This is a genomic window from Streptomyces sp. NPDC022910 (assembly GCF_055561075.1).
The window spans coordinates 1-43,427 of record NZ_JBVHHL010000063.1 but is presented as its reverse complement, the minus strand read 5'-3'; the positions used below and the strand labels follow the sequence as shown (position 1 = coordinate 43,427).

Below are 43,427 nucleotides of genomic sequence, written 5' to 3'. Positions count from 1 at the left end.
CGGGGGGGGGGGGGGGGGGCCCCCCCCCGGGGGGGGGGCCCCCCCCGGGCCGGGGGGGGGGGGGGGGGGGGGGGGGGGGGCGCCCCCGCGCGCGCCCCCCCCCCCCCCCCCCCCCCCCCCCCCCCCCCACCCCCTAGTACCCCATACGCCACGCCGGTATGTGATGGACCTCACGTTGCGAGTTGAGTGGGCATCAAAAAAAGTGCAGGTCACGGAAGTTGTTCAGGGCTTGCGACGCGGGTCGAATTGGCCTGCCGCGCGGCCTCGGCCGCACCGCTTGGGACTCCGGTCACCTGCTCGGTGAACTCGACCAGAGTGAGGCGAGGGCCGGCGCCGTTCGGGGGTCACCGGCGCGCGGTCGCCGAGCGGGGGTCGCAGTCGGTGCAGGCCAGGCTGTCCGCCGGGTGGGGGCCTTGATCCACGGGGACCTGGCTGCGGCGGTACTGGCTGCGTCCCTTGGTCGCCCAGGCCCTGCTCGGAGTCCATTCGGTCGGGACGTGGCGCTCGGGAAGGTCGGGGATACGACTGGCGCAGGCTGCGCACTGGCGGTACGTCAGCCGCTCGTTGACCACCCAGTCCGAAGGATCTCCCGCTTCATCGGCGTCGACCAGGACCAGACCGGCCTGCCCGTCCCAGCCATCCGGTCGGTCGCGGTCGGGGTCGTAGCAGTCGGACACCACGCAGCCGGGCCCGAGGACGTGTCCGGCCACACGCTCCAGGCGCTCCGCGTCGACCACGCCCGGCTCGGTGACCTGCCAGCGCCCGAACTCGCCGGGCCGAAAGATCAGCCGCATGGGACGGTCGAGCTGGAGGGCAGTCTGGCCGAGGGTGACGACGTACCCGTCAATGGGACAGAGGTACCGGCCGCGGCCGCGGCCGGACGTCACACCCTGCAGAGGGACACCGCACGTGGGGCAGTCATGATTGCCGATCTTGTCGCCCCGACGGATGCGGACATGGTGCGTCTGCGTGCAGCGCGGGCAGCGTCCGTTCACCTCTCGGTCCTTCCCTCGGTGGCCGGCCGCGCTACGGGCGCCGGTCGGCTGGTGCGGTCGGGCAGGCGATCGCCGGGAACGCCGCCGTGTGCCCGCCCGCGGTGAACGTGATCGCGGCGGGTCGCTGGGCCCAGAAGGGGGCGACGTCGATGAGGTGATCGCCGTACTCGCTGTCGAGGATGCGCAGCCACACCTCTGTGCTGGTGATGCTGGCGCGGTACGCGGTCACGTCCCACGGCTCGGTGGTGAACCCGCAGGTGTCGGCGCGGGCGATCACGGTGTCCGGGGTGTCGGCCGTGGACATGTGCAGGGCGGTGCCGTCGTAGACGAGCCGGATCCCGTCCTGGGCGAGGTCTCGTCGCCGTGGGCCTGACGCAGGAGGTCGTGCAGGTCCCGGATCTTCAGCTGAGCCACGGTGTCTCGACCTCTCCCCGATGACGGACGTCGAGTCGACGGCCGTCACCACAGCGATCGCCGGTTCCGCTCATGCGGGTCACAGGCCGAACCGCCAGTACTTGGTGAAGCGCTCCAGCGTCAGCTCGGCGTCGAGTTCGTCGTTCCACACTGCTTGGAGCCACATCGGGACCGTGTCCAGGCGCTCGCAGACCACGATGCTCTCGGGCTGGTGGGTCAGGTAGCAGCGGCTCTCGTCCGCGAACTTCCCGCCCGGCCCGTACTTCCCGTACAGCTGCCCGAGGCGTTCACGGTTGGCTTCGATGAAGGCCTCCAACTGCCGTATGTAGCCCTCCTGCTGCTCGGCGCTGACAGACTTCAGGACGACCATGAGGATCTCTTCCGACAGGTCGCGGTCGAAGCCCGTGTAGCCGGTCAGGGACACGAAGGCCCTCTCGGCCGCCTCGAGCACCTGATGCACCTGCTCCTCCCCCACGCTATCGAGGGGCGTGGGCAAGGGAGGCGGCGTCCGGCTCGGCGCGGTCGGCTGCGTCTCGAGGGCGGCGGCCTTGGCTTGGGCCTGGCGGACGGTGCGGTCGGCGATGTGGGTGAGCCTGCCGGCGATCGCCTCGACAGCGCGGAGCCAGCCTTCGTGGACCGGGTCGCTGCCGGAGGGGGCCTGTGTGTCCAGCTCGATGACTTCGCCATGAGCGCCTTCCACGGCGCCGGCCTGGATGGCCGCGATGAGGGTGTGTACCTCGGCCGGGCTCGCGCCCGCGGCGTCGAGGAGCTCGGCCACACGCTGCTCGGCGTTCGCGGCCGTCTCTCCGTACACGGCTATCAGCGGTAACTGCCGCCGTTCTGGGCGGTGGCTCATGATGTGGATTCCCTTGCTTCGGAGGACGGTTCGACTGCCTCGTGCGCGCTGCTACCTGACTTCGACGGAGTACGAGGCGCCGGGGAATTCCCATCCGTCGGTGCCTTCGCCGATGTCCTCCACGATGACGTCGTCGATGAAGTGGTCCTCGAACTCGTCGTCGGTGAGCTCGCCGGCGAGCCAGAGTTCCTCGATCTCGTCCCAGTGGCCCCGGCTGCCGTCGATGCGCAGGGGCGCGGCGTCCACGGTGCCGCGCGTGCGCTCGTCGTCCCCGGTTTTGACGACGCCGCTGATCTCGTACTGGCCCCGCGTGATGTGGTCGGGTAGCGGGTCGGCGGAGACGATGGCCGTGTTCTCGTACGCGGTGTGGATGAGGTCCTGGTAGCTGCGGCGGACGTTGTACTCGGAGTCGGACAGCCAGTTGATGAGGGTCTTGGTCGTCACGTGGAGGCCGGCGTCCTCCAGGGCCTGCTGCCCGCGGTGGGTCGCGGTGAGCTGGCTGAGCTGAGCGTGCCAGTGCTTGGCCGTGTACGACGACAGCCGGTGGCGGGGAGTGACCTGGGAGCGCAGGAGGTCGTTGAGGGCGGCGCCCAGGGAGGCGCCGCGGCCTGTGGGGCCGGCCATCAGTCGTCACCCTTGGGGATGATCCCGCCGGGCTCGATGAACTTGGCCTTCACTTCGCCGAAGCCGGTACCGATCCGGTACGTGGCGGGCGCTGTGCCATCGGGCGTCCAGAAGGCGGCCGCGTCGACGTTGAACAGCCCGACGAGCCTGCTGCCTTCCTGGACGGCCTTGAAGGCCACCGACCAGTGACGCACGGACGCCTCGGCGACCATGCTCATGCGCCAGTCCGGCCGCCAGAACGGGGACCGCTGCCCCTCGCGCTTGGGCCAGAGCAGGCGCAGCGCGATGGACAGCCGGGTCTTGTACGCCTTGTAGGGGTCGCCGCCGACCTGAATGAGCTCGGTGCGGGCCTTGCGGGTGGCCTCGTAGAAGGGCTTGAACAGGGACTCGTTGGCCTTCCCGGTCCAGGAGTCGTGAATGGTCGGCGCGGCATCGAGGTGGTTTTCGCGGACGAGCTTCTCCAGCTGCTTGATGTGGGGGGTGGTGACCCACACGCGGCCCTGCTCGTCGGGCCGGTCGATGATCCGCCCCAGAGGGTGCGGCATGTCCGTGCGCGTCCAGACCGGGATGTCGATGAGGTAGATGCCGGCCTTGGTCTTGTCGAACGCCTCCAGCGGGCCGGTGTGCTTCAGCTCGTTCGGAGCGAGGGGAACGGCCGAACAGGCGGAGGGGAAGGACCCGTTGCGGTCGATCAGGCAGAGCACGCCCTCGCCGAAGGAGTCGGGAACGTCGAGCTTGTCGCGCCTCACGCGCTTTCCGTTCGCGTTGATGTGGGGAATGCGGGTGAGGGCGACGTCGGGGTGGACCCAGCGGGGCTCCCCGTCCATGTGCTCGCTGATCAGCGGCCACGGGCCGCTGTCGCGCTGCTCTTTGCGGATAACCGGGACCGGGTGCATCTTCGAGCGGCCGACCGCGTCCTTGAGGATCTTGAGGGCGGGGAAGACGTGGCCCTCGGGCTCGTCCTCCTCATCCCCCGGCGCCAGCTCGACCTGGTTCTCTTCCTCGTCCTCCGCAGCGTCGTCCTGGGCCTGTCCGCTGTCCGCAGGGGCGTGGACAGAGGCACCGGCAGCAGCGGCCGGGCCGGCGCTTGAGGCGGTGTCGGCGGACACGGGCGTGCCGTAGGGGCGTAGCGCGGCGGCGAGGCGGTGCCCCTCATGCGTGTCCGGCCACTCCGATACCGCCGCGGCGGCCTGGAGCAGCGACGGCAGGATCCCCTTCAGGGCCTCCTGGTCGCCGTTGGCAACCGCGGTCCGCCATGCCGCGAGCTCGTGGGTGAGGGCGGCGGGGATCCCCTGGTGTCCGCCGGAGGTGTAGGGAAGGGCGGCTTCGGCCAGTTCCAGCGCCGTCGTTCCGCTGCTGACTGGCGAGGACGCCGGAGCAGCCGGGCTGTGAGCGGGGGCGACGGGTGCGGCTCCGGCGTCGAGGAAGCGGGCGTGGAGCAGGTCGGGCTGCAGGTACGCCGAGCCGATCGTGCCGAAGTCGCGTTCCGTAACCGTCACTTGTACCTTGCCCGGCTCCGCGGTCGCGGTGAGCGTCACCAGGACGTCGGCGTCCATCAGGCCCAGGAGCGCGGGGTCGTCACTGTCCACGACGGCGAGCACCGGGACGTGCACGGTGCGCGCGAGGCCGGCCAGGACCTGGGAGGCATCCGGGAGACGGTCCCCGGACAGCGGCAGGCGGGCACTGTGCGCGGCCTGGAGCCGGTCCACGACCACGAGGGCCAGGCCCTCCATGTGCGGCGCGGTTTCCGCGATGTCCTCCGCCCTCAGGTTGCTGCCGTCGTCGATGAGCAGCAGGTCACCAACGCCTGCGCGGACCAGCTGGTGGGCGACCTGCTGCTCGTGCTCGGTGAGGCGGCCCTGCTTCAGGCGCGGGTAGTCGCCCCCGGTCTCGGCGGAGAGGATCCGGCGGAAGATGTCGTCGCGGTTCGGTCCCGACGCCGCGTACAGGACCGTGCGCCGGTCGACGAGCGCGGTCCGCCGCGCGGCCGCAAGGCCCAGCAGGCTTCCGCCCACGTTCGGGGCGGCCGCCACCAACGTCAGCCGGCCCGGCTGCAGACCGCCCGTCGCGGCGTCCAGGCCGGGCAGCCCGAACGTGGGGCCGCCGACCGGGCCGTCGGTGAGTACGGAACCGATGGCGTCGCCCAGCGTGGCGAGCCTGCGCGGCGCGCTGCCGCGGTCCTGATTGCCTTGGCTGGTCACCGCACCTCCTGCGGGTGCCGCGCCGGGGTGCGCGGCCATGTCGGACGAGAGGGCACTCGAGGCGGGGCCGGCGGGGAGCAGTACCGCGACCGGCGTGGTGTTGCGAAGGAGGACCTGCGGTTCGCCTTGCGCTGCCAGCGTGACAAGGTCACCGAAGTCCTTCTGCGCCGTGCTCAACACGTGGGCCGGGAAGGCATCGGTCTTCCGGGCTGCCGGAAACCGGTCCAGTGGCGCCAGCAGGGCGCGCGCCTTGTGCTTGGTGATCACCGTGGTGCGCCCCTCCTCTTCGGCGAGCCTCACCAGCGAGTACAGGGCAGTCCGGGCCGCGGTCACGTTCATCGCGGCCTCTGCTTCTGGCGACTGACTCACTCACCCTCCTAGAACACTCAACTCCCTATCATGGTAACAGATTGCACTCATATTCTCAGTGAAGTCACTATGTTTTTTGAAAATCTCACTCATTTTTGGGGAGTTCGGCAGTATGGGTTGACGACTTAGAGCACCCACGGTGCTGACGAGCGGCAGCGCGACCACGCGCATGACAGGGGCCTTCGGCCGGCCCCGGCCGGCAGGTGGCGGCATCCCTCCGAGAGCAAGGTCGGAAGCTCTTTTCAATCCGGGCGTGGCCGCTTCTCCCTCTGGGAGACTGAAGGCCTTCTCTGCGACGCACCCCGAAGAGACGCATCGTGACGCTGACGTTCCACCCCAAGCCGTGCCAGTGGCCGGGCGAGCGGTACTGCATCTGCGACCCCGGCGACGCCACCGGCAAGACCGTCGGCGCTCCTGTGGAGTACGCAGTCATCCCGTCCTACCGGGGACGCATCGCCGCCACTGTGCCGCTCCGGGGCGGCAGGCCCGGAGAGGTCCTGTACGAAGTCGAATGGGACGGCCTCCGACCCCCGCACAGCCGGTACAACCGCTTCACCTCAATCGAACTGCGCCTCACCTCGGAAGAGCCCTAAGCTCCGCTCTGCGCTGCCGGTTCCTGCTTCTTCTGCTCGTCAGGCACGTGCTTGCGGAACCTCTCGTGTGCGGACTGCTTGCTCGTCATGAGCGCCTGCGCGATTTCGTCCCAGGAGTAGTCCGCCGCCCTGGCTGCGCGCACGGCCTCCTTCTGCCATTCCTCGGCGTGCGCCTGGAGCAGGGTGGCCACGTAGACGGCGAGGAGGGGGCGTTGCTCGTCGGGTTCACCGCCCTGCCGCGGAGGGGCGCTGAGTGCTTGGACCGTCTCCTCCACCTCATCGAGCAGCCGCCGGAGCCGCTCGGGCAGTGTGCGGGACATGCTGACCTCGGCGTGCCGGACCCATTCCCGCTGCAACCCTTCATCGCATGCGTCGGGGTCCGTGAAGTCCGCGGGGCGACGAGGCCCGCGCCAGCCGCATGCGCAGGCAACCCGGAGCCCTTGGGCACGCCGTCGTCCTTCGCTGCCGTCGTACTTGAAGGACCACGCCCAGTTCACGCGCCGTTTCCAGGTCTCTTCCGAGTCCTCGAAGGTGTCGTGAGGCGCATCCTCCCCACCCGAGAGCACCGCCACGACCCATCCCTCGTGGGTGCCGTCCTCGTCGTCCGTGTGCAACCAGCCCATACGCCACTCCTCGACTCAGCTGCGACCTTCGGCCGTCAGGGACTCCTGACGATATCAATATCGTCAGGAGTCCCTGACGGAAATGGGGAAAGGGGTGCCGGCGGCAGAGGCTCGGCTTCAGCGACGCGCTCCGGGATGGATCGCGACCGGTACGACTGGTCGCCGGGCGCCCGACGGGGCGCCGGTTCACAGACCTCCGTGTTCAGCGTGGAATGATCAGCGGATCGCCCGTCATGGGGCTCTTGGCGCGATGCGGGTCGTCCAGCAGTCTCTGCGTCGCCCACTGCGCTTCCCAGCGTGCAGCGGCCTGGCTCGGCGAACGGCCGCCCTTGTAGTACACCTTCGAGCCGTCCTCGCGTTCCCAGTCGAGCGACCATCGCCACAACCCGACGGTCGTGGCCTGACTCCACAACGGGCGCCCGTCGAAAGGCGCAGGCTCGATTTGGGCCCACACCAGCAGGTCGGTCCCCGGCACGGGGACCCTTGCGCTCGCGCAGGCATGGTCGGCTCCGGGGACCTGCCACAACAGAGCGGCAGGCAATGTGTCCACCGCCGACAACTTTGCTGCATACGCGATCAGGTCAGCAACGTCCCACACCAGGGCCAGCGTCAGTGCGGCACGCTGCAGCGGCGGCCAGTCGCCGGGGGTGTCCAGCAGCAGCACGTCCACGGCGTTGCCGATTCGGTCCTCATTCAGCCGGTTCTCGGCCTCGAACTCTGCCATCGACGCGGCCCGGAACTCACGGCTCCCGGACGCCGCCTCCTCCACCAGCTCCAGCGCCAGAGCGACCATGTCGTGGTCCACCGACAGCGCGATCCCCACCTCCCGCAGTTGCTCCGGCGCCAATTGCTCCAGCAGGTTCTGCAGGTGAGCTGCCACGGCTGTGCTGGTCTTGCTCAACCGGGGCAGCTCGACATTGGGCACCGACGGGTGGCCCCACACGTGGGCCAGCTTCCACAGCTCCGTCAGCTCTAGGACGTCGTCCACGCCTTCAAGCCGCTCGGCGAAGTCCAGGGCCGCGTCGACCACAGCGAGGGTGGCCGTGTTCTGGTCGGCGCCGGGTCGGCCGGCGAACCGGCACAGCGCCGCCGACCGGCCGCCGACAGGCCCCAGCACCAGGCTGGCATTCGCGAACCTCTGCGCCATTGCGTCTGCTCCAGTCCTGGTCACAGCTGGTCGGTGAACACGCAGCGCGCGTGGACGGCGAGCAGGCGGGAAGGGTCGAGGGGCGTTGCGGGGGTCAGGTCGAGCGGTCCGTACAGCAGGGCGGAGCCCCGTTGGCGGGCCGCCTCCAGCCACGTGGCGGACACCGGCTTCGGCTCCGGCTCCGGGGCGCTCCAGAGAATGACGTCGTACGCGTCGGGGCGCCATTCCCAGTGCGGTTTGTCGGGCAGGAGGGTGGCGTCCAGCAGCCGGACGATGCCGAGCAGGGAACCGTTCGTCTCGTGGACCTTCAGTACCCACGCCGGATCTTCTTCGGGCAGCCCTTCGGGAATGTACGGCTCCCAGGCCAAGCGCTCGTGCAGATCGTCGTAGCCGGCCTCGGGACTCTCGGGGTCCGGGACCAGCGCGACCGAGGCGACGCGGCCGAACCCGGTCAGCGTCATGTCGGCCCGGACGCCGTACCGGGCGGGGTGAGCGAGCCCCGAGAGGTCGAGCACTGTGCCGGGGTCGGCGTCCCCGGGATTATTGTCCGAGGTGGTGAAGGTGAAGGGCGACGCGCTCTCCCGGCCGGTGGTCTGGCCGCGCATGAGTCCGGGGTGCTTGTGCCCGAAGAACGTCCACAGGTCCAGCGCGTCCTCCAGAAGCGCCGAACGTTCCTCGCGGCTCAGCAGTTCGACGCAGCGGACCATGCTGCGGCCGTCGCCCGGAGGCGACGACTTGAGGGCCCGGAAGAACACCTGGCCGGCACCGGAGGCGAGGGAACCCGCATCCGGCTCGTCGGCGGCGAGCAGGCTGTAGACGGATCCGGCCGTCACCGCGAGCACGATCGGGTCCTCGGTGAGGAGCTTCGCCGCCAAGGACTGCTGGCACGGTGCGCACCGCTCGAGGCACGCGCCGATCAGCGCGGACGCGGTCCGCATGTCCGGCGCGGTGTCGACTCCCCAGCCGCCGGGGTTGCCAGGCTGGAGGTCCTGGTTCGACGGCCCGCTGTCGTGCTGGTGGAGGGTGCCGGCGTTGGCGGCGGCGTACGCGGCGCCCCGGGACCGGCTCGTGTTCCGCGCCCGGCTCTTGCGACCGTGGCTCTTGGGCATGGCTCTCTCATTTCCCGCGCCCGGCCCCATGATCCGATGCGCGCGACGAAGAGCAGCATGCGGAAGGCTCAACGGCCGTATAGCCGTCAGATGTTGACGTACACCTCGCACTGATGCTGCACAGACCGGACCCTCGTATGAGGGGCCGCGGGCACCTTTGCCGTGGTGCGCCCTGGTCATGGGCCAGGGTGCGGGCTTGGGCCGATGCGTCGGCCGCTGCCCGCACCCTACCGCTGCGCGGTCGGGCCGGGGAAGCAATGGCCCAAGCAGCACACAGCGTCTCGCCCCGCCCGGTGGGGGTCAGTGGATGCGAGAGTCCAGGTAGGCATTGATCCGCACGACGTCATGGCGCATCAGTTCCGCCAGTTGCGGGCCCGCCCACAGGGCGAACGTCAAGGCGATCTCCCGGGCGTCCTCGACGGCGTGGTCCTGCCGGACGTAGTGCAGGTACGGCACGCCGATCCGGATCAGGCGCTGCCCGGCGGGCCCGTCCGCTCGAGTGGCCAGCTCATCCGCGACAACCGACATGATCTCGATGGCCGTGGGGCCAGCCGGGTGCGCGTGCATCTGGCTTTGGCACACCTGGTCGCCGAATTCGCGCAGCCACTGGTCGAGCCGGTCTCTGTCCTGGTTGAGCTGGCCGTAAAGGTAGCCGCACAGTTCGACCGCGAGCCATTCGGCGAGCAGCAGTGAGTCCTCTCGCAGGGTGTCGGCCGCGTGCCAGTTCTGCAGCACGGACGTCAGGTCGTTGTACATCTCCCGGTTGGACGGTGGCGCTTCGTCTTCGCGGTGGTCGCGGCGGACGGCGTGGTCGAGCGCGGCCGTCCTGATCAACGAGAAGGCCGTGGTGCGCGGTTCGGGTCGGATGGTGGTCTCAGTCATCGCGGGACTCCGGTGGAGGGGTGTCACGGTGTCGGTCGTCGATATGCGGGCCGACGTGGCGGCTGGTCGTCCTGCTCGGCCGTCACAGTGCCCGGTTCGTTCGTCGTCACCGTCCGGCTGTCTGCCTCTTCTCGGTGGGGAGCGCCGCGAGCGGGGACCGGCGGCCCTTGGGGATCGCGCGGATGGCTGTCCAGTCGATCCGGCGGCTACGAGTGACGCGGTCCAGGTCGGCCTGGCGGTAGAGCAGGACGACGTCGTGCTTGTTCCACGAGGAGCGGGCGGTGGCTGCGTGGGTGAGGAGTCCGGCGCGGACAAGGTGGTCGAGGTCCGACTCCCGGATGCCGAGGATTTTGGCGGCGGCGTCGCGCATGTGGAGCTGCCCGGAGGCAGAGGCGCGTTCGACTTTCCGTCGGTCCGTGAGGTTCTCCAAGGCGAGCCCGCAGTACAGGGGGTGGCCCTTGTGGTCGCCGACCACGGGGAGGTGGCCGCGGCGGGCGAGTTCGGCGGCGGTGCCGGAGTGCACGGTCATGCTGAAGCGTTCGGCGAGATGTTCCTCGGCGCGGACGGCACCGACGTCGGGCATCGCCCCGACGGCCTGCCGGATGGCGTCGATGCGGGCGAGGGCGTCGTCGAAGACGGCGGCGGACCAGCGGCCGCCGGCGACGTCGGGGCCGGGGATGAGTCCGAGGCGCTGGGCGCGCGCGAACTGCCACAGTGTCAGGCCGGCGCGGTCAGGGAACTGCAGGGGGCCGTACGACGTGAGCGGCGCGGTGGTGGTCATGGCGGGGTCTCCGTCCGAGGTGCTGGGGCTGAGGGCAGGCGGATGGTTCGGGGCTGCGCCGGGGGCGTTGGCGGTGATCCGGTCGCGGTTCACCGGTAGGCCCCGTCCCACATCTCCTCGTCGGCCCACGCACCGTCGTCGTACTCGTCGAAGTCCGTCTCGTCGGCCCGGCGCTCGTCGTCCAGGGCGTCCAGGACCAGTTCGTCGTGCTTGTCGTCGTAGGGGTCGCACGGCTCGCGGGCCTCGTCCGCCATGTCCGCCCAGTACGCCGCCTCCTGCTCGGCTTCCCAGTCGGCGCGCTCGGCCGGGGTCAGGGAGGCCAGCCAGGCTTCGTGCTGCGTCTGGCGAGCCTCGTCGGCGGCCTGGTGGTAGCCCTGCCAGACGTGCGCGGCAAGGCCGGGCTCGGGGGAACACCAGGACCAGGTGCCGTCGAGCAGGTGGTGGCCCGCGGGGCGGGCACAGCGGCCGCCGTCGATGGGGTGCGCGAGGCCGTTGCAGAGCAGGACGAGTTCCGTCGAGCGACGCGGCGTCGACGGGCGGGGTGCACGACGCAGCTCGGCGAGGACGTCGGGGAAGCGCCGGCCTGTGGTGCGGGCGATCTGCCGGGCTTGGCGCTTGAGGTGGTCGCTGCCAGATTTGGTCACGGTCGTCTCCACAGCGGGACCCCACGCATTCCCGCCGGACGTCGCGTGAAAGGGGCGCAGCCGGACAGACGGGTTCTTCGGGTGGTGCTGCGCGGGACCCGACCTCGGTCCTTGTCCGGCGGCGCTGCCCCGGTGCGGCGTGGGCGCGGGGGCAGCAGCGGAAACGGCGGTTCGCGGCATGCCGTTTACTACGGGATCTACCGTAGTGGGTGCCACTGACAACGGGGGCTCGATGGTGTTGAGCAGGCCTTTTCACACCGGGAGGACGGTGAGCCGGTCCGCGATCCAGCCCGGAAGCTCGAGGATCGCCACGTCCCGGCTGATGACGTAGGGCGTGCCGTTCACGGCGGATCCGGGGCCGATGAGATACCCGCCGCTGCGCCGGCCGGGACCGCGGACGTCGATGCCCTGCCCGAGCGCCGTCCGACCCCCGGAGACGCTGGCAATGGTGCAGTCGCCTGGGGCGCGGAAGTACAGGTGCAAGCCCCCGCTCGGGGTCCGCACCGTCAAGGTGTCGGGCCAGTCCTGGCCGATCCGGGCGGCGAGTGCCGCCAGCGCCGCCTGGCCGTCGCCGTCGACGTCCAGGTCCAGTCCGACCACGCGGGAGGCACGGCAGCCGACGCCGATGTTGTCGCCCTCGCGCCACACGGCACGGACGCGGGAGGGCTCGGTCAGACAGCGGGCATGCCATCCGCCTCGCGCCGGCCGTCGACGGCCGGGCGGGAGCGGGAACACCGCCAGCCCGCGCCGGACCAGGGCGACGGCCGCGGCCGTGGTCGAGGTCGGCTCAGCACACACAGTGGTACTCGTGGGTGGCGCCGCACTCGCAGCAATGGAATCCGGTGCCGAAGAACCCGCACTCCTCACAGCTGTACTCCCGGGGCTCGTCCGGTTCGTCGATGCCCAACTCGTACATGTAGAGCGGCAGTTCGAGGGCTTCGACGGCCGCCGCGTACGTCGTGACGTCGGCGTACTCGGTGAGGACCTTGCAGAGCTCGTCCCGGCGGGGATCGTCCAGAATGGCGACCGCGTCGTGGTGTCGGACGCCGAACGTCTCTTTGAGGTTGGCGAGTTCCTTCTTGCGGGCGTGGTGCTTCGGCATGGTCCAACTCCTCCAGCGCCGCGGCGATCCCGTGACTCGCCGCGCAGGAAGCGTCGGCCGAAGAAACTGCGAAGAGAGGCTCGGCGCGGTGCACCTTCGGAGGAACGTCCGGTCACGGGCCGAACGGGTTCCGGGCCTTCGAGCCGGGCCCACGGTCTACCGACCGCCACCTCATACCGTAATGGACGCCACTGACACGAGGTGGGCGCTCGAGGAGGGGCACGCGGGATTGAAGCGAGACTCCGCAATGGGTGTGCGCCGACGCCGACGGCCGAGGCCGTCACGGAGGGCATGGGTGCACAACACTGTCAGCGGGTCGAACTAGCATCCAGGGCATGAGCACCCCCTCCCCCTCCGCCGAGGACAAGCCGTTCGATCCGAAGGACTTCCCGAAGGACCTGCTCGCCGCTCAGCTCAAGCTCGCCGAGCTGTACGCCGCGCTCCACGCCCACCAGGCCCGACTTCCCTGGTCCCGTGAGGCGGACGACGGATGGCCGGACGAGGCGGAGCGGTGGCACCGTCGCGGGCGCCCGGAGACGAGCGGCTGGGAGGCAGCCGACGCCGAGACGTACGACCAGCTATGGGAGGACCTCCGCAAGGCGGCCGCGGCCGTGCAGGGACACGACCACTGGAGCCGCTGCAAGCAGCATGGAGTCGCGGGCGCGGACCTGGTCGCCACCCGGCAGGCCCTCAAGAACGCCGAAGGCGCCGTCCCCGCGCCCAAGGAGGACGTACCCGCCCTCGACCAAGAGGACGTCGAGCGGGCTGCCTGACAATCCCCCGGGCCCGGTCCTGTCCGGCCGGGCCCGAGACCTCAGCGCAGCGCGCCGAATACGGTTCGCACCACTGAGGGAACGTCCGCGGGGTCGGATGCGAGTACGGCAACGGCTCCCAGTGTCAGTACCGACAGGGTGACCACTGATGTGCGGACAAGCGGCATCAAGTCCTCCGCACGGGCCCGGCGGATGCCCATCCATGACACGCCCCAGACCAACACGAGCGCGAACAGCACCACCAGCTTCATGTTCTTCCTTACGTCTGTCTGAGCCACGCGGACTGGCACGGTGCCGACGTTGCCCGTGCGGCGTTCGTTACAGACGGCGCTGTTGGTGCAGGTGAGGGGGACTCGGCTCGTCGGCCCGTGAACTGCTTCCGGAGCCGCCTTCCCGTCACCGCCTTCTCCCCGATGAAGAATTTCGGCGCCGGATGTAACGGAACGCCGGTGGGCGTCGTCGAGGTACCGGGCGAATCGCGCCCAGCCGCGAAGGCCTGGTTTCTGAACGGGCCGAGAACGACTACGGGAGCCGGAGACGTGAGCTATGAGGGGTCGAGCGCGAAGCCGCAGGACCAGGCGCCGCAGAGTTCGAGTCAGCTCCTCAAGAGCTACTTCCGGGAGAACTTCGGCCCGTGGGTGGGCTTCGTGCAGCGCCGCTTCTCCCTTCCCCGAGGGGACAGCGAAGACGTCGTCATGACGGCGTTTCGCGAGGCCGCCGCACAGGAGTGGGGGGAGGGCGAGGATGCGCTGGACCGGCTGGGTGCCTTCATGGGGGCCCGTGTGCAGTGGCGTGCGAAAGACCACCTGAAGTCGGAGGCGCGGCGCCTGCAGCACGAAGTCGCCTGCGATACCGCCGTCACCCAGGACCTGCCGGACAGCGGACTCGTACAACCGGAACAGTCGTTCGCTGAGCAGGAAGACCTCAAACGGGTCCACCTCGTGATCCAGCAGTTGAGTCCGCGGGACCGGAAGCACGCCTCCCTCGTTCTCGACGGGCTCACGCCGCAGGAGTGCGCACTCGAACTCGGCCTCACGGAGGTCAACGAACGGGTACGCCGGCATAGATGGATGAGCCGGGTCACCCAGATCGTCCAGCTGGACAGAGAGGAGCAGCGATGACGAACGAGCACCCGGACGCAGCCGAGAGCATGGCCATGGCGGAGCTTTACTTCGGCGACGGTTCCCGGCCCGAGGAGACTGAATGCGGTCTCGCTGTCCTCAGGGAGTTCCGCGCCTTCCGTGAGGGTGGCAATCCGTTCCCCTCGTACTCCGATGAGGAGCTGGAGGAGCGGTGGACTCAGGTTGCTTCGGTGGTCGAGGGCGCGGACGGAGAAGAACCGGCCGGGGCCGACGAGCCGCCGGAGGGCGAGGCCCGTGAGCTGCCGGAGGACCTGGAATCCGGGAACGATCAGCTCGAGCGGGCCACTGCTGACGGGCGGGAGCCCGACGGGGCGCTGGTCGGCGAGATGCACGAAGTCTGGTTCGTCCCCCGCGATGACACCGGTTGGCAGCAGCACCAGGAGACCTGGCACGAGCGGTTCGAGCTGGACCTTATGACGGCCGACGGATCCAGTGCGGCAGTTCTGGAAGCGCGGGCGCCTCGGGCAGGAAACGCGGTGCCGCATCATTGGTTCCTGCAGCTCAAGTGCACAACCACCGTGGCGGTGGCCGAGACTTCGCGGGACGAGGACAGGGTCACGCGAAGCTGGTTGCGGAAGCTCAAGAGGGCTCGCCAGATGCGCGCCCCCGAGCCGGAGCTCCTCTTCGTCGTCATGCTGCCGCCCTGCTCCATCACGTTCACCGAGACGGCACATCCTGCGCTTGCCTGGAGCAGTCCCCCGCCGCTGGGCGGCGACACCGGTGCGGAGGGGAACATCCGGCTGCCGGTCCCGGCTGCCGTTCTGTGTGTGGCGCAACGGGAGGAGTCGAAGTGGTTCGAAGGCAGCGCGGACGCGGCGTTCCTGGCCCTGCCGGAACGCCTCTCCCCGGTCCGGGACCATCTGCCTGACTTGCGGGCCTACTGGCACTCGACGCTGCACCATAGATTGCCGGAGAGACTTAAATTGCCGTGCCGGGAATGAATTGGTCACACGCAATTGCCGGTTCATATTTCAGACGAGGAGTGACTCAACAAAAGGCTGTAGAACTTTCCCCGTGCTCAGGCAGCACGGCCATTCCGCATGCCCACCGTGCCCGTGTCCACCAGTGTCAGGGGCGTCGGGGCCGCCGTGCACCTCCACACGAAGGAGCGCAGCACCGCAGGTCCGCCCATGGGCGCCATGGGCACAGCGACTATGGCGGCTGCGGCGGTCTTGGTGTCGATCGGCTGGGCAGCCGTGCCGTCGGCTTTGGCGGACCCGCCCGATGGCGGCTCCGTACCTAAGTGTTCGTCCCTCTCCCACAGTTCGTGAAGAGCACCCCGCAGATCCCCTTGTGCCGGGGCCAGCGGTCATACGACCGCCGGCCCCGGCACGTCGGCTACTCAGCAGGACACGGGGGTGACCAAGACGGAGATGTTCGCGCTGGAGGAGCCCTCTTGAGGTTCGGGTCGCCTCACGCGCTGCGCAGCCTGGTGACCGTCACCACGGCGTGCCGGGTCGTCCCGGCGAGGACCTCGACCACCAGTCCGGGAGCGGTAGTGGTGTAGGTCTCCCCCGCTCGGGTGCGTGAACTGCGGGGCGGTCCGCTGGCAGCGAAGTGCACAGCGACCTGGGCGGCGAGCGGCGCCTTCAGGGACTGGGTGAGCGCGATTCGTCCGTCCGGGAGGCGGACCGCGAGTGCCCGTGGCCGCGCGGCCGGGCCGGTGTAGCCGACGACGTCGGCCTCCACGGTTTCGGCGTTTCGGATCTTCTTCCAGATCCGGCCGGCCTTGTACACGGAGGTGGCCCGCTTGGCGACGATGCCCTCGATGCCCTGCTCCGGGAGTTGTTGGTACCAGGTCATGGCCACTGTGGGGTCGTCGGTCATCGGCACCAGCTGGAGCGGCGGCTGTACGCCGTACTCCTGCAGCAGGTCAACGAGCAAAGCACGGCGGTCGTCGTACAGCCTTGCTCGCACGTCGCCGTGCTCGGGGTGGAGCAGGACGTCCCAGGCCACGAAGTGGGCGGGCAGGTCCTCGGCGAGACGACGTGCCCGGGCCAAACGCTAACGGTGCATTCGAAAGACTGTGTGCAGCCTGTGTGACGCTCCTGCGTGGATTCTCCGACGCCCCAGGCGCCCCACGTTCGCCGCGGGTCACTCCACCGGTCGGCTCTCACCCCTAAACCCTCAGGTCACAGGGACTCCGGCGGCCACACGAGAGCCCACTGGAACGGTTGGAGACACGTGCACACGGAGAACGGACATGTGACCGACCTCGCAGCGGCGGGGCGACGCGTCCGCCGATCCCCGACGCCCGCCCCCGGCCGCCACTGGCCGTCGCCGCGCCCAGCGCCGAGGCGGCCCCGGCGCAGTCCACGGTCACCGCGGCCCGGCTTGCAGTGGACCGCGCCGAAGGAGCGGCCCGGCGTCACCGAGGTGCTCGACCTGCAGTCCGCCCGCAACGGCACCCTGGTGGGACTCTTCAAGCAGGGCACCGAGACCGTACTCGCCGTCAGGGCCGCCAGCGGCACCACCTGGCAGACGGCGGCTCCGCGCCGGGCGCCCAGCTCCAGGCGACGGACGACGGCGCGGTCACGCTGCCGTGGTGGGAGGCGGCCGACACGGACGGGACGCACACCACGCTCCGCACGTCCCGGCTGGCGCCCGACGCCACCGCCTTCGCTTCAGTCCCAGCGGTGGACCGGTACGAGCAGGGTGAACGTGGCGGGGGTGCTCCTGGTCAGGGACAGCCTGCCCCCCAGGGAGACCGCGAGGTCCCGGGCCAGAGCGAGGCCGATTCCCGTGCCCGGCCCGCCGCCGGTGTGACCACGGTCGAACAGGCGTGCTGGCTCGCCCGTCACGGTGCCCTCGTCGCTCACGTCGAAGGCGACGGCGTCGCCGAGGTCCCGAACCGCGACCCGGACGGTGCCGCGGCCGTGCACCCGGGCGTTGTCCAGCAGGACCCCGAGCACCTCCGACACCGGTCCGGCCGGGACACGGACGTCAGCCGGTACTTCCCTCACGGTGCACTCCAGGCGTCTGCCGTCGCGGGCGAAGAGGCCGTGCCAGCGTTCGTCGACCTCCCCCAGGAGTCGTGCCACCGCACCATCCGCGGCGTCGAGACCGGGCCGGTCCTCGGAGCGCGACAGGCGCAGCACGTCCTCCACCGTGCGGTGCAGGCGATGGGTCGTGGCCAGCGCCTCGGCCAGGACCGGCCGCAGCCGGGCGTCGTCGCCCTGGCCGAGTCCGGCCTCCAGGGCGAGCTGCAGGCCGGTGAGCGGGGTGCGCAGCTGGTGCGAGGCGTTGGCGGCGAAGTCCCTTTCATGCCGCAGGAGCTCGGACAGGCTGTGCAGCATCTCGTTGTGGGTGCGGGCGACCTGGTCCACCTCGGCGATGCTGCTGGAGGCGGCCCGCGAGTTCAGATCACCCTCGGCGACCGCCTCGCAGTGGCGGGAGAGGTCCTCCAGCGGCGCGGCCAGCGCCCGTGCCTGACGGCGGGCGACGAGGACGCCCACGACCAGCGCGAACCCCGCGACGCCCAGCAGTACGGCCCACGCGACCACCACCCGGTCCCGCACGGCGTCGGCGGGAGAGGAGGCCCGCACGACACCGATCACCCGCTCGGCGTGGGAGACAGGCACGGCGACCACCAGGTCGTCGCCCGGCCGGCCCCGCACCACGTCCCCACCCAGTGAACGGCGGACCGGGTCATCGCCCGGCCTTGGGCCGCTGCCTGCCCGGAGCCGCGACTGCGGGTCGTACAGGCCGAGCCGGCCGCCGGCCGTCGGCGGGGGCAGTTCCACGGGGTCGCCGGCCGCGTAGTCCGGGCTCACCCGTACCGCGCCGGCCAGGGCCGCCCGCTCGAGGGTGTCGCGCTGGTCGGCGTACAGGGACGACCTGATGGCCAGCGCCAGGGGGACCGCGAGGAGGACGACGGCGACCAGGGCGGCGGTGAGGGCGACTCGCACCACGCGCTGTCTCATGCCTTCATCATGCGTGCCTCCCGTCGGCCCGGACGGGACGCGGCGCACGCTTTTGCCGTCGTCTAACCGTGGGCGAGCGGAGCGTTAACCGGCCGAACCCTAGCGTCGCTGCCATGACCGTCCGGTCCGAGGACTCCTGGAGGACAGTGGCCATGGCAGCACACGTACGGACGTCCGCGGTCGTCGGGCTGGCGCTCGCAGCCGCCGTGACCGCCGGCTGTTCCGGCTCCGGCTCGACACCCGCGGCCTCCCCGCCGTCGAGCTCCTCGGCCGCCGGTGGCCTCGCGCGGAGCAAACCGGCACCGACCGAGTCCAATCCGCCCGGCGACATCCCCGACAACCAGGCCTACGTCACCTACCGGCCGACCGGCGGCCCCTTCACCGGGTTCACCGTGAAGGTGCCCGAGGGCTGGGCCCGCACCGACCGGGGAAGCAGCACCGTGTTCACGGACAAGCTGAACACCGTGGAGATCACGGCCGTCTCCGCCTCCTCCGCGCCCACCACCGCCTCGGTCACCGGCACGGTCGTCCCGCAGCTCCGCGCCCAGGTGCCGAAGTTCGCGGCGCCCAAGGTGTCCGAGGTGACACGGCACGCCGGCCGCGCCGTCCTGCTCACCTTCCAGGGCGACTCGGCGAAGGACCAGGTCACCGGCAAGGTGGTGCGGGACACGTTCGAGCGATACGCCTTCCACCGGTCCGGCCACGAGGTGGACCTGACCCTGTCCGGCCCGGTCAACGCCGACAACGTCGACCCGTGGCGCATCATCAGCGACTCCTTCACCTGGCGGTGATCACGATGACCCAGGACCCCCCGAACGCCGCCCACGCGGTCGGCGATGTCCTCACGGCCCGCGAGTTGTACCGCTTCCATCGGGCCGGGGAGGAGGAGACGCTCGCGCTGCGCGGAGTCTCGCTGGCGGTGCGGCAAGGCGAGACCGTCGCGGTCGTGGGGCCCTCGGGGGCGGGCAAGTCGACCCTGCTGGCCTGCCTGGCCGGGCTCGACGAGCCCTCCGGCGGTGAGGTCCGCGTAGGCGGTGTGCGGATCAGCCACCGGCCCGAGACCGAGCGGTCCCGGCTGCGTGCCCGGCACATCGGCGTCCTGCTGCAGTCCCGCAACCTGCTGCCGCACCTGAGCGTGCTCGACAACCTCCGCCTGACACAGCGGGCCACGGGCCGTGGGGCCGCCGTGCCGCCACTGGAACTCCTGCGTCAGGTGGGCATCGGCGAACGTGCGCACGCCCTGCCCCGGCAGATGTCCGGCGGAGAGCTGGCACGCGCGGGACTGGCCGTCGCGCTGGCCAACTCGCCGGCCGTCCTGCTGGCCGACGAGCCGACCGGCGAACTGGACGGCGAGACGGAGCAGTTGGTTCTCGCGATGCTGCGGGAGCAGGCCGCGAAGGGCTGCGCGGTGCTGATCGTCACGCACAGCGCGGAAGCGGTGCGGATCGCCGACCGGGTGATCGCACTGAACGACGGGAGGGCCACCGACGCCACGGCGGCACGGGTCGGCCCGCTGAGGGAGGAGACCCACGATGTCGCGGGATGAAGTGCTCGTCGCCTGCACGGACGTGGCCCTGACCTTCGGCCGGGGCCCGCAGGCGGTCGTGGCCGTGCACGGAGCCGACCTGGAGATCCGGGCCGGCGACCGGCTCGCGGTCATCGGCCCCTCGGGATCGGGCAAGAGCTCGCTGCTGCATCTGCTCGCGGGACTCGAACAGCCCACCAGCGGCACGGTGATGCGGGACGCCTCCCTCGCGCCGTACGACATCGGCCTGGTCCTCCAGGGCGACAGCCTCATCCCCGCCCTGAACGTGGTCGAGAACGCCGCCCTGCCTCTGATCCTCGCCGACCGGCCGGAGGACGAGGCCCGGCGCACCGCACTCGTGGCGCTGTCCCTGGTGGGCACCGCCGACCTGGCCGACCGGCTGCCCGAGGAGATCTCCGGTGGCCAGTCCCAACGCGTGGCCGCCGCACGGGTCCTGGCCCAGGCGCCCCGCCTGATCCTCGCCGACGAACCCACCGGCCGCCTCGATCACGCCACCGGCGCCCGCGTCCTGGACGCCCTGCTCACGGCAGCCGACCACACCGGCGCCGCCCTCGTCGTCACCACCCACGACCCGGCCGTCGCCGCCCGTCTCAGCGTGCGGCGGACCATGCGCGGCGGCCGGCTGCTCGCACCCGAGGAGGTGTCATGATCGCCTCGTGGGCGGGCGGCCTCGCCCGTCACCGCACAGGACGACTCCTGGCCGCCCTGGCCGGCATCGCGCTCGCCGTCGGCCTCGTCGCCGCGCTGGGATCGTTCCTCACCGCATCGAAGGCGACCATGACCCAGCGCGCCCTGCGCTCGGTCGCCGTCGACTGGCAGGTCCAGGTCCAGCCCGGCGCCGACCCGAACCCCGTCCTGTCCCTCATCCGCGGGACACCCGGCACGCGGGCCGCCCAACCCGTCGGCTACAGCCGCACCGCCGCCTTCACCGCCCGCGTCCAGGGCAGCACCCAGACCACGGGCCCCGGTATGGCGCTCGGCCTCCCCGACGGCTACCGCACCCTGTTCCCCGACGAGATCCGCACCCTCTCCGGCTCCTCCACCGGTGTCCTGCTGGCCCAGCAGACCGCCTCAAACCTGCACGCCGGCCCCGGCGACACCATCGGGGTCCAGCTTCCCGGCATCGGACTGCGCAAGGTGAAGGTGGACGGCGTGGTCGACCTGCCCCAGGCCGACTCCCTCTTCCAGACCGTCGGCGCCCCCAGCCAGTCACAGCCGGCCGCGCCCCCGGACAACGTCGTCCTCCTGCCCGCCGCCCGGTTCGCCGCCCTCACCCGGGGTGCCAACGCAATCACGACCCAGATCCACGTCGCCCGCGACGCCACCCGGCTGCCCTCGGACCCGGCGGCCGCCTTCACCGCGGTCACCCGCGCCGCCCACAACCTGGAGGCCCGCTCGGCGGGCACCGCACTCGTCGGCGACAACGTCGGCGCCGCCCTCGACTCCGCCCGTCAGGACGCCCTGTACGCCCAGATCCTGTTCCTCTTCCTGGGCGTCCCCGGCGCCGTCCTGGCCGCCGCGCTGACCGCCGCGGTCGCCTCGGCCGGCGGTGAGCGGCGCCGCCAGGAGCAGGGTCTGCTGCGGCTGCGCGGCCTGCGCCCCCGCCAGATCACCACCCTTGCGGGCGTCGAAGCGGCCCTGATCGGTCTCGTCGGCGGGCTCGCCGGGCTGGCCATCGCCGCGCTGACCGGCCGCCTCGCCTTCAGCGCCGCATCCTTCGGGGCGAGCGCGGGCACCTGGGCCGCCTGGTACGGCATCGCCTTCGCCCTCGGCGCCGTCGTGGCCGCCGGAGCCGTCCTCGTACCTGCCCTACGCGATCTGCGCACGGCGACCGTCGCCGACACCCGCAAGGAGGCCGGCGCCCGAGGCACCCGCGGCCCCTGGTGGATGCGCTACGGCCTCGACTTCGCCCTCCTGGTCGGCTCGTGGCTGGTCTTCCGCGCCTCCTCCGGCAACCAGTACGCCCTCGTCCTCGCCCCGGAGGGCGTCCCCAGCATCTCCGTCTCGTACTGGGCCTTCCTCGGCCCCGCCCTGCTGTGGATCGGCGCCGCCCTGCTGCTGTGGCGCCTGACCCTCCTCGCCCTCATCCACGGCCGCCCCGCCCTGACCCGGCTGGCCCGCCCACTGACCGCGACCCTGGCCGGCACCACCGCCGCCACCCTCTCCCGGCGCCGCCGCCCACTCGCCCGGTCGGTGGTGCTGCTCGCCCTCGCCGTGTCCTTCGCCCTCTCAACCGCCGTCTTCAACGCCACCTACAAGCAGCAGGCCATGGTCGACGCCCGGCTGACCAACGGCGCCGACGTCACCGTCAGCGAACCCCCCGGAGCGCACGTTCCGCCCGGCGCGGGCAGCGCCCTGAAGATCTCCGGCGTGCGGCACGTCGAGCCCGTCCAGCACCGGTTCGCCTACGTCGGCTCCGACCTGCAGGACCTCTACGGCGTCCGCCCCGACACCATCGCCGGGGCCACCTCGCTCCAGGACGCCTACTTCGCCGGCGGCACCGCGCAGCAACTCATGCGACGTCTCGCCCAGCGCCCGGACAACCTGCTCGTCAGCGCGGAGACCGTCAGCGACTTCCAGCTCTCCCCCGGTGACACCGTCAACCTGCGCATCCAGGACGCCCGGACCAAGACGCTGCACACCGTCCCCTTCCACTACGCCGGCATCGCCAAGGAGTTCCCCACCGCCCCCAAGGACAGCTTCTTCGTCGCCAACGCCTCCTACATCGCCAGGGCGACCGGCAGCGACGCGGTCGGCGCCTTCCTCCTCGACACCGGCGGCACCGATCAGAAGCGGATCGCCGCACACCTGCGCGAGCAGCTCGCCACCAGCGCCACCGTCACCGACCTCACCCAGACGCGCGGCACCGTCGGCACCAGCCTGACCTCCGTGGACCTGGCCGGACTCACCCGTATCGAGCTCGCCTTCGCGGTCCTGCTGGCCGCCGGAGCCGGCGGACTCGTCCTCGCCCTCGGGCTCGCCGAACGCCGTCGCACCTTCGCCATCGCCACAGTCCTCGGCGCCAACCGACGCCAACTGCGCGGCATGGTCCTCACCGAGGCCCTCCTCCTGGCCGCGGCCGGCCTGGCGGGAGGCGCCCTCATCGGCTGGGCCCTGTCCGCGATGCTGGTGAAGGTACTGACCGGCGTCTTCGACCCACCGCCCGCGAGCCTGTCGGTCCCCGGCCCCTACCTGGCGCTGACCGCTACCGCCGCCCTCATCGCCATACTTGCCGCGGCACTCAACGGCATCCGCGGTGCCCGGCGACCGGCGGTGGAGGAGCTCCGCGACCTGTGACCGGCTCGTACGCGCAGACCGTGCCGAACCCCTCGCCGGCTCCTACGCTGTCGGCCATGGGCACGCCCGCCACACCGGACCGAAGCCGGCTCCGCGTCCTCGTCGTAGAGGACGACGACACCATCGGCCACCACCTGGAGACCGGCCTGCGCAGCAACGGCTACGCCCCCACCTGGAGCCGCACCGGCGCGACGGCCCTGACAGAGGCCGCCCGCACCGCGTACGACGCCCTGCTCCTGGACCTCGGCCTGCCCGACATCGACGGGCTCGACGTCGCCCGCACTCTGCGTGCCCGCTTTCCCGACCTGCTGATCGTGATCCTCACCGCGCGCACCGACGACATCGACGTCATCGCCGGCCTGGACGCGGGAGCCGACGACTACCTGGTCAAGCCCTTCAGTCTCACCGTCCTGCTCGCCCGCCTGCGCGCCCACCTGCGCCGCCAGGCCGTCACCTCACCCGCACAGGCACCGATTCCGCTCGGCGACCTCGTCATCGACACCACGGCACGCCGCTGCACTCTCCACGACGAGGAAGTACCCCTCCGACCCAAGGAGTTCGACCTGCTCGCCCTGCTCGCCCGGCACCCCGGTGAAGCCGTGTCCCGCGAGACCCTGATGGCGGAGGTCTGGGACGAGAACTGGTTCGGTCCCACCAAGACGCTCGACGTCACGATGGCCGGTCTGCGCCGGCGCCTGGCCGAGGCCGCCGACGCCTCTGTCCGCACCTGCTGGCTGCCCCGGATCACCACCCTGCGGGGACACGGCTACCGCCTTGAACCCTGAGGAACACCGGCGCCCGGGTGACGGGAAAACTCGTGCTCTCGGCCTGGGAAGCGACGGCGCCTGCGCGGGCTCCATGGGCTTTGACCTGTGCGGATACCTTTGCTGCGCCCTGACCAGACCGACTGCGCCGCCCTGTGCCCTTCGTCCGTCACATGGTGCCTGCCGGGACCGGCGGCTGCTCGCCGGGCGGAGTTCCAGGCTTGAGGATGACGGAGGTGTAGTGGTTGGCGAAGAAGTATGAGTAGGACAGGTCTTCGTCGATGTCGCCGAACTGGTTGCTCATCGTGGTCATCAGCGCTGTGGTGCGGGTGCCGTCGCTGGCGTAGGCGGTGAAGTGCTGGTTGGGTGGCAGCCCCTGGGCTCCTATGGTGACTTCGTCGATGCCTGGGAGTGACCGGATCAGGGCCGAGCCGTGGCCGGAGCTGTCGAGGACGCGCAGGGGGAGGATCTTCGTGGGCATGCCCAGACCTTGCCGGCCCAGGTTGTCCGTGCTGGTGGCCGGGGTGTTGCGCGCCACGTACACCAGCGCCATCGGCGACTGGCCGATGCGAAGGGTCTTGATCACCGACATCGTTCGGGTGTCGATGACGTCGACCGCGTCGGAGTTCTGCAGGGCGACGTAGATCCTGGTGTTGTCGGGGCTCGGCCAGATGCCGTGGGAACCGTGGCCGTGGTTGTGGATGGTTTTGACCAGGACCGGGGGCGTCCCGTTGTGCGACCGGCGGTACACCAAGGTCTCGTTCGTTCCGCCCACGGTCTGGTAGGCGTAGTCGACGCCGTCGACCGTGACGAAGTTGGGGTGGTTGGTGCGCGGCCCCGTGCGCAGCACCGCCTCCACACGGTAGGTGCGTGCATTGAGCACAGCGGTGGTCCGGCCGTTGGTGGGCATGCCGAGCCAGATCTCCCGGCCGTCGGGTGAGACGGCCTCGTCGGAGGACCCACCCGCGTCGGCGGGGATCGGCACGCGCCTGATGACCTGGCGGGAGGCCACATCGATCACGTCCAGCACCTGGGCGCGCAGGTGGTTGACGTAGGCGAGTTTGCCGTCGGGGCTGAAGAACACCTTCGACGGCCCGTCCTCGGTGTGGATCCGGTCGACCTCTTTGCCGGCCCGCCAGTCGATCACCGATACGTAGTCCTGGCCTCGCACCGCCACCCACAGCCGCGTGCCGTCGGGCGAGAAGAATCCCTCGTGCGGCGCCCGGCCGAGGTACACGGTGCCCACTACTTTGTTGGTTGCGGTGTCAATGACATGGACGGCGTTGGTGGTCACGTCGATCACGTCGAGCCACTTCCCGTCCGGGGAAAAGCCCAGGCCGTGCACGTTGATCTCCCCGTCGTACATCGCCCCCAGCACGTCCTTGCTGGGGCTCAGCCGCGGCTCGCCGAAAGTGATCGTGCCCAGCACCTTGTTCGTCGCCGGATTGATGACACTGACCGTGTTGGAGACCTGGTCGGCGGTGTACACCCGGTCGTTCCCGGAGATCGGCTGCGCCCCGGGCAGCGCCGGGGCTTGGACCGGCGCGCCATGCCCTGGGGGGGTGGGTTCCTGCGTTCTGCTCGTCGTTGAACCGGCGATCGACGCGCCCAAGACCGCGGCCACGATCGCCAGGGCCAAGCTGGGCTTCGTAGGCATGACCACTCCTTTCCTTGTGGTCACGTCGCCGGCCGCGGATAACCCGCGTCGAGAGCTGCCACCGGCGCTTGGCTTGTGGGCTCTGTGCCCCCGTGGCGTGAGGGGTTGCGGCAGGGGCTGGTCGCTGCGTTCGTCAAAGGCCGCCGGCGAGAGCGGCGCCTGTCATCGCGGCGCCGAGGTCACCGCCTCCGAACGCGTACGCGCATTCTCGAACCTGTGACCGATGACCGCCGGTCGCCTGAAACATCGTCAAGCCGTCAAGGGACCTGAAACGGACACCTCGGACATTATCACCCTGGCCGGAGGTTTAATACGCCCAACTGCTCACGGCCAGATTGCTCGACGAGATCCTGCCCGGGATGGCGGAGCCGGCCGGCATCGCGGTCGATGTCGCCGACGAGGACGGGGCGATGTTCTCCCCGCGCGTCACAGGCATCGTGCCCAAAGCCATCGCGGTGGACGCCGAGATCGAAGGGCCGGGGACGGGTACCGCGCCCTCGGCCACGCGAGCGGTGGGAATGGGGCGTCCGGGCGCTCATTCACGACCCCGGCCCCATCGCCGCGAAGCTCGGGCTGGCGGCCGGCGTGCTGTGGGAGGAGGACCAGTACGTCGGGACCTCACTGAAGGTCGGCGTGAACGCCCTGGCGGGCGGCAATCAGCACGCTCCGAGGAGGAGATCGGGCAGCAGAGTTGGGGAGACGGGGCACGGGCTTCTATGGGCGGCAGGCGGACGGCCGGTGTGAACGGCCTTCGCGCTTGGCTCGGCTGGTTGAGATGGCCGGCTCGGGGAACCTCGGCCATCATGGTGGAACGCTCCGACCTGGGAACAGATCCACACCCGGCGGCTGCGACTCTGAGCTACTCCGCAGACCGGCCGGCAGCCGCACGTCGTCTGTTCGTCCGCGTGCTGATGCTCACCGGCGACAGTGCGTCCCGCGGCCGTCGTCGCGGCCCGGGTCGGTTTGGACGGCCCCCACTCTGCGCGCAGCCGAGATCCGGGACGACACCTCGGGCGTGACCGGCTTCGCGGCCGTCGCGGGGGTTCTGCCGGAGGACAAGCGCCTGCACCGGGCAACAGTGGGGCGGGAGAACGCCGCTTCACCGATGCGCGGTCGCCCCGCAGCCCGGCAACGCCCAGACCAGCCGGCCTGCGTGCCGCCGTCCTGCACGGCGGGCACCGCACTCCGTGCAAAAAGGCCGACGGTCGGTCGGATCCGCACGCTTCCCACCGACCGTCGGACGTCGCCCTGACGTGGTCAGGAGGTGAAGGGCACGCGGGTCCAGTTGAGGACCTGCTGGTTGCCAGGGTCGACCGTCACCTTGAGGTAGTTGGTGGCGTTGTCGGACCCGTCGATGGTGACGCGGTGCAGGTTGGGCACAGCGGCCGTCTGCTTGTAGAACGACAGCCACCTGGAGCCGGCGGCCAGCGGCTGATCGGCGTTGTAGACGTGGCTGTCGCCGTTGAACAGGTACACCGGGCCGCGGAATCGGGCGGATTCCTGGGCGATCGCGTCGACGATCGGCTGGAAGGCGTAGTAGTCGGCGTACGAGGGGGCGGTGACCGTCGGGTCGAACATGTCGGCCTGGGTGAGCAGGGCGACGGCCTTGTCGTGGTGGCGCCGGGCCCCGTCGAAGGTGTCGCGGATCGACTGGACCACGGCGGCGGTCCGGCCGAGGACCTCGGCGGCCTGCTCCGGGGTGGGCTGGGTGTTGCCGGTCCACGGCGCCATGCTGTTGTTGCTGCCGACGATGTGCAGCGCGGCGAAGGCCACGTCGGCCCGGGTGTAGCGGACGTCCTCGGGATATCCCTGGTCTGCCTGCGAGGCGACGCTGACACTGTTCTGCCCGAGTGTCCAGCCGGGCCGCGGGAAGAACACTCTGCGGATCGTGGCGAGCCGGTCGAGCGGGTTGTACGGGCCGTTGTTCGGCCGGTGGCAGTCGGTCCACTCATTGTCGCCAACGGTGTAGACCAGCGGGTCCTTGAACTGGTCGAAGTCCGACTTGATCTTCTGGAAGTAGGCGTCACTGCATACGGACGAGCCGTTCTTGATGTCACCGAGGTGATCCACGAACTGCACGTCGGGATCGGCGTTGATCTGCTGGATGACTTTGGGAAACTGGGCGATCTCGGCGTCCCCGTAGGGAACGTCACCGATCACCGCGAAGGTGAACCGGGAGTCGGGGGAACCGGCGGCGGCCGCGCCGGCCGACGCCGACCCGGTGGACAGGGTGATGGACAAAACGCTCAGGGCAACCACAGCGGATGCTGCATAGCGCCACGATCTCATCGTGTTCCTCCTGCGATCGGAAAGGCGCGTCAATCTCCCGGACGTGGTCGACCGACAGGTCCCATCACGGAGGACAGGCGGTGAACAGTGCCCGGCGGGGTCGAGCGCACCGCCGGTGACGGTGTGAGAAGGCGGTGGTTCGCGCGGTCAGTCCGCGATCTCGTCGGCGGCGGGTTCACCGAGGTATTCGGCGATGTGAAAGAGAGCGGGGAGGGCGGCGAGCACCGCCGCCCGCGCCGGCGAAGCCGAAGGCGATGTGCAGCCCCTGCCAGGCTTCATCGGGCAGTGCGACTGTCTGGCCGGGGACGAGTGTGGACGGGGGTTCAAGCCCGGGGGTCTGGGCGGGCATCGAGTCGAGATCCTGTTGCCGCATGACGACGGACAGAACCGAGCCGTCCACGCCGACGGCACAGCCGGCCGCAGGGTTGTCGGAGAAGGCGGTGTTCACCGCTTCGCTCCGCGGCGAGATAGGCGGGCGCGTCCTGATCTGCCCGTTGCCTGGCCGCAGCCCTCTCCGCGCGGGCCAGCCGTCCCACCCCTTGAAGGTGGAACGTCTGGGCCTCGGCAAGCGCCCGGGGCAACCGCAGTTGAGGAAGGTCCGGGTGGATGGGCCGTGGGGAAGGACTCCAGATGAACGCTGGTCGTCTGCCGCCTCAGCTCTCGCAAGTGAGCGATGGCGGCATCGCGCTCCGACTCCTGCTGAGCTCGCTCCGCCCGGCGGCGCACTCGGTGCAGTTGTGCGGCCGACGGGGCGACCGTCCGGGACCGTGTGGTGCGGCGCGTGCTGGTCCGCCGTCGGCTGCCGCCGAGGGAACTGGAGGCGTAGAAGGGGCCGAGCCCGGTCGACATCCTGGTGCCGCCGCTGCCCACGCTGAGCCTCGCTGCGCGTGGCCCGACCGAGGTCCGTACTCCGCGCGTGGAGACACGCACGCTCATCCCAGGCACACCGACACGGAAGCCGACCCCCGTGACATACCCCTCTCCCACGAACAGTCTGGCACCGGGACAGGGCCGGAGGGGGCAGCTCGGCAGTTCCGGTCAGCACGAGCGAGGACGAGTGACGGATACATCAATCCAGTACATGGACTACGCTTGGTACATGTCCATGAAGCGCACCAATGTCTATGCCGACCCCGAGGATCTGGCGATCATCAAAGAGGCCGCCAAGCGCCGCGGGATAAGCGAAGCTGAGATCATCCGCCAGGGGATCCATCTCGCGGCGATGGCGAACCGTGTCTGGGACGAGCCGCTGTTCTCGCGCACGTTCCAGGGGCCGGGCCGTACGCCGTCGAGGGCCGAAGTTCGTGACACAGTCGCAGACGCCGTCCGACGTGGGACCGGCTCCGACTCCGGAACCGCAGCGTGATCATCGTCATCGCCGATACGTCCGGCCTTCTGGCCGCCCTCGACTCGGCTCACCCGGAGCACCAGGGGGCGAATGAGGCGATCATGGCGGCCGGCCTCCTGGTCATGTCCCCGCTCCTGCTGGCCGAACTCGATCACGTGGCCACGCGAGAACTCGGGCGGGAGGCCGCCCTGAGCGCGGTCGACGACCTGCGGCGCTGGATGAGCCGGGGCCGGGTCGTCATGCCGGAGATCACGGAGGACCACCTGGGCGCCGCCCAGTCGGTCCGCGTCCGCTACGGCGCGTTGGAACTCGATCTCGCCGACGCGGTGAATGTGGCGCTTGCCGCCGACTACGACACGGACGCGATCCTCACCCTCGACCGACGGGACTTCCGGGCCGTACGACCGTTGGGTCGCCACAAGGCGTTCCGAGTACTCCCCGACGACCTCCCGCTCTGACAAGAGATCCGAGTAGCCAAGCGCCCGCTCCAGCAAAGGACTTGGCCCCCTGCTGTCGAGATGCGCGAGGCGCGGTAGGCGTCCGGCGCCGTTCGGGACGGGCGGGCCGCTCTCCCTGCGCGAATGCCGACGGTCGACGTGAAGTCGCAGGTCAGCGCCGTGCTGCCGCAAGAGCGGGCCGCACCCACAAGGCGCTCATGCCCTCCGCGTGCCCCATCTTCGGGTGCAGAGCCGTCGACAAAACGCCGAAACGGCTCACCAATACACAAGCCCCAGGCCGCTGACCTGGGGCTTTAAAAAGAGCGGGTGACGAGAGTCGAACTCGCGCTCTCAGCTTGGGAAGCTGCGGTCATTTGAGGCTGGATCAGCCTCTGACCATCGTGAATGTCCGGATTGCCGAAGGGTCGTGCTGCGGCTTATTCCCCGTGGTTCCCCGCCCCTGCAGGCCTTGCCCTCGCCCGTGCTCCGGCGTTCAGGCGCCCTGGCGCGGCCCGCCGTATCGGAGCTGCTCCACGAGGGCGAGGAAGAGGAAGAGGTTCGGGATCTTCTTGACCGGGATCCTGGCCCAGGGCAGCTTCTTGCCGGTCTTGCGCAGCACCAGCACTCCCTGTGAGAACTCGGCCTTCTCGATCTGCGGCCATGTCAGGCTGTCCTTTGCGGTGGCCACACCGCCCAGGTTCACCGAGAGCTCTCCGTAGGCCAGGGTCCCGCCCTGCTTCAGTCCGGCGAGCAGTCCGGGGAGCTGTGCCCGGGTGATCTCCTGCTGCAACGCCGGGCCCCAGCGCTCGGGCTGGGCGTAGAAGCCGGTCACCTTGAGCGTCGTACCGTCCTCGCGGTAGAGCGTGTAGACGTAAGTGGTGCCGACGTACACGCCGTTCGCGTACCGCTCGGTGATCTCCTGAAGCGCCGTCATCGTCTCCCAGCGGAAAACGGACACCTCGCCGCTCTTTCCCACCTCGGCCAGGCCATGCTCGAAGAGGTGCAGCCGACGGGCAGCCTGCTTGCGCGAGAGATTGGGCGTCTGGGCAGCGAGCCAGAGGAAGTAAGCGCCCAGGGGAGGAAGGATCAGGGAGACGGTCCCCATGAGCAGAAGGGCGGCCAACCGCACGGGCCCGACACGCTCGGGCAGGAACGTCTCGCGCAGCTGTCCGAGCCCTTCGGTCCCCGGCGGTGCCATCTGGGGGGCTGCTGTCTGCCCAGGGTCCTGCTGGGCGGTGGATCTTATCATGATTCGTGCTCCTTGCCCTGGTCTTCCAGAAATTCGGTGACCATGGTGGGGTGGAGTCCGAGGCCTGTGCGCGTCGGGGGTCTCTCGGCGGGCACCGGAACCGGGCACGCCGGCCCGGAGGCCAACCCTCCCGAGGAGACGGCTTGTCCTCCCGCTGGCCCACACATGGCCCACAGCCATCGCATCAAGCACCTGGCTGGACGCAGCGACCGTTCGCTTTTCAGGCCAAGTCTCCCGAGCATGGCAGCCGGTCATAGGGGTTGCGGGGCACAGGGGATTGCCGTCGGTGTGCGCTGCTGTTGGCGTACCGGTTGGCGTACGCCAACGGCTCTCTTCTGCTGGTCATGCCCGTGATGGGCCGGCCTGACGAAACCTGCTCAGCGTCCACCCCTGTTCGCCCTTCGCGGTCCCGGGCTGCCCTGCACTGCGTCGGCCGGGACGGCCCCTTTGCACGATCATGGCGTGACGAATAGGTGAATGAGGATCAAGCGTCAGTACGCTCGGCGTGCTGCGCCAGTGGAGCCACCCGTCCTTCAACTTGGCGGCCGTCGACAACGACGTGGCCGTGCTGACCCTGGACGCATCCGTCGCGGGTAAGACGCTGCCGATCACCAGCATGTCCGCGGGAGGCAACTTCGGCGGGACGGCGACCCCCACCTTCGGCATGGCTGTGATGACAACTACAACGGGGCTTCAGGGTGGGGCATGAGAACTGAACACAGAGTTCGGCGCGGTCGTCGAGCCGGACTGAAAACACGTACGTGGGTGGCGCTGGGGGCGGTGATAGCCGGGGGCGGCGTGGCTGTGGCGACCGTCGCAATGGCCGGGTCGGGAGGCCATGCCGGAGCGTCGGCCGCGCCGGGACCAATCAAGACGCATGTCCACTCGCTCGCCCTGACCGGGGCCGACGCGTCGCTCAAGACGCTGGGGGCCCGGTCCACGGCTCCGTTCAGCATGGTGGGTGTCACTTGGAACGGCGCGCACGCCAAGCTGCGCGGCACGGTGGAGGTGCGGACCCGTTCCGCCGTCGGCGGCCACTGGACCCAGTGGCTGAAGATGCAGCAGCCGGACGACATCCCCGACGCCGCCGAGCTGAACCGTCCCGGTGTGCGCGGCGGGATGTCGCCTATGTGGTCGGGGCCGTCGAACGGAATCCAGGTCCGCGCGACCGGCGCCGGCAAGACGACCGCGCTGCCCGCCGGGCTGCGGGTGGACCTGGTCGACCCGGGCAAGCCCGCCATCGGCGGGACGCAGGACTCCGGCATGGGCCTGGCGGGCTACGCCATGAACGCGACGGCCACCGACTCGGCTTCCCCGGCGGCCACCGATACCGCCACACCGACGGACAGCGCCGCCCCGACCGACACCGCAACGGCCACCGCAGGTACCGGCGCTTCGGACACCCCGACCGCGACGGACTCCGCCTCACCCACGGCCACCCCGACGGCCACCGGGTCCGCCTCCGCCGCGCCGTCCACCAGTGCCTCCGGCTCCGCCCCCACCTCCGCCTCGCCGAGCGCGTCCCCGACGTCCTGGCCCAGCCAGCTTCCGTCGCTGTCCCAGGCGTACCCGTCCTGCCCGACCTCCTCGGCCAGCCCCTCCGCGTCGGCGTCGCAGACCCCGCCGGACCCGATGCCGGCCACCACCACCTCGACGGTGGCCCCGCCCACCGTGGTCACCCGGGCCGGCTGGGGCGCGGACGAGTGCGCGCGGGAATCGGGTTACCCGTTGTACGGCTCGGCGGTGAAGGTGATGTACGTCCACCACACGGACACCACCAACAACTACTCCTGCGCGGACTCCCCGGCAATCGTGCGCGGCATCTACGCCGAGCACCTCAACCAGGGCTGGCGCGACCTCGGTTACAACTTCCTCGTCGACAAGTGCGGCACCATCTTCGAGGGCCGCTTCGGCGGGATGGCGCTGCCGATCGTGGGCGCCCAGACCTACGGGTTCAACACCAACAGCATGGGCGTGGCCGCCATCGGCACGTACACCGACCTCAGCGGCGGCGACTCCACGGCCAGCACCTTCGCCGGAGCCAAGCCCAGCACGGCGATGCTGGCCTCCATCGCCCGCATCGCGGCCTGGAAGTTCGGCATGACCGGCGTGAACCCGGGCACCGGTACCGCGTCGCTGCCCGAGGGCGCCTCCGACAGTTACGGCTTCACCCTGGGCAAGAGCTACAGCTTCAACGCGATCTCCGGGCACCGCAACGGCTTCGCCACCGACTGCCCCGGCAACCAGCTCTACAACGCCCTCAGCACGATCCGCTCCTACGCGGCCGGCCCGGTCGGCGCGGTCTCCGTCACCGGGCTGTCCGGCGGGGCGACCAAGTCCGGCACGAGCTACTACACCAAGGGCGCGGCCACAGTGAGCTGGACGACCTCCACGCCGTCCACGGTGATCTCCGGCTTCGACGTCCTGGTCGACGGCAAGGCCGTGGCGCACACCTCCGGCTCCGCCCGCTCCGCCTCGATCTCCGTGGCCGCCGGCAGCCACACCGTCCAGGTGCGCGCCACCCACGTCCGCAAGTCGACCACGCTGTCGGGCTCGATCACCCTGGTCGGTGACACCACCGCCCCCACCTTCCCGACCGCTCCCGGCGTGCAGCTGCGCACCGGCACGGTGAGCTCCACCGCGGTCCCGGTCACAGTGACCTGGAAGGCCGCCGACAACGCGGCCCTCGCCAAGGTCATGGCAACCGCGCCGTCCTCGGCCACCTTCGGCCCGACGGTGACCTCCTGGTCGACCAGCGCCAAGCCCGGCACCTCGGACCTGTTCGCCCTGAAGGCGTACGACGTGGCCGGCAACACCGGTGGCGCCTCCGTCTACCGGACGCCGAACATCATCCAGGAGACCTCCACCACCCGGACCGGCACCTGGACCCACAAGAGCAGCTCCAGCTACCTGGGCGGCTACTCCTACAGCGCCTCGTCCGCCGGGGCCTCGATCAGCTGGACCTTCACCGGACGCTCGGTGGCCTGGATCGTCTCGCGGGCCTCCACCTCCGGTCAGGCCTACGTCTACGTCGACGGCACCAAGGTCACCACGGTGGACCTGAAGTCCTCCACCACCCTCTACCGCCAGGCGATCTGGACCAAGACCTGGTCCAGCTCCGCCAAACACACCCTGAAGATCGTCGTGGTCGGCACCTCGGGCCGCCCGACCATCACCACCGACGGCATCGCAACCATCGGCTGACCAGCCACCACGCCGGTCCGGCCCGCGGCACCACCGCGCGGGCCGGACCGGCGGGCGAGACCTCCTGCTGGCCCTGAAGGTGCACCCAAAGGTGGCACAGCCCCCGAAACGTCAAGGGCCCCGGCAGCCTGACGGCCCCGCTGACGATCAGCGGGGCCCTTCTTTTTTGCCTGTTCAGGCGGCTGCGGAGGACACGAGATTCGAACTCGTGAGAGGTTGCTCCCAACACGCTTTCCAAGTGTGTTGGCGCAGCGCACGGTCTCGTACTGGGTCATTCGCCTGCGTTCGTCTCGCCCCACGTCCGGAGACTCTGACCCGGGACGCAATGTGTCCGGACGGGGATGGACACATGCGAATGAGACCAAAAATGAGACCGCGACCGAGATCCTCGTCAGAGCTCCTCCAGGAGGCTCGTCCGGTCCGCGCACTCCTGGTGGGCGTTGCTCGAGGGTGCGTTGGGCCCGGTGCGGGAGCCGCTGTACCCGAGGAGTTCGACGCCGCCGCCGTCGAACTCGACAGCCGCCCACGCGAAACGCTCGGCTGGGATGCCCCAGCCGAGCGCCTGCCCAAACTGCTTCCGGCTTGATCAACTCACCGCGCGTTGCCACGGCCCCTTGATTCCGCCGGCTTTCCGGGGCCTCGCACGTTCGCCTTCGGCAGGGGCTCAGTCAGAGGTGATGTTGACCGTGACCGTGCCATAGGCATAGGCGTGCCGCGCGTCGCCGTAGTACTGGACGGTGTACTGGACATCGCCCTTGGCCCTCGGACGGTCCGTGTAGCTGAACGTGCCGTCGGCGGCGACGGGCGCGGACCCGATCAGCGTGCCCTCACCCGCCGTGGGGTCGTCGAGCCGCCAGATGTCGACGGTGCTCCCCGCATCGAATCCCACGGGCGCTTCGAGCTTTCCGGTGAGGGTGAGGGGCTGGTTCCGGGGTGACGAAGCGGGTGCCTGCACGGTGACGGAGGTGGCGACCTGCGGATGGTTCAGGACCCGCAGCGTCAGGGACGAAGATCCTCGCCACCGGCGGGACGCTTGGCGTGCGCGCCGTTCTTCAGCACTCCGATGACGAGCGACAAGAGGAGGTCGCCGCGAGCCGGGACACCCTGGTCAGGAAGGCTCGCGCCGATGCCGCGAAGAAGAAGCCCGACGAGCCTTCTGGCACGAATCTGGCACGCGACGAGTGATCACGACAGACAGCAAAAAGGCCTGGGTGGACAGCGCGCGCGACTGCGCCGCCGCGAAATCGATCTTCCCTTGGGCGTAGATCACGGCCTCGCCGTCCAGCACCACGCCGGGCGGCAGCATGTCGAAGGCCGCGAGGGCCAGGTCCATCCACACCGCGGTGACGTCACGGCCGGAGCGGGCCTGCAGCCGGACGGTGTCCTTCTCACGCCAGACGACGGTCCGGTGGCCGTCGAACTTCATCTCGTACCGCCAGCCCGCCCCGACCGGCAGGGTCGGGACGAGCTCGGCGAGCGCGACATCGACGGGGAAGTCCACAGCATCAGGCTCCGGCCGCCGCGGCACGCGTGCACGCGGAGGCGCCTTTACCGAAGCAGGGGCATCACCGCCTTCACGGCCAGCGTGAGGCGTGTCCTGGGCGGCGAGCACGGTGCCGTAGGTGATCGCGACGTGCTCGACGATCTTCATCGCGGCGTGCAGGACGCGGGCCTGGGGCTCGGTGAGCTCGTCGCCGGCGTCGATCGCGAGCGAGGTGAGGGCGATCACCGTGAGGACGACGAACGCCGCGAGCAGCGCGAGGTGCTCGAACAGGTGGGGCATCACTGCCTTTCCGGGCCGGGCGACGGTCGCCGGCCTCACCCCTTCCGCCGAGAACCAGGCCGTCCTACAGGATCGAAATCGGAATTGAGACGCACGTCACAAGCGTGTGTCCCGATCCGCTGAATCAAGGTCGTCCCGCTCCTTGCGGCCGCTGCGGGACGTGGGACAGCATCGAATCACCCGTTCGCACGCTTGTGCGATTTCGCGTTATGGTGGATACCTGGAGAGGACGCAGGTCAGGGAGGGGCGAACGAAAGACGGGAGGTTCGAGCCGTGGATTTACTCATCTGCGAGTCGCCTCCGGTTACTCCGCCCGCTACGGCGCATCCCTCCCCGGTGCCCTCGTGCAGCGTGCTGCCGAGCGTGGGATGACGACGCTCGCGCTCACCGACCGGGACACCGTCGCGGGCACGGTCCGCTTCGCCACCGCCGCCGCGGCCGCCGGTATCCGCCCCGTCTTCGGTGTCGACGTCGCCGTCGCCCCGCTCACCCCGCCCGACCCGGCCGCCGGACGGCCGCGTACGCCCGTGCGCGGCGGCGCGCACGTGCTGGAGCGGCCGCTGCGGATCACCCTGCTCGCGCAGAACGCGGCCGGGTGGGCGCGGCTGTGCCGCCTGGTGTCCGACGCGCACACCGAGGCAGGCGGCGCGGCGCCGGTCGTGTCCTGGCTCACCTTGCGTGCGTACGCCGACCAGGGCCTGGTGGTGCTGCTCGGACCGGCCTCCGAACCGGTGCGGGCCCTGTCCGCCGGCCGTCCCGATGTCGCCGAGCAGCTGCTCGCGCCGTGGCGGGAGCTGGCAGGAGAGCAGTTGCGGCTGGAAGCCGTGTACCTGGGACGGCAGGGCACCGGGGCGGGCTCACTGCGGCTGGCCGCGCGCACCGTGGGCCTGGCCGACCAGCTCGGCGTCCGTGCGGTGGTGACGAACGCGGTCCGCTACGCCGACCCCGACCAGCACCGGCTGGCCGACGTGCTCGACGCGGCCCGGCTGCTGCGGCCCGTCGACCGCCGGCGCCTGGACGGGGGCGAACGGTGGCTGAAGTACCCGGACGTCATGGCGGCGGCCGCCGACCGCATCGCCCGGGCCGTCGGCGACGACCCCGCCCGGGCGGTCCGCCTGCTGGCCGAGACCGAGGCCACCGGCCAGTCCTGCACCCTCACCGCGGTCGATCTCGGGCTCGGGCGTCCCCACTTCCCCGAACCCTCCGTCGTCGGCGCTGGCCCCGAGCGCGGTTCGGCCATGCGGCTGCTGCGGCAGCGGTGTGAGACCGGGATGGTCGCCCGTGGCCTGGACACGGACGAGCGTGCCGTACGACAGCTCCGCTACGAGCTGGAGGTCATTGGCCGGTTGGGCTTTGAGGGGTACTTCCTGGCCGTGGCCCAGGTGGTCGCGGACACCCGGGCGCTGGGGATCCGGGTTGCCGCGCGTGGCTCCGGCGCCGGCTCCATGGTCAACCACGCGCTGTTCGTCGCCACGGCCAACCCGCTCGAACACCGGCTGTTGTTCGAGCGCTTCCTCAGCGAGCGGCGTACGTCGTTGCCGGACATCGACCTCGATGTGGAGTCCGAGCGCCGGTTGGAGGTGTACGACGCGATCATCAAGCGGTTCGGGCGGGAGCGGACCGCGGTCACCGGCATGCCCGAGACCTACCGGGCGCGGCACGCCCTCCGCGATACCGGCCTCGCCCTGGGGATTCCGCCGCAGGTTGTCGGTGAGATCGCCAAGAGCTTTCCGCATCTACGCGCCCGTGACATTCGCGGTGCCCTGGCCGAACTGCCGGAGCTGCGGCAACTCGCCTCCCAGGCGGGGAAGTTCGGGCCGCTGTGGGAGCTCGCCGAAGGCCTGGACGCGCTGCCCCGCGGCTACGCCATGCACCCGTGCGGGGTGATCCTGTCGAACGCGGCGCTGCTGGACCGGCTGCCGGTGCAACCCACCCCGGCCGGATACCCGATGGTGCAGGCCGACAAGGAGGACGTCGAAGATCTTGGTCTTCTGAAACTCGACGTCCTGGGCGTGCGGATGCAGTCCGCGATGGCGTACGCGGTCGCCGAGATCCGCCGCACGACCGGACGGCTGCTCGATCTCGACAATCCTGATCACGTCAGTCTGAACGACCAGCAGGCCTTCGAGATGATCCGGGCCTCGGACACCGTCGGCCTCTTCCAGCTCGAAAGTCCTGGTCAGCAGGATCTGGTGGGCCGTCTGCAGCCCCGGCACATGCAGGACGTCGTCGCCGACATCAGCCTCTTCCGGCCCGGCCCCGTCTCCGGGGGCATGCCCGCCTTGTACATCGCCGCCCGGCACGGCGCCGCCCTCACGTACCCGCACCCCGACCTGGAGCCGGTGCTCAACGACACCTACGGCGTGGTCATCTGGCACGAGCAGATCATCGCGATCCTCACCACGATGACCGGCTGCGACCGTGCCGCCGGCGACGTCGCCCGCCGCGCCCTGGCCGACCCCGACCGGCTGCCCAAAGTCGAGGCCTGGTTCCGTCGCACGGCCAGCGAGCGCGGCTACACCAAGGACGTGCTCGATGAGGTGTGGGAGACCGTCTCCTCCTTCGGCGCGTACGGCTTCTGCCGCGCCCACGCGGTGGCCTTCGCCGTCCCCGCCCTGCAGTCCGCGTACCTGAAGGCGCACTTCCCGGCGTACCTGTACGCGGGGCTGCTGGAGCACGATCCGGGCATGTGGCCGCGCCGGGTCATCGTCGCCGACGCCCGCCGCCACGGCGTTGCCGTACTGCCCGTCGACGTCAACCACTCCCGCGGGCAGCACAGCGTGGAGAAGACCGGGCACGGCTGGGGGGTGCGCCTTGCGTTCTCCACGGTCAAGGGCATCACCGAGGCGGAGACCGCCCGCCTGGTAGTCGGCCAGCCCTACACCGGTCTGCAGGATCTATGGCTGCGCGCCCGACCGTCCCTCCCGCTCGCCCAGCGTCTGATCCGTATCGGCGCCCTCGACGCCCTCTCCCCCGGCCTGACCCGCCGGGATCTGCTCCTACAGGCCACCGAACTGCACCGGCAGTCCCGCAACCGCACCGCCACCGACGGGCAGCTGCCGCTGGGCGGCGAGCTGGTGACCGCCGGACCGAGCGGGCTGCCGGAAATGACCAGCCGCGACAAGCTCGGCGCCGAACTCGACACCCTCTCCATCGACGTCAGCCAGCATCTGATGGAGCACCACCACCGGCTGCTGCGCGAGCTCGGCGCGACCGACGCCGCCCACCTGCGCGGCATGGTGCCCGGGCAGAAAGTACTCGTCGCCGGAGTGCGGGCCTCCACGCAGACGCCGCCCATCCCGTCGGGCAAGCGGATCATCTTCTGCACCCTGGAGGACGGCTCCGGCCTCGTCGACATCGCCTTCTTCGAGGACTCCCACGAGCACGTCGCGCACACCGTGTTCCACTCCGGGCTGCTGCTCGTGCGCGGCACGGTCGAGGCTCGCGGCCCGCGCCGCACCGTGGTCGGCGAGATGGCCTGGGACCTGGACGAGGTGGCCGCCGCCCGCCGCGACCACGGCCCCCAGGCCGCCCTCGACCTGCTCGGCCGCACCAGCCCGGCCCCCACCCCGGCCCAGCCGTCCGCTCCGCAGCGCACGCTCGCCGACGGCACCGCCGGGGCCCGCCTGCATCCATACGCCGACCTGCTGCCCGCTGGCACCCGCTCGGCGGACCTGCGCCGGCTCGGTCACCGGAGTCAAGGAAGCGCTGGGTGATCACCGTGGGCCGTCACATCCTCCACCTGCGCTTCGACCTCCCGGCCGAACCGGACGCCGAACTCCCCGAGCGGCTGCGCCGCCTGCTCGAAGGCATCACGCCCCGCGTGCAGATGATCGAGCCGGACATGGCCGTCCTCGACCTCACCGGTGCGCTCCCGTACTGGAAGCGCGACGCCCGGGCCCTGACCGAAGTGGTCCAGTTGCGTGCGCTCGCCCACTTCGGCCTGCACAGTTCTGCGGGGTGTGCGGGCAACCGGATGCTCGCCGCCATGGCCTGCGCCCTCACCCCGCCAGGCCGGCGCACCGTCATCGACGACTCCCCGGAGGCGATCGCCGCGTTCCTGGGGCCCCGGCCCGTACGGGAACTGCCCGGCGTGGGCGCGAAAACGGCCGCGACGCTCGCCGAGTACGGCCTGCACACCGTCGGCGACGTCGCCGACGTCCCGCAGCCCACACTGCAGCGCCTCCTCGGCGCCCGCGCCGGCCGCGCCCTCCACGAGCACGCCCACGGCCGCGACACCACCATCGTCGACCCCACCCCGGCACCGGCGAGCCTCAGCACGGAGCACCGCTTTGCCCGCGACGAACTCGACCCGGCCGCCCACCGGCGCGTCCTCCTCGCCCTCGCCGACGACCTCGGCGCCCGCCTGCGCGCCTCCGGCCAGATCGCCACGGGCGTGACCTGCACGATCCACTACGCCGACCTCAGTGCCACCCGCCGCAGCCGGACCCTGCCCGAAGCCACCCAGCACACCGTCCTCCTGGCCCGCGCGGCGTACGCGGTGTACGACTCCCTCGGTCTCCAGCGCGCCCGGGTCCGCAGCATCGCGCTGCGTGCCGATGCCCTTCGCCCCGCCGAACGGGCCACCCGGCAGCTCACCCTCGACGCGGGCGACGACAAACCCCTCGCGATCGAAGCCGTCGCCGACCGCGCCCGCGCCCGCTACGGGCGTCAAGTGCTCTACCCCGCCGCCCTCGCCATCAGCTCCCGTCCTCCGTCAGGCCGGCAGTGGGACCGAGGCGATCGCTCAGACGACGCGCGTGGACGTCGTGCGACATAAGCCAGACAGACCAAGGGATGGTGGGCATCCCCAGCGCTGCTCCCGCGCCGACTACCTGCAGGTCGCCGACAACGAAGCTCGAAGTCCTCACCGGGCGCGGGCTCGTCAGGCCAGAGGAAGCTGCCCGAGCGGCCGACCACGATCAGCCTGAGCCTCCAGCACAGCGGCCATGTCCGGCCCCCTGGTGAAGGTGGGGCCGTCCCAGTACGCCGGGACTGCCACGGGCGTGAGGCGCACCTCGGTGCCGTGGACGCGCGCGGAGTCGAAGAGGGTCTGCAGCATCTGCATGCCCGCCAGGTCGAGCGCACCGAGACGGGCATGCCACGTCTGGGTCTTCGGGTCGTACGAGGCGATTTGGCGGAGCCTGTCGAGTTGTTCCTGCCATTGAGGATCGGCGGCCGGCGCTGTCCGGATGGTGGCCTCCAACACCCATGAGCGGGTAGGGGAGTTCGGCGAACTGGTCATACAGGGAACGGTAGGCGTCGACACTGACAACTCACCCGGCCAGGTGAATCCGGGGTCTGACCAGAACCCCGGCCGTCCACGAACACGTACTGACAGGCGTGGACCCGATCCGAGAAGCGCACCTGTCCGAGCCCGGCTTGCTCGTCATCGACGTGGCGGGCCGTGACGATGCCACCGTCTTTGCCTTCCAGGCCGCGATCGCCCGCCTGTGGGGCACTTCGACCGCCGAGCACACCACCCGGGACGTCGGCCAGCCCGGTGTTCGGCTGCGGATGTACACCGATCTGCGGCAGGTCCTCGAGGAGGGCGCCCCGACGGAGCCGGAGTCGACGGCCACGTAGAGAGGCGTGGTCCGCCACCACGGGGGGAGTGGCGGACCCGCCTGCGTCCACGGTGCCACACCCGTCCCCGGCGTACCCGGTAGGCGGGTGAAGTCACCGTAGGAAAAGGGCGACACCACACTCGGCGGCGCTGCAGGCCGGGTCGTTCAGAGCACGCGCAGGACGCCGACGACCTTGCCGAGAATCTGCGCCTGGTCGCCGGGGATCGGCTGGTAGGCCGGGTTGCGGGGCATGAGCCACACCCGCCCGTCCTGCCGACGCAGCACCTTGACGGTGGCCTCGTCCTCCAGGAGCGCGGCGACGATGTCGCCGTGGTCAGCGCTGTCCTGCCGTCGTACGGTCACGATGTCGCCGTCACAGATCGCCGCGTCGATCATGGAGTCACCGGCCACGGTCAGGGCGAACAGGTCGCCGTCACCCACGACCTGGCGGGGCAGTGAGTAGACGTCCTCGACCATTTCCTCGGCGAGCAGCGGGGCGCCGGCGGCGATCCGTCCGACGAGCGGTACGTCGACCGGTGCCTCGCTCCTACCTCCCAGGTCGGGCGCCCACGAGGGCCTGACGCGGTAGGCGCGAGGGGTGTGCGGGTCGCGGTAGAGGATGCCCTTGCGTTCGAGCGCCATCAGCTGGTGGGCGACCGAGGACGTGCTGGCGAGGTGCACGGCTTGGCCGATCTCACGCATCGACGGGGGGTAGCCCTGCCGGTCGACCGTCTCCGTGATGTAGCGGACGATGGCCGACTGGCGGCTCGTTAGCTCCCCCTCGGCAGTCTGGGAGCCCGGGGGACGGCCCCGACGGGCGGGCGCGGCGTTCTCCATCCCGGCACCTCCGTACAAGATCGTTCGGAATTGACCCTAACCCGCCATCCTCCCTAAATGGAACACCTTGTCGAATCCCTGACGTCCGGGAGACGGCCTCGGTAGTGCTCCCGCCGCCGCGAGCGTCGGCCCGGCGGGAGACCTCCGCATGCTCCGGCTGGGCGCCGCGCGTGCATCCCGGGGCGCAGGGACCGCCGTTGAAGGTCATTTGTGCACGTCAAAAGCGTTCTCGTCGCGTCGCTAAATTTCGTTCGGCATTTCGCGTGGGATGAAGACTGGTTTCTACATAAGAGAGGGCACCGGAAAAATAAGGAGTCTGAGGATGAAGGACGTGTGCCCTCATTACGGGGAACCGCTCGACGAAGCGGATGATGACTGGCTGTTCGGAGACGCCCCGGTACCGCAGACCCCTCCATGGGCCGCCTCCGAGTCGGCTGGCGGCTGGCCGGTGCAGTACGAGGGCGATGACGACACGGCCGCGGTGTCCTCGGATGAGTGGTACGAAGACGACGATCCGGATCCCGGCGTACTGGCCGATGGACGCCCCGCGAAGATCCCGTCCGAGATGCGAGACCGGCTGTGGGTGTACGGCTACTTCACTCTCAAGCGGATGATCAGGGACGGTGAGATCTTCGAGAAGTGCGCAGCCAAGGACCGCGCCGTGCACCCCTCCCTGGACGACCTTCGGACCCTGAAGGACTCCGTTGAGGACCGCGACGCGCTCGCCGGAGACACGCTGACGGCTGCCATGAAGAAAGTGGAAGAGACCTGGAGCAGGTGGTCGCCCGAGCGGGGCGCGAAGCTGGAGACCTACTTCATCGGCGGGCTGACGCTCCACTTCCCCGCCGTCTTCCGCCAGTGGCAGCGCAACCGTTGGCGGCTTGTCTTCGTGCCGGCGGCCGACGCCGTGCCCCTGGCGCTGCATGCGGCCGGGATGTTCGCCGACGGAGATCCGGGGCGGCAGGCGGACCTGCGGGCGGCGTTGGAAGAGGTGATGCGACTTGCCGGTCCTGAGGTGCGGGCCATCCTTGCGCGCATCGTGGCCGGTGAGACACAGGACGAGATCGCCGAGCATCTCGCCTCCAGCCGCAGGGCCGTCGAAGGACGGCTCTACCGATTCCGCCGTCGCCTCCAGGAGCAGGGCATCACCGCCGCCACGGTCCTCGGCGATGCCCTTTGAGGGGCCTCGCGTTTTTCGGACAGGGTCTGGCCGAGCAATTCATGCCGTGAGTTGCAATTCCTGGAACTCGGCGTGCACTTCGCCCGGGGGG

The 43,427-nt window shown here is 70.4% G+C and carries 41 protein-coding genes and 1 pseudogene; 18 read left to right on the top strand and 24 right to left on the bottom strand.

The window, feature by feature from the left end; translation table 11 throughout:
- Positions 1-344: 344 nt before the first annotated feature.
- From ACZ3TS_RS36030 to ACZ3TS_RS36010, 5 genes are all read right to left on the bottom strand, one after another.
- The gene (locus tag ACZ3TS_RS36030; protein WP_467626084.1) at positions 345-995 is read right to left on the bottom strand and encodes a hypothetical protein; all 651 of its coding nucleotides are present in this window, start codon (positions 993-995) and stop codon (positions 345-347) included.
- Positions 996-1,026: 31 nt separating this feature from the next.
- Entirely contained in the window at positions 1,027-1,299 is a 273-nt protein-coding gene (locus ACZ3TS_RS36025; protein ID WP_467626083.1) for a hypothetical protein, read from the bottom strand.
- A gap of 189 nt (positions 1,300-1,488) precedes the next feature.
- Positions 1,489-2,265, bottom strand: a complete 777-nt coding sequence (locus ACZ3TS_RS36020) for a hypothetical protein (RefSeq protein WP_467626082.1) — start codon at positions 2,263-2,265, stop codon at positions 1,489-1,491.
- Positions 2,266-2,316: 51 nt separating this feature from the next.
- The gene (locus tag ACZ3TS_RS36015) at positions 2,317-2,889 is read right to left on the bottom strand and encodes a hypothetical protein (RefSeq protein ID WP_467626081.1); all 573 of its coding nucleotides are present in this window, start codon (positions 2,887-2,889) and stop codon (positions 2,317-2,319) included.
- Positions 2,889-5,459: a DnaB-like helicase C-terminal domain-containing protein gene (locus ACZ3TS_RS36010; RefSeq protein ID WP_467626079.1), complete on the bottom strand. Its 2,571-nt coding sequence runs from the start codon at positions 5,457-5,459 to the stop codon at positions 2,889-2,891. The genes ACZ3TS_RS36015 and ACZ3TS_RS36010 overlap by 1 nt, the downstream gene beginning before the upstream one ends.
- 317 nt (positions 5,460-5,776) lie before the next feature.
- Between ACZ3TS_RS36010 and ACZ3TS_RS36005 the strand changes: the two genes are divergently transcribed.
- Complete coding sequence (locus ACZ3TS_RS36005; RefSeq protein WP_366017453.1) at positions 5,777-6,052, top strand: hypothetical protein; 276 nt, start codon at positions 5,777-5,779, stop codon at positions 6,050-6,052.
- Here the strand turns inward: ACZ3TS_RS36005 and ACZ3TS_RS36000 are convergent.
- The 8 genes from ACZ3TS_RS36000 to ACZ3TS_RS35965 form a co-directional block, all read right to left on the bottom strand.
- A complete protein-coding gene (locus tag ACZ3TS_RS36000) occupies positions 6,049-6,675 on the bottom strand; it encodes a hypothetical protein (protein ID WP_467626078.1) in 627 nt (208 codons plus the stop codon). The genes ACZ3TS_RS36005 and ACZ3TS_RS36000 overlap by 4 nt on opposite strands.
- Before the next feature lie 202 nt (positions 6,676-6,877).
- Positions 6,878-7,822, bottom strand: a complete 945-nt coding sequence (locus ACZ3TS_RS35995) for a hypothetical protein (RefSeq protein ID WP_467626076.1) — start codon at positions 7,820-7,822, stop codon at positions 6,878-6,880.
- A 20-nt stretch (positions 7,823-7,842) separates the two neighbouring features.
- Positions 7,843-8,931: a hypothetical protein gene (locus tag ACZ3TS_RS35990; protein WP_467626075.1), complete on the bottom strand. Its 1,089-nt coding sequence runs from the start codon at positions 8,929-8,931 to the stop codon at positions 7,843-7,845.
- A gap of 300 nt (positions 8,932-9,231) precedes the next feature.
- Positions 9,232-9,813, bottom strand: a complete 582-nt coding sequence (locus tag ACZ3TS_RS35985; RefSeq protein ID WP_467626074.1) for a hypothetical protein — start codon at positions 9,811-9,813, stop codon at positions 9,232-9,234.
- A gap of 106 nt (positions 9,814-9,919) precedes the next feature.
- Positions 9,920-10,594 carry a hypothetical protein gene (locus tag ACZ3TS_RS35980; protein WP_467626073.1) on the bottom strand — a complete coding sequence of 225 codons (675 nt, stop codon included), beginning with the start codon at positions 10,592-10,594 and terminating at the stop codon, positions 9,920-9,922.
- Positions 10,595-10,683: 89 nt separating this feature from the next.
- Positions 10,684-11,238 carry a hypothetical protein gene (locus ACZ3TS_RS35975; protein WP_467626071.1) on the bottom strand — a complete coding sequence of 185 codons (555 nt, stop codon included), beginning with the start codon at positions 11,236-11,238 and terminating at the stop codon, positions 10,684-10,686.
- Positions 11,239-11,490: 252 nt separating this feature from the next.
- Positions 11,491-12,036: a bifunctional DNA primase/polymerase gene (locus tag ACZ3TS_RS35970; protein WP_467626070.1), complete on the bottom strand. Its 546-nt coding sequence runs from the start codon at positions 12,034-12,036 to the stop codon at positions 11,491-11,493.
- Complete coding sequence (locus ACZ3TS_RS35965; protein ID WP_467626068.1) at positions 12,026-12,340, bottom strand: hypothetical protein; 315 nt, start codon at positions 12,338-12,340, stop codon at positions 12,026-12,028. Before ACZ3TS_RS35965 ends, ACZ3TS_RS35970 begins: the two co-directional genes overlap by 11 nt.
- A gap of 335 nt (positions 12,341-12,675) precedes the next feature.
- Here ACZ3TS_RS35965 and ACZ3TS_RS35960 point away from each other — a divergent pair, with 335 nt between their 5' ends.
- Positions 12,676-13,113, top strand: a complete 438-nt coding sequence (locus tag ACZ3TS_RS35960) for a hypothetical protein (RefSeq protein WP_467626067.1) — start codon at positions 12,676-12,678, stop codon at positions 13,111-13,113.
- A gap of 41 nt (positions 13,114-13,154) precedes the next feature.
- Here ACZ3TS_RS35960 and ACZ3TS_RS35955 read toward each other — a convergent pair whose 3' ends face one another.
- Positions 13,155-13,364, bottom strand: a complete 210-nt coding sequence (locus tag ACZ3TS_RS35955; RefSeq protein WP_319274948.1) for a hypothetical protein — start codon at positions 13,362-13,364, stop codon at positions 13,155-13,157.
- Positions 13,365-13,526: 162 nt separating this feature from the next.
- Between ACZ3TS_RS35955 and ACZ3TS_RS35950 the strand changes: the two genes are divergently transcribed.
- Entirely contained in the window at positions 13,527-14,234 is a 708-nt protein-coding gene (locus tag ACZ3TS_RS35950; protein ID WP_467626065.1) for an RNA polymerase sigma factor, read from the top strand.
- Positions 14,231-15,196: a hypothetical protein gene (locus ACZ3TS_RS35945; protein ID WP_467626063.1), complete on the top strand. Its 966-nt coding sequence runs from the start codon at positions 14,231-14,233 to the stop codon at positions 15,194-15,196. Before ACZ3TS_RS35950 ends, ACZ3TS_RS35945 begins: the two co-directional genes overlap by 4 nt.
- Positions 15,197-15,668: 472 nt before the next feature.
- On the opposite strand, the gene ACZ3TS_RS35940 is transcribed toward ACZ3TS_RS35945, so the two are convergent.
- Both ACZ3TS_RS35940 and ACZ3TS_RS35935 read right to left on the bottom strand, forming a co-directional pair.
- Positions 15,669-16,256 carry an ATP-dependent DNA ligase gene (locus tag ACZ3TS_RS35940; RefSeq protein ID WP_467626062.1) on the bottom strand — a complete coding sequence of 196 codons (588 nt, stop codon included), beginning with the start codon at positions 16,254-16,256 and terminating at the stop codon, positions 15,669-15,671.
- A gap of 623 nt (positions 16,257-16,879) precedes the next feature.
- The gene (locus ACZ3TS_RS35935) at positions 16,880-18,178 is read right to left on the bottom strand and encodes a sensor histidine kinase (protein ID WP_467626061.1); all 1,299 of its coding nucleotides are present in this window, start codon (positions 18,176-18,178) and stop codon (positions 16,880-16,882) included.
- Positions 18,179-18,291: 113 nt separating this feature from the next.
- Here ACZ3TS_RS35935 and ACZ3TS_RS35930 point away from each other — a divergent pair, with 113 nt between their 5' ends.
- The 5 genes from ACZ3TS_RS35930 to ACZ3TS_RS35910 are packed head-to-tail and all read left to right on the top strand — an operon-like array spanning position 18,292 to position 23,806.
- The gene (locus ACZ3TS_RS35930) at positions 18,292-18,969 is read left to right on the top strand and encodes a hypothetical protein (protein WP_467626059.1); all 678 of its coding nucleotides are present in this window, start codon (positions 18,292-18,294) and stop codon (positions 18,967-18,969) included.
- 5 nt (positions 18,970-18,974) lie between these two features.
- Entirely contained in the window at positions 18,975-19,724 is a 750-nt protein-coding gene (locus ACZ3TS_RS35925) for an ABC transporter ATP-binding protein (RefSeq protein ID WP_467626058.1), read from the top strand.
- Positions 19,711-20,373: an ABC transporter ATP-binding protein gene (locus ACZ3TS_RS35920; protein WP_467626056.1), complete on the top strand. Its 663-nt coding sequence runs from the start codon at positions 19,711-19,713 to the stop codon at positions 20,371-20,373. The genes ACZ3TS_RS35925 and ACZ3TS_RS35920 overlap by 14 nt, the downstream gene beginning before the upstream one ends.
- Entirely contained in the window at positions 20,370-23,021 is a 2,652-nt protein-coding gene (locus ACZ3TS_RS35915; RefSeq protein WP_467626054.1) for an FtsX-like permease family protein, read from the top strand. Before ACZ3TS_RS35920 ends, ACZ3TS_RS35915 begins: the two co-directional genes overlap by 4 nt.
- A 56-nt stretch (positions 23,022-23,077) precedes the next feature.
- Entirely contained in the window at positions 23,078-23,806 is a 729-nt protein-coding gene (locus ACZ3TS_RS35910) for a response regulator transcription factor (RefSeq protein ID WP_467626053.1), read from the top strand.
- Positions 23,807-23,954: 148 nt separating this feature from the next.
- Here the strand turns inward: ACZ3TS_RS35910 and ACZ3TS_RS35905 are convergent, their stop codons facing one another.
- Positions 23,955-25,442, bottom strand: coding sequence for a YncE family protein (locus tag ACZ3TS_RS35905; protein WP_467626051.1), 1,488 nt, complete (start codon positions 25,440-25,442; stop codon positions 23,955-23,957).
- A gap of 507 nt (positions 25,443-25,949) precedes the next feature.
- On the opposite strand from ACZ3TS_RS35905, the pseudogene ACZ3TS_RS35900 reads away from it, so the two are divergent.
- Positions 25,950-26,143 (top strand): annotated as a pseudogene (locus tag ACZ3TS_RS35900) (hypothetical protein); the annotation flags it as partial.
- 556 nt (positions 26,144-26,699) lie between these two features.
- Here the strand turns inward: ACZ3TS_RS35900 and ACZ3TS_RS35895 are convergent.
- Both ACZ3TS_RS35895 and ACZ3TS_RS35890 read right to left on the bottom strand, forming a co-directional pair.
- The gene (locus ACZ3TS_RS35895; RefSeq protein WP_467626050.1) at positions 26,700-27,683 is read right to left on the bottom strand and encodes a metallophosphoesterase; all 984 of its coding nucleotides are present in this window, start codon (positions 27,681-27,683) and stop codon (positions 26,700-26,702) included.
- 223 nt (positions 27,684-27,906) lie between these two features.
- Positions 27,907-28,179, bottom strand: coding sequence for a hypothetical protein (locus ACZ3TS_RS35890; protein ID WP_467626048.1), 273 nt, complete (start codon positions 28,177-28,179; stop codon positions 27,907-27,909).
- Between the two features lie 651 nt (positions 28,180-28,830).
- Between ACZ3TS_RS35890 and ACZ3TS_RS35885 the strand changes: the two genes are divergently transcribed.
- Positions 28,831-29,097: a ribbon-helix-helix domain-containing protein gene (locus ACZ3TS_RS35885; protein ID WP_467626046.1), complete on the top strand. Its 267-nt coding sequence runs from the start codon at positions 28,831-28,833 to the stop codon at positions 29,095-29,097.
- Positions 29,094-29,537, top strand: a complete 444-nt coding sequence (locus tag ACZ3TS_RS35880) for a PIN domain-containing protein (protein WP_467626045.1) — start codon at positions 29,094-29,096, stop codon at positions 29,535-29,537. Before ACZ3TS_RS35885 ends, ACZ3TS_RS35880 begins: the two co-directional genes overlap by 4 nt.
- Before the next feature lie 472 nt (positions 29,538-30,009).
- Here the strand turns inward: ACZ3TS_RS35880 and ACZ3TS_RS35875 are convergent, their stop codons facing one another.
- On the bottom strand, positions 30,010-30,765 hold the full coding sequence (locus ACZ3TS_RS35875; RefSeq protein WP_467626044.1) for a DUF6585 family protein: 756 nt from the start codon (positions 30,763-30,765) through the stop codon (positions 30,010-30,012).
- Positions 30,766-31,270: 505 nt separating this feature from the next.
- Between ACZ3TS_RS35875 and ACZ3TS_RS35870 the strand changes: the two genes are divergently transcribed.
- A complete protein-coding gene (locus tag ACZ3TS_RS35870; RefSeq protein ID WP_467626042.1) occupies positions 31,271-31,474 on the top strand; it encodes a hypothetical protein in 204 nt (67 codons plus the stop codon).
- A gap of 89 nt (positions 31,475-31,563) precedes the next feature.
- Positions 31,564-33,969, top strand: a complete 2,406-nt coding sequence (locus ACZ3TS_RS35865) for an N-acetylmuramoyl-L-alanine amidase (protein ID WP_467626041.1) — start codon at positions 31,564-31,566, stop codon at positions 33,967-33,969.
- 664 nt (positions 33,970-34,633) lie between these two features.
- Here ACZ3TS_RS35865 and ACZ3TS_RS35860 read toward each other — a convergent pair.
- Positions 34,634-34,858 (bottom strand): hypothetical protein, encoded by a 225-nt coding sequence (locus tag ACZ3TS_RS35860; RefSeq protein ID WP_467626039.1) that lies wholly within the window; start codon positions 34,856-34,858, stop codon positions 34,634-34,636.
- Between the two features lie 219 nt (positions 34,859-35,077).
- Entirely contained in the window at positions 35,078-35,752 is a 675-nt protein-coding gene (locus tag ACZ3TS_RS35855; protein WP_467626038.1) for an ATP-dependent DNA ligase, read from the bottom strand.
- 209 nt (positions 35,753-35,961) lie between these two features.
- On the opposite strand from ACZ3TS_RS35855, the gene ACZ3TS_RS35850 reads away from it, so the two are divergent.
- Together ACZ3TS_RS35850 and ACZ3TS_RS35845 are read left to right on the top strand one after the other, a co-directional pair.
- A complete protein-coding gene (locus ACZ3TS_RS35850; protein ID WP_467626036.1) occupies positions 35,962-39,468 on the top strand; it encodes a DNA polymerase III subunit alpha in 3,507 nt (1,168 codons plus the stop codon).
- On the top strand, positions 39,465-40,532 hold the full coding sequence (locus ACZ3TS_RS35845; RefSeq protein WP_467626035.1) for a DNA polymerase Y family protein: 1,068 nt from the start codon (positions 39,465-39,467) through the stop codon (positions 40,530-40,532). Before ACZ3TS_RS35850 ends, ACZ3TS_RS35845 begins: the two co-directional genes overlap by 4 nt.
- Positions 40,533-40,637: 105 nt before the next feature.
- Here the strand turns inward: ACZ3TS_RS35845 and ACZ3TS_RS35840 are convergent, their stop codons facing one another.
- A complete protein-coding gene (locus ACZ3TS_RS35840; RefSeq protein WP_467626034.1) occupies positions 40,638-40,997 on the bottom strand; it encodes a hypothetical protein in 360 nt (119 codons plus the stop codon).
- Positions 40,998-41,095: 98 nt separating this feature from the next.
- Between ACZ3TS_RS35840 and ACZ3TS_RS35835 the strand changes: the two genes are divergently transcribed.
- Complete coding sequence (locus ACZ3TS_RS35835) at positions 41,096-41,338, top strand: DUF6207 family protein (RefSeq protein ID WP_467626033.1); 243 nt, start codon at positions 41,096-41,098, stop codon at positions 41,336-41,338.
- 146 nt (positions 41,339-41,484) lie between these two features.
- On the opposite strand, the gene lexA is transcribed toward ACZ3TS_RS35835, so the two are convergent.
- Positions 41,485-42,156: a transcriptional repressor LexA gene (lexA, locus tag ACZ3TS_RS35830; RefSeq protein ID WP_467626032.1), complete on the bottom strand. Its 672-nt coding sequence runs from the start codon at positions 42,154-42,156 to the stop codon at positions 41,485-41,487.
- A gap of 322 nt (positions 42,157-42,478) precedes the next feature.
- Between lexA and ACZ3TS_RS35825 the strand changes: the two genes are divergently transcribed.
- On the top strand, positions 42,479-43,336 hold the full coding sequence (locus ACZ3TS_RS35825; RefSeq protein ID WP_467626030.1) for a sigma-70 RNA polymerase sigma factor region 4 domain-containing protein: 858 nt from the start codon (positions 42,479-42,481) through the stop codon (positions 43,334-43,336).
- Positions 43,337-43,427: the final 91 nt, after the last annotated feature.

Bases quoted from the DNA above. Each gene is read 5' to 3' on its own strand.
- ACZ3TS_RS36025 (WP_467626083.1), bottom strand. From the start codon at position 1,299: ATGTCCACGGCCGACACCCCGGACACCGTGATCGCCCGCGCCGACACC.
- ACZ3TS_RS36020 (WP_467626082.1), bottom strand. From the start codon at position 2,265: ATGAGCCACCGCCCAGAACGGCGGCAGTTACCGCTGATAGCCGTGTAC.
- ACZ3TS_RS36015 (WP_467626081.1), bottom strand. From the start codon at position 2,889: ATGGCCGGCCCCACAGGCCGCGGCGCCTCCCTGGGCGCCGCCCTCAAC.
- ACZ3TS_RS36000 (WP_467626078.1), bottom strand. From the start codon at position 6,675: ATGGGCTGGTTGCACACGGACGACGAGGACGGCACCCACGAGGGATGG.
- ACZ3TS_RS35995 (WP_467626076.1), bottom strand. From the start codon at position 7,822: ATGGCGCAGAGGTTCGCGAATGCCAGCCTGGTGCTGGGGCCTGTCGGC.
- ACZ3TS_RS35990 (WP_467626075.1), bottom strand. From the start codon at position 8,931: ATGCCCAAGAGCCACGGTCGCAAGAGCCGGGCGCGGAACACGAGCCGG.
- ACZ3TS_RS35985 (WP_467626074.1), bottom strand. From the start codon at position 9,813: ATGACTGAGACCACCATCCGACCCGAACCGCGCACCACGGCCTTCTCG.
- ACZ3TS_RS35980 (WP_467626073.1), bottom strand. From the start codon at position 10,594: ATGACCACCACCGCGCCGCTCACGTCGTACGGCCCCCTGCAGTTCCCT.
- ACZ3TS_RS35965 (WP_467626068.1), bottom strand. From the start codon at position 12,340: ATGCCGAAGCACCACGCCCGCAAGAAGGAACTCGCCAACCTCAAAGAG.
- ACZ3TS_RS35960 (WP_467626067.1), top strand. From the start codon at position 12,676: ATGAGCACCCCCTCCCCCTCCGCCGAGGACAAGCCGTTCGATCCGAAG.
- ACZ3TS_RS35955 (WP_319274948.1), bottom strand. From the start codon at position 13,364: ATGAAGCTGGTGGTGCTGTTCGCGCTCGTGTTGGTCTGGGGCGTGTCA.
- ACZ3TS_RS35950 (WP_467626065.1), top strand. From the start codon at position 13,527: ATGAAGAATTTCGGCGCCGGATGTAACGGAACGCCGGTGGGCGTCGTC.
- ACZ3TS_RS35945 (WP_467626063.1), top strand. From the start codon at position 14,231: ATGACGAACGAGCACCCGGACGCAGCCGAGAGCATGGCCATGGCGGAG.
- ACZ3TS_RS35935 (WP_467626061.1), bottom strand. From the start codon at position 18,178: ATGAGACAGCGCGTGGTGCGAGTCGCCCTCACCGCCGCCCTGGTCGCC.
- ACZ3TS_RS35930 (WP_467626059.1), top strand. From the start codon at position 18,292: ATGACCGTCCGGTCCGAGGACTCCTGGAGGACAGTGGCCATGGCAGCA.
- ACZ3TS_RS35925 (WP_467626058.1), top strand. From the start codon at position 18,975: ATGACCCAGGACCCCCCGAACGCCGCCCACGCGGTCGGCGATGTCCTC.
- ACZ3TS_RS35920 (WP_467626056.1), top strand. From the start codon at position 19,711: ATGTCGCGGGATGAAGTGCTCGTCGCCTGCACGGACGTGGCCCTGACC.
- ACZ3TS_RS35915 (WP_467626054.1), top strand. From the start codon at position 20,370: ATGATCGCCTCGTGGGCGGGCGGCCTCGCCCGTCACCGCACAGGACGA.
- ACZ3TS_RS35910 (WP_467626053.1), top strand. From the start codon at position 23,078: ATGGGCACGCCCGCCACACCGGACCGAAGCCGGCTCCGCGTCCTCGTC.
- ACZ3TS_RS35905 (WP_467626051.1), bottom strand. From the start codon at position 25,442: ATGCCTACGAAGCCCAGCTTGGCCCTGGCGATCGTGGCCGCGGTCTTG.
- ACZ3TS_RS35885 (WP_467626046.1), top strand. From the start codon at position 28,831: ATGTCCATGAAGCGCACCAATGTCTATGCCGACCCCGAGGATCTGGCG.
- ACZ3TS_RS35875 (WP_467626044.1), bottom strand. From the start codon at position 30,765: ATGATAAGATCCACCGCCCAGCAGGACCCTGGGCAGACAGCAGCCCCC.
- ACZ3TS_RS35855 (WP_467626038.1), bottom strand. From the start codon at position 35,752: ATGCCCCACCTGTTCGAGCACCTCGCGCTGCTCGCGGCGTTCGTCGTC.
- ACZ3TS_RS35850 (WP_467626036.1), top strand. From the start codon at position 35,962: ATGGTGGATACCTGGAGAGGACGCAGGTCAGGGAGGGGCGAACGAAAG.
- ACZ3TS_RS35840 (WP_467626034.1), bottom strand. From the start codon at position 40,997: ATGACCAGTTCGCCGAACTCCCCTACCCGCTCATGGGTGTTGGAGGCC.
- lexA (WP_467626032.1), bottom strand. From the start codon at position 42,156: ATGGAGAACGCCGCGCCCGCCCGTCGGGGCCGTCCCCCGGGCTCCCAG.
- ACZ3TS_RS35825 (WP_467626030.1), top strand. From the start codon at position 42,479: ATGAAGGACGTGTGCCCTCATTACGGGGAACCGCTCGACGAAGCGGAT.